Raw genomic sequence first — 56,255 nt, forward strand, 5'->3', positions numbered from 1 at the left:
GGTCGCGGGGAAACAATCGAAGAAACGTCCGCCTCACGCCGCCGGCGGTCCGCGCAGGCGGCGCGGCGTGCCTCACGCGCTCGCCGGCAACGCCGCGTAGGCGGTTGCGAGGTGATACGGGGTGGTCGACGGCATGTCCGCGCGCGACACCTCGCCCGACGCGGTCTTGCACTCGTACCAGCCGCCCGCGTTCAGGAAGCGCGCCTCGAAACGTCCGATCTGCCGGGCGAGCGCGTCGTCCGCGCCGCCGTGGGTCGCGAGCGCGCGCAGGTATTCCGTCTGCGCCCAGATGCGCTGGGTGCTGTCGAGGCAGGCGCCCTGTTCGTCGATGGCCGCGCACACGCCGCCCGTCTGCGGGTCGACGCCATGCCGTTCGGCGAACGCATAGGCGCGCGCGAGCGCGTCCGGCAGGCCGGTGGCCGCGAGCCGCGCGCCGGCGGCGCCGACCAGATAGAACCACTCGAACTGATGGCCGGGCTCGAAGCGATTGCCGGCGCTGCCGCGCGGCAGCTCGGCGACGCAGCCCGTGGCCGGATCGACGAAGCGGCGCTCGACGGCCTGCGCCGTGCGCAGCAGCGCGCTGTCGTAGGCGGCATCCGCGAACGCGCGGCCGGCCGCGAGCCAGCCCTCGGTCAGGTGCATCAGCGGGTTCTGCAGCGGACCGGCGGCCGTCTGCGCGAAAGCCTCGTCGCGCGCCGCGTCGAGCAGCGCGTCGCCGGGCTGGCGCGCGAAACGCGTTTCGATCAGCGCGGCGGTGTGGTCCGCGATGTCCCGGGCGTCCCGGTTGCCGAACGCGGCGAAATATTCCGCGCATGCGAACACGATGAACGCATGGGTATACAGATCCTTGGTGCGGTCGAGCGGTGCGCCGTGGGCGTCGACGCTGTAGAACCAGCCGCCGTGGCGGGGATCGCGGAAGTGACGGCACAATGCGTCGAACAGCGCGTGCGCGTGATCGGCGTCGCCCGCCTGGGAGAACACGAACAGCTGGCGAGCACAGGCCATCGCGCGGTAGCGGGTCGCGGGCAGCGGCGCGAGCGTATCCGGCGCGACCGCCTCGAACGGCAGGCCCAGCGCGCGGTCGAACCCCGGACCGCGCCACAGAGGCAGGACGACGCGGGAGAAATGCTCGCGCAGCCGGGCGGCTTGGGCGGAGGCGGAAGCTGGAACGGACATGGCGGCGGCGAACAGTACGATGAACGGTGAAGACTCGGCCCGGCGCGGGGTGCGCCGATCGCAAGGATAAAGCACCCGGCGGATGCCCGGGCGGGCCCGCGCGCAAAAAAGGAGAAAGCGGATGCTGAACAATGTGGAACTCGTGATGAGGCTCGTGCTCGCGGCGGCGCTCGGCAGCGTGATCGGTATCGAGCGGGAGCGGTTGTCGTGGGCAGCCGGCCTGCGCACCCACATGCTGGTCTGCGTCGGTTCGGCGCTGATCATGATCGTGTCGGCCTTCGGCTTCGCCGACGTCCTCGGGCAGGCGCACGTCGATCTCGATCCGTCGCGGATGGCCGCGCAGGTCGTGTCCGGGATCGGCTTTCTTGGCGCGGGCTCGATCCTGCTGCGCGGCGAGATCATCCGCGGGCTGACGACGGCGGCGAGCCTGTGGTCGGTGGCGGCGGTCGGGCTCGCGGTGGGGGGCGGACTGTACACGGCGGCGATCGCCGCGACGATCATCATGCTGATCATCCTGGCCGGTATCAAGCCGCTCGAACGCCGCTACATCACGGTGCGCCAGCGTCGCCAGATGTCGCTGCTGGTGGAGCGCGGCACGCTGACCTTCCATACGCTGCACACGGCGCTCGGCGTCGACAGCGCGCGGGTCAAGCAGTTCGTCGTCCAGCAGAGCGAGGATTCGCCCGACTGCGACGAGGTGACGATCGCGCTGGCGCGCGTCTCGACGCAGGAATACGAGGCCATTTGCGCGAAGGTCCGGCAGTTGCCGGGCGTGAAGGGTTTCCAGGATCGGCAGAGCACGTTGCCTGACGAGTGACATGCGGTGTCCGGCGTTCGGCGTTCGGCATGAGACAATGGCCGCTTCTCGTGATTGAGCACAGCCTTTGTCCGGCGCGTTCGCCGCGCCGCAGCAGCCGATGACCGATTCCGTCTCCCTTTCCCGTCCCCGTTCCCCTCGTTCGACCCGCGCGCCGAGGCGCTCGCGCGCCGCGGCGGCCGACAGCGCCGCGCCGGCGCGCACGACGACCCGGCCCGCCGGCGGCGAGGCGGGGCGCGACGCGCGCACGCTCGACCTGTTCGGGATGCCGGTTGACGAGGCGCACACGGCCGCCGGCCCGGCGGCCGTCACGCATGAGGCCGACGAAGGCCCGGCTGTCGCGATTGACGACGGCCGGCAGGGCAAGCTCACGGGCTTCGAGCCGCCGGCGCCCGTTGCGGCGGCTGAGCCGGACAAGGCGCCGGAGGTGGATTTGACGATGGGCGCCGATGCGCCGTCGTCGGGCGCGTCGACGGCCGGTGCGTCGGCCGACGCACCGGGCCGGGACGAGGCGGCGCGGGGCGAAGTGGTGGCGGAGGCGGTCCTGCCGGTCGACGCGGCTTCGTCGCCGGCCGTCGCACCGCCGCCCGCTCCCGCGCGATCCACGTCCCGCCGAACGACGCCGCGCCGCGCCGACCCTGCCAACGCCCCGGAAGGCGCGGCGGCCGTGGCTGCGCCGAAGCGCCGGGCGTCCCGTCCGGCGGCGGAGCCCACGGTCGCTCATGCCGAACCGGCGGTCGGGTTGGCCCCGGCAGCGGCCCCGGCAGCGGCAGCAGCGCCTGTCGCATCGGCCGCACCCGCACCCGCACCCGCCGCGGCGCTCGCGGCAACGGCGTCGTCCGCGCCGGCCGACACGCCGGTTCCCTCCGCCGCGACGATCCTGGTGGCCCCGGCGGCCTCCGCTGCCTCGTCCGCCGCAACCGACGAGGCGCCAGCGCCTCAACCGCCCGCCGTCGATCTCGACGCGCACCTGCGGCCGCTGGCGGACCGGATCCGGGCCTTGCAGATCGAGACCGTCGAGCTGCGGCGTGCGGCGGGCGCGGAGATGCGGCGCGTGAACCGGCTGCTGCTCGCGCTCGCGGTGATCGTGGTGGTGGGCGTCGGTGCGCTGGTTGCGCAGACGATGACGGTCTCCGGCCTGAAGCATGAGACTGTTGCGTTGCAGCAACGCATCGACCGGCTGGCGGCTGCGCAGGAAACCCAGCAGGCGAACCTGATCACGCTGGCCCAGCGCCAGGACGAGCAGGGCGCGCAGGTCGAACGGCTGACCAATCGCTTGTCCGTGGCGGCCCGGCCGGCTCCGAAGCCCGCCCGCCATCCGCGTTCCCGCTGACGCGGGCAGGGGGCGCATGCAGGCCCCCTGCGGCCGATTGCTGCAGTGCACTAGTCAGATTCAGGGAAAACCCTTAGAATTCATTCCTGGGGAAAACCCTAGTCCTTATCTGACAGGAGTCGCACATGAGCTTCATCCTCGCTCTGCTTCAAAAGATCGACGATCTCTTTGCGTCGCCGCACTTGCCGCTCGACGCCGATTACTCGTACGCCGCCCGCCACGCCGAGGCCGAGCGCGTGCGCCAGTCGCACATCGTGCCCGTCGGCCTGCCGCGCCACTGATCGTCCGCCCCGGCCGACGCGCCGGCGCATTGCATCGCGGGCGCGCATTCGCGTCGCCCCGTCCGTTTCCGCCCGCTACACTCGGTAGTGTCTCCGCTTCGCGCACAGGTGCGACATGCTGCAGATGCGACCGATGACTCAAGAGGAATTCCGCCAGTACCGCCGGCGCGCGGTGTCCGGCTATGCGCGGGATCTGGTCGAATCCGGCCAGGCGCTGCCCGCTGATGCCGAGGCGCGCGCGGCGGCCTGCCTCGAACTGCTGTTGCCCGACGGGCTCCTGTCCGACGACCAGGTGCTGCTGACCGTGCGGGCCTCGGCCGAGGGCGAGGCCGAGGCCGAGCCGCTGGCCAGCCTGTGGTACGCGGTGGTCACGGAAGGCCCCCATCGTTCGCTGTTCATTCACGATCTGGAAGTCGATGCCGCGCACCGCCGCGAAGGTGTCGCGACGCGTGTGCTGCTCGAGGTCGAGGAGGAGGCGCGCCGGCTCGGCGTGACCCAGCTGGGCCTGTCGGTGTTCCGGCACAACGCGGCGGCGCTGGCCTTGTATCGCGGCCTCGGCTACGCGGACATCACCATCACGCTCGTGAAGCCCGTCGCGCCGCCCTGATCCTCGCGCGGCGGCGCGCCCTCCGCTTTCTTCAAATACGACGACGGCCCGCCCGGCATTTGCCGGGCGGGCCGCTTGCCTGCCGCGCGCGACGCGGTTCCCGGCTGCGGGCTCAGTGGCGCGGGCGGGCGGCGTCGCCGCGCCAGGCGCGCAGCAGCAGCGCGTTGGTGACGACGCTGACGCTCGAGAACGCCATCGCCGCGCCCGCGATCACCGGGTTCAGCAGGCCGAAGGCCGCGAGCGGCACGCCCACCAGGTTGTAGACGAACGCCCAGAACAGGTTCTGCTGGATCTTGCGGTAGGTGCGGCGCGAGATGTCGATCGCGTCGGCGACCAGCGCCGGATCGCCGCGCATCAGCGTGATGCCGGCCGTGTGCATCGCGACGTCCGAACCCGTCGCCATCGCGATGCCGATATCGGCGGCGGCGAGGGCGGGCGCATCGTTGATGCCGTCGCCGACCATCGCGACGATGTCGGCGGGGCTGTGCTTCAGCGCAGCGACCACGCGGGCCTTGTCGTCGGGCAGCACCTGCGCGTGGACCTCGTCGATGCCGAGCGCGGTCGCGACGGCGGCCGCACTGCCGGCGTTGTCCCCGGTCACGAGCGCGCAGCGCACGCCGCGCGCGCTGAGCCGGTCGAGTGCCGCGCGCGCGCCGGGTTTCAGCGTGTCGCCGAAGCCGATCAGGGCGAGCGCGGCGGCGGGCGCGTCGAGGCGCATCAGCCACGACACCGTATGGCCCGCCGCTTCCAGCTCGGCCGCGCGTCGCACCGCGTCGGGCGGCGCGACGATGCCGAGTTCGCGCAGCCACGGCCCGCTGCCGAGCGCGAGCCGCATCCCGGCGACCTCCGCCTCGACGCCGCGGCCGGCCACGGCCCGGGCGTCGCCGGTCGGCGCGGCGGCGTGGACCGACTGGCGGGCAGCGGGGTCCGCGTCGGCGGCCGCGACGACCGCGCGGGCGAGCGGGTGCTCACTACGGCGCTGCACGGCGGCCGCGAGCGCGAGTGCGTCGCCGCGCGCGATGCCGATCGGCTCGAAGGCCGCGACGGTCGGCCGGCCTTGAGTCAGCGTGCCGGTCTTGTCGAATGCGACGATGCGAATGCGCTGCGCGAGTTCGAGCGCCTGGGCGTCCTTGATCAGCACGCCGCGCCGCGCGGCGACGCCGGTGCCCGCCATGATCGCGGCCGGCGTGGCGAGGCCGAGCGCGCAGGGGCAGGCGATCACGAGCACGGCGACGGCGTTGAGGATCGCGGTTTCCGCGCCGGCCCCGGCGAGCAGCCAGCCGAACAGCGTGGCGAGCGCAATCACGAGGATGACCGGCACGAACACCGCGCTGACCCGGTCGACGAGCCGCTGGATCGGTGCCTTGTTCGCCTGTGCCGATTCGACGAGCCGGATGATGCGCGCGAGCGTCGTTTCCGCGCCGATCGCGGTGGTGGCGACGGTCAGCGCGCCCTCGCCGTTGATCGCGCCGGCCGTGACGCGATCGCCGGGCGCTTTCGGCACGGGCAGGCTTTCGCCGGTGATCAGTGCTTCGTCGACGTGGGTCGCGCCCGCGACGATCTCGCCGTCGACGGGGATCCGTTCGCCGGGCCGGATCGCGACCTGCGTGCCGACCCGCACCTGGGCGAGCGGCACGTCGCGTTCGACGCCGTGTTCGACGACGCGCGCGCGGTCGGGGCGCAGCGCGTTGAGCGCGCGGATCGCGTCGGTGGTCTGGCGCTTGGCGCGGGCTTCGAGCCATTTGCCGAAGCGCACGAGCGTGATGATCACGGCGGACGCCTCGAAGTACAGATGCGCGTGGCTGTCGGGATAGCGCGCGAGTTGCCAAAGGCTCAGGCCGTAGGCGGCGCTCGTGCCGAGGGCGACGAGCAGGTCCATGTTGCCCGCGCGCGCCTTGAGCGCATGCCAGGCGGCCCGGTAGAAGCGCGCGCCGAACCCGAACTGGACGAGCGTCGCGAGCACGAGCTGCAGCCAGCCGGGCAGCATCAGGTCGATGCCGAGCGGCGCGGCCAGCATGGGGAGCACGAGCGGGGCGGTGAGCAGCGCCGCGGCGATCACGCGGTTGCGCTCATGGCGGGCCTCGGCTTCCTTGCGGTTGTCGGCGGACTGCGGGGCGGCGGGAGTCGTGCGGGGCGTCGCGGGCGCGGCGACGCGGTAGCCGGCGGTTTCGACGGCCTTGATCAGTACTGCCGGATCGAGGTCGGTCGCGGCTTCGACGGTGGCGCGCTCGGTGGCCAGATTGACGGTGGCAAGCGAGACGCCGGGAACCTGGGCGAGGGCTTTTTCGACCCGCCCGGCGCAAGAGGCGCAGGTCATGCCGCCGATGTCGAGTTCGTGCGTGGCGGTGGCGGGTGCAACCGGAGCCGGGGCGTTATCGGGCAGCGAGGCACGATACCCGGCGGTTTCGACGGCCTTGATCAGCACAGCCGGATCGAGGTCGGCGACGGCTTCGACGGTGGCGCGCTCGGTCGCCAGATTGACGGCGGCGCGGGCGACCCCGGGGACTTGAGCAAGCGCCTTTTCGACCCGTCCGGCGCAGGACGCGCAGGTCATCCCGTCGATGTCGAACTCATGCGTGGCTCCGACCGCCGCGGCCGCGCGCGCAGGAGGCTTCGCACGCTGGATGTTGAACGGCACGGACACCGCCGCGACGACGGACGGAGCGGCGGGCGCCGCCTTGGGCGCGGCGTCGGCCGTCGATTCCGCGAGCGCGGCCTGATAACCGGCTTGCCGAACCGCGTCGATCAACTGCTCGGCCGTCACATCGCCCGCCAGTTCGGCATGCGCGCGCCGCGCATCGAGATCCACCCGCGCCTGCGCGACGCCCTGCACCTGCCGCAGCGCCTGCTCGACGCGTCGCGCGCAGCCGCCGCAGGTCATGCCGGCCACGTCGAGCGTGACCGCGCGCGCATCCCGCTGCACATCGGTGTCCGGCTCGAGCGCGCGCGCCGTATAACCCAGCGCGGCCAGCGCGGCGACCAGCTGCGCCGCCTCGACCGCCGGCTCGGCCTCGACCGTCGCCTGCCGCGCGGCCAGATCGACCGTCGCGCGCGTCACGCCCGGCACCTGCGCGAGCGCGCGCTCGACCTTGCCGGCGCAGCCGCCGCAGCGCATGCCTTCCACTTCGAGGCGGATCGTTTCACCCAGCGTCGGTAGCGTGAGATCAGTCATGGAGCCTTTCCTGGCAAACAGCGCAATCGCGCCAATGACCGAAGTATTAAGCTTCCCATGATGGGAAGGTCAAGCGAAGATGAATTCCCCTCTCGACCAATAGGGGATCAATCGTCCGGCCGGGCCTTCAGCATCGCGTCCGCGACGCCCGTCCGCGCGTCGCCGCCGTGCTCGCGCATGCGCTGCGCGGCGCCGATCCGATCGCGCGCGTCGCGGTTCTGGCCGAGCTTCCACTTGCCGACCAGCCGCGTCACCTCGATTTCGATGCCGACGATCGCCGCGAGCATCTGCTCGATGAAGTCGGCGGGCGCGTCGCCCATCTTCCACGGCGTGGGCTCGTCGGCTTCCATCCGGCGCGTGAGCCGGGCGACCAGCCCGCGCACGAAGCGTTCGTCGTCGCGCACCGTGAGCCGGCCGTGCGCGTGCACGACCATGTACTGATAGGTGGGCACATAGCGGTGGGTTTCCGCCTTGCCCGGGTACCAGCTTGGCGAAAGGTAGGCCGACGGCCCCTGGAAGATCACCAGCACCTCGGGCTGCCCGGTTGCCTCGCGCCACAGCGGATTGGCCCGCGCGACGTGCGCGCGCAGCGTGCCGCACCCGGCCGCATCGGGCTCGAACTCGAACGGCAGGTGATTGGCGTCGAGGCCGTCCGGCCCATGCGTGACGAGCGCGCCGAGCGGATGGTCGGCGATCAGTTGCCGCAGCGCCTCGGGGCGGCGCTCGTCGAAGTGGGCTGGCAGGTACATGATGACTCCCGAAACAATACGCCGGGCTGTGACGGCAGATAGGATCTGACGTGGCGATTGACGACGAATTGCGATGTAATCGCCGCAAATCCGGTTTTTCACCCGCGCCGGCATTGTTTTCGCGCGGGTGGGAATAGTACGATACAACCCATTCTGAAAGATTGCTTCACCCGGCCGGCGCCTACGCTACGAGGGACCACCATGCCATGCTGGCCGCCGCTCAACCGCGCAGTCCGGCTGCGCGTCTGTCGCACCATCACATGATAAGAATTCAACGAGAAACCGTTTACATGCGGCGCGCGTGCGCGTCGCTCGTCATCGCCGCGCTGCTGTCCGGTTGCGCGGCCACGCCGGAGGCCATCCAGCGCAAGACCGGCTGGATGCGCAGCGAAGTGGCCGATTCCTATATCTACGCGTATCCGCTCGTGCTGATGTCGGTCGCGAAGCAGGCCGCCACCGGCGGCGACGGCGCGCAGCCCGGCCAGGCGCCCGTCAACACGCTGCGCCACGCGCAGGCGCTGCCGCCGGCCGGCGCGTCGAATCCGCCGCTGCCGGGCGTCGATACGCTCGATTCGACCGGCTGGCTCGAGGTCGGCGCGGAGCCCGTGCTCCTGTCGCTGCCGGACACCCGGGGCCGCTACGTGGACGCCCGCGCGCTCGACATGTGGACCAACGTGCTCTGGTCGAGCGGCGCGAGCGCGAACCCGCGTTCCGGCATCAGCAGATCGCAAACGATTGCGTTCGTCGGCGCGGGGTGGACGGGCGCTTTGCCGGCCGGCGTGACGCGGGTCGAGGTGCCTGCGCGCGACGTGTGGCTGGAGATCCGCATCCAGACGAGCGGCGGCCGCGACCTGACCGCGGTCAAGAAGCTCCAGCGGGCGATCCGCGTGGTGCCGCTGTCGGTGTACACCGGCGCGGCGCGCGGCGCATCGATGGCGGTCCACACGGGCAGCGCGCCCGCCGAGGCGGCGAGCGGCGGCACGCCCGCCGCGCAGGTGGCCGCGCTCGATGCCAAGACTTTCTTCGAGCGTTTCGCGCAGGCCGTGCAGGACAACCCGGCCGCGTCCGACGACACGCACGCGCAGGAGATCCTCGCCGACATCGGCGTGACGGCGGGCGCGCCGGTGCCGTGGTCGGGCGACCGCCTCGCCGCGGCGGACGGCGGCGTGGCCGAGGCGCGCGACCGGCTGGCCGCGCCGCCGTCGAACCTGCTGGCCGCGAACGGCTGGAACTGGATCGGCGACAGCGCGGGCAGCTACGGCCAGGACTACGCGCTGCGCGCGTACGCCGCGTCGACCCGCTTCGGCGCGGCGACGCGCGACGACGAGACGCTCGCGCTGGTCCGCACCGACCGCGACGGCCAGCCGCTCAACGGCGCGAACCGCTACGTGGTGCGTTTCCCGGCGAATGCGCTGCCGCCCGCGCGCGCTTTCTGGAGCCTGACGACGTACACGCCGGACGGCGCGCTGCCCGAGCTGCGCGGCCCGCGGCGCTCGCTCGGCGACCGCGACCGGCTGCGCCGCAACCGCGACGGCTCGATCGAGATCGTCGTGTCGGCGACCTCGCCGGGCGGGGCCGCCGCGTCGAACTGGCTGCCCGCGCCGCGCGCCGATTTCGCGCTCGCGCTGCGGCTCTACGCGCCGAGGAAACAGGCGGCGGACGGCACCTGGCAGCCGCCCGCCGTCGTGCGCAAGTGAACGTCTTGCCGCGCCACTCGTCATACGAACGCATCCGCGCGCGCTGAACGGCGCGCGGATGCGTCGCGAGACGTCCAGCGCCTATACTTCGGAAAGCTGGACGTCTTCTTTTCCGTCTTTCCCCGGCGGCGCGCCTGCGTCGTCCCAATGGCACTTCACGTTTCCGTATGGCAAGCCTCGACAAAGCAACCATTCATTCGACCTTGCAGACACTCCGCGGCGTCGCCCGCGCGCGGCGCACGAAGCGCATCGGCCTCGGCATACTGATCTTCCTCGCGCTGTTCGGACTGCTCGGCTTCTTCGCCGCGCCGCCGCTGATCCGTCATCTCGCCGAGCAGCAACTGAGCCGGCAGCTCGACCGGCCCGCGACGATCGGGCGCATCGCGCTCAATCCCTACACGCTCAATCTCGAAGCGGACGACGTCCATGTCGGCGAACGCGGCGGGCAGGGGAATTTCGTCGACATCGGCAAGCTCGTGGTGCGGCCGTCGTGGATGTCGCTCCTGCGCGGCGCGCCGATCGTCAACGAAGTGCGGCTCGACGCGCCGCGCTTCCGGATCGTCCGCTACGACGCGCAGCGCTTCAATTTCACCGACCTGATCGACAAGTTCTCGACGCCGTCGAAGCCCGACAGCAAGCCGACGCGCTTCTCCGTGTCGAACATCCAGGTGCATGACGGCCGCATCGAGTTCGACGACCGCCTGCTGAACGCGCGCCACGTGATTGATCAGTGGTCGCTCGGCATCCCGTTCCTCGCGACGCTGCCGTCGAAGACCGACATCTTCGTGCAGCCGACCTTGCGCGCGCGGCTCGACGGCAGCCCGATCGCGATCGACGGCCGGACCAAGCCGTTCGCGCAGACGCGCGAGTCGGAGGTGAGCGTGAAGTTCGACGGGCTCGACGTGCCGCGCCTGTTGTCCTATGCGCCGGCCAAGCTGCCGGTGGTGGTGCGCTCGGGCAGGCTGTCGAGCGACCTGACCGTGAACTTCGCGATGGCGGGCGAGACGCCGGCGGTGCGCGTGTCGGGCACTGTCGACCTGAACGATGCGCAGGTGACCGACCCGGCCGACAAGCCGTTGTTCGCGGCGCACGCGATCCACATCGCGGCCGCGCAGCTGGAGCCGCTGCACCAGAAGCTGCATTTCGACGAGATCCGCATCGATCAGCCGGTGATCGATCTCGCGCGCGACCGGCAAGGTGTGCTGAACGTCGAGAAGCTGGCGGGCCCACCCGCCGCGCCTGCGGCGGCCGCCTCGGGCGCGTCGGCCGCCGCCGCCGAAGCGGGCAAGGCGGAGCCGCTCGACCTGACGATCAAGCGCTTCGCCGTCAACGGCGGCACGATCAACCTCGACGACAGCGTGCCGACCCCGGCCACCACCGTCTCGCTCACGCAGCTCGCGGCGACGCTCGAGAATTTCTCGCTGCAAGGCAGCGCCCCCGCGCATTACACGCTGTCGACCGAGGTCGCGCACGGCGGCGCGTTGAAGGCGGCGGGCAACGTCAGCGTCGCGGCGAAGCAGGCCGATACGCAGCTGACGGTCGATGCGCTGGCGCTGCCGGCCGTGCAGCCGTACCTCGGCGAGGTGACGGCGGCGCGCGTGCTCGACGGCGCGCTCAGCACCGCGATCAACGCGAAGGTCGATTGGGGCAAGACGCCGCTCGACGCGCAGGTCAGCGACAGCACGCTCGATCTCAAGTCGCTGAAGATCGCGCTGCCGAACGCGAAGACGCCGGCGCTCGCGCTGCCGCAGGCGAGCGTGAAGATCACGAAGGTCGATGCGGCGGCGCGCACGGCCGAGATCGCGAGCGTCGATGCGAGCGGGCTTGCGCTCGACGTGCAGCGCCTGAAGAACGGCGACATCGACCTGGCCGCACTGGCCGGCCCGCACGAGCGGGCGCCCGCGCGCACGGTCGCGGGCAAGGCGCAGCAGGCCGCGCCGTCGTGGCACTACCGGATCGACGCGCTGAACCTGAACGACGCGAAGGCGAACTTCACCGACAATTCCACGCCGCGCCCGGTGCGCATCGCGCTCGCGCCGCTGCAATTGAAGGTGCAGCAGATCAGCGACGATCTGTCGAAGCCGCTGCCTATCGCGTTGAAGACGACGCTGAACCGCAAGGGATCGCTGAGCGTGTCGGGCGACGTGACGGCCTCGCCGCTCAAGCTCGGCCTCAAGCTGAACGGCGATCGCCTCGACGCGGCGGCGTTCGAGCCGTACTTCGGCAGCATGCTGAACGCGACGATCGCCAGCGCGCTGCTCAATGCGAACGGGAATCTGGCATTCACGCAGGCCAAGGATGCGATGAAGGCCTCGTATCGCGGCGACATGGCGCTCGTCGACGTGCGGCTGCTCGACAAGGCCACCTCGGACCGCTTCGCGGGCTGGCGTTCGCTCGCGCTGTCGAACCTGAAGGCGAACTACGACAGCGCGCGCGGGACCGACGTGGATGCGGCGCGCGTGACGTTCGCCAACTTCTACGGGCGCGTGCTGCTCGATGCGCAGGGGCGTTTGAACCTGAAGGACGTGGTGGCGAAGGAGAGCGGCCCCGCGCAGTCGCTCACGCGCGACGCGAGCGGCAAGGAGCCGGTGCCGCTGACGCCGCAGCCGGCCTCGGAGGCGCAGGCCGCGCCTGCGGCGGCGCCCGCGTCGGCCGCATCGGCGCCCGCGCCGACCGTGGTGAAGGCGCCCGAGGCGCCGCAGCATCCGGTGCATCTGCGGTTCGGCCAGCTGGTGCTGCAGAACGGCCGCGTGAGCTATACCGACAACTTCATCAAGCCGAACTACACAGCCGACCTCGTATCGATCCAGGGGACGGTGGGCGCGTTCGGCACCGAGTCGACCACGGCCGCGCCGGTGGACGTCAACGCGAAGCTCGCGGCGAACGGCCCGATCACGATCAAGGGCTCGGTCAATCCGCTGATCGCGAAACCGGCGCTCGACCTCACGGCGTCCGCGCACGACATCGAGCTGACCAACCTGACGCCGTACTCGGCGAAGTACGCGGGCTATCCGATCACGAAGGGCAAGCTGAACGTCGACCTGCATTACAAGCTCGACAACGATCAGCTGGGCGCGAACAACCACATCTTCATCGACCAGCTGACGTTCGGCGACCACGTCGACAACGACACCGCGACCAAGCTGCCGGTGCGGCTCGCGATCGCGTTGCTGAAGAATTCGCGCGGCGAGATCGACGTGAACATTCCGGTGTCGGGCTCGCTGTCGAATCCGGAGTTCAGTATCGGCGGGTTGATCTGGCATGCGGTGCTGAACCTGCTGCAGAAGGCGGTGACGTCGCCGTTCACGCTGCTCGCGAATGCGTTCGGCGGCGGCGGCGAGGAACTGGGCTACGTCGAATTCGCGCCGGGCTCGGCGGAGTTGAGCGACGCGTCGCAGAAGAAGCTCGACACGATCGTGAAGATGCTCGCCGACAAGCAGTCGATCCGGCTCGACCTGATCGGCCGCGTGGATCCGGACAAGGATCTGCCGGGGCTGCGCGACGCGTATGTCGACCGGCTCGTGCGGCAGCAGAAGCTCAAGGACGTGGTGGGCCAGGGCGAGAGCATCGATCCGATGACGATCAAGGTAACGCCCGAGGAGTACCACACGTACCTGACGAAGGCGTACAAGGATGCCGACTTCAAGAAGCCGCGCAACCTGATCGGCTTGCAGAAGACGCTGCCGGATGCGGACATGAAGCAGGCGATCGCCGCGCATGCGCCGGTGGACGATGCGGCGCTGCGCTCGCTCGCGCAGCGCCGCGCGCAGTCGGTCCAGCAGTACCTCGACGGCAAGGTCGATTCGAGCCGCGTGTTCGTGGTCGCGCCGAAGCTCGATGCGAAGGGCATCGAGGACAAGGGGGCGACGACGCGCGTCGACTTCGGGCTCAAGTGATGCGGCGCGCCGCGGGCGGGGGGACGGCTCGCGGCGCGGCGGCGCGCAGGGTCGCCGCGTCGGCGTCGCTTCGCCCCGGTTCCGGCCGCTGTGCCTCCCAACCAATCCTGTCCGAACAGCGGCTTCACGCGCGGGATCGCCTCGGCGTCCGGGGCGCGCGCAGATATTTCCGATCCTGACTGCGTGCGCGTGATGGGAATGGGGCGAGGAGGTCCAACGATCTGACTGCAACCATCGTTGACGTTTATGTCGTCGGTTTTGGCGGTTGTGCAGCGGGTTCACGCCAAGCATAAAAGCAATGCTGCCGGCTGGCTGCTTCAAACCGTCGGCGAACCGGTACGTTCGATTCGAGATCGTATGTACGGTCCGCATCAAGCTGGGCGGAGAATGGCCGACAACGATTAAAAATATAACCCGCGACACGTTGGTCGCATGCTTATCGGCTCAGGCATGGCATGCAGTTCGAGATCGTATTTTTTCGACGTCGTGAGCGGGCTCGATCGGATATCGACGTCTTCATGGAATATATATATTCATAGTTCACCTTGATATGCTGCGACGCTTCAAGGTGAGCAACCCTCTCAGTTGAATCTCACGGGTGAATTGCCTCATCGACACGAGATCCGAGAGAGGCCGCTTGTGAGCTTAGCCAATACAGTGAGGACAATTGCGTCCGGGGCGCTCGATTGGAACAATCGGCCCGTCGCGTTGGATTTCGGGAAGGCGCAACGCTCGGTCGGGCAATTTCTGGCCCTTCAACACGCTGATCTGCACGAAGGGCTGATGACCGGTATTCACGGACATTTGACCTGTGTGTCGGCTCGCCACGATCTGCCGCCCAAACGCCTCATGGGCTTGCCTGTTTCAGTGCGGATCGTCACGGATCGAGGCCGGCTGCACACCATCGATGCAATCGTCACCCACGTCCAGATCGGCGCATCGGATGGCGAGCTGACGGTGTACCAGCTGACCGTCAGCGACGCGCTGTCGTTGATGGAAAAGCGCATCAATTCACGCGTGTTCCGCTCGCAGTCCATTATCGAGATCCTGCGGGTGATGTTGGACGAATGGCGGCGATACAGCCTGGTGTTGACGCAGACGTGCGAATTCGATCTGTCGAGGCTCGACGAGAGCCGCTATCCCGCTCGGGAAATCACCCGTCAGGTCAATGAGTCGGATGCGCATTTCGTGCGTCGCCTGCTGCGGCGCGAAGGTATCACGGTATTCGTGAAGGCGGGTCAGGAGAGGGGCGAACGCGGCGCTGTCGATGAGACGCCGGTGCATACCCTGGTGTTCTGCGACGACCCGATGCGTTTGTCGCAGGCGTCGGCTGGCACGGTGCGCCTGCATCCGCGCGATGCAGGCGCGGAAGAGCGCGACACCATCACGTTGTTCGCGCTGCACCAACGCCTGATTCCGGGCAAGACCGATCGGCCTTCCTGGGACTACAAGAAAGCCCGGACGGATGCGTCGGACGTGCCGACGAACGCGGATCAGGGCGAGGCGGGCAACGATCTCGCCCGGTTGTTGACGGATACGGTCATCGATATTCCGCACGTCGGCGATTCCTGGGGCGATCACGATCGCCTGACCCGCGCCCGGATGCTCGCGCATGAATTCGAGGCGGAGATTTACGACGGCGCGAGCGGGGTGCGCGATCTTGCGGTCGGCAGTTGGTTCACCCTTGGGGGCGATCCGGAATGGGATGCGCCGCCAGTCGATCAACGGCAGTTCGTGATCACGTCGCTTCATCACGACGTCTGGAACAACCTGCCCAAAGGGCTGACCGATCGCGCCTATGCACTCTTCGCCGCGAGCCGCAACCTGAACCATCGCGCGCCCGTGTTGCCGCCTGAACTGGCGGACGGGTCGGATACCCGGTACGGGAATACTTTTTCCTGTGTGCGACGCGGCGTCCCGCTCAACCCTGCTTACGATCCGCACGTCGATCTGCCGCCGGCGCACTTGCTGACCGGCGTGATCGTCGGGCAGCAAGGCGATGAGGTGTTTTGCGACGCGCACGGCCGCGTTCGCGTGCAGATACAAGGCCTCGATCCGGCAGACCATGCGCATGCCCGAGGCGCGGGCACCCAGGGCGACGCGAACGACAGCGCCCCGGTGCGCGTCGCATCCAGCTTGGCCGGGCCGAACTTCGGCGGGATGTTTTTGCCGCGCGTCGGCATGGAGGTGCTGCTTGGTTGTATCGCGGGAGATCCGGATCGATTGGTCATCATCGGCGTCCTGCCGAATGGGGCGAATATGCCGGCCATGTTCAGCCATACCGGCAATCTGCCGGGCAATCGTTACCTGTCCGGGCTCAAGACGAAGGAAATCAACGGTCAGCGATACAACCAGCTCCGGCTCGATGACACGCCACATCAGATCAGCGCACAGCTGGCGAGCGAGCATGGCTTCTCCCAACTCAATCTCGGCTACCTCACGCAACCGCGCAGCAATGGCCAGGGCGCGGATCGCGGCGAAGGCGCGGAGTTGCGCACGGACGCGGCGGCCGCGCTGCGCGCCGCACAGGGGATCCTGCTGACGACCTATGCGCGGACGCAAGCGGGCGGCGGCCAACTCGATCGTGAGGAACTGATCCGCTTGCTGGGCCAGTGCGGCGAGTTGTTCGAAGCCTTGGGTCGTTACGCGGGGCAACACGGCGGGTGGGCGGCCGATGCGGCGGGGCAAGGCGCCGTCGCATCGGCATTCGAGGCCTGGAAGGCGGGCGATGCGAGCGCCGCCGACGGTTCGCAGGCGCTGCTGGCGTTCGGTGCGCAAGCCGGCTCCGTCAACGTGACACCGAGAACCCACGTGACCTATGCCGGTGAAAACATCGATCAGGTGGCGCAGCAGCATGTTCAATTGATGAGCGGCCAGCGCTTCAATGCGACGGCCGGGCACGGCATGCAACTGTACGCCCGCGGCGCTGGCGTGCAGGCAATCGCAGGCGAAGGTCCGGTGTTGTTGCAGGCGCAGGCGGATACGCTCACGGCGAGCGCCCAGAAAGGCATCAGGATCACGACGAACGACAACGAGGTGCTGGTGACCGCGCCGACGATCCGGCTCGTTGCCGAAGACGGGAGCTATATCAGGATCGGAGACGGCATCACGCTCGGTACGAATACCCGGATTGTGTTGCAGGCGGCGTCGCATGAGTGGGATGGGCCATCGACGCAGCAGGTTTCGAGCGCGTCGTTCAACAGCCAACCGACCGACCAGCAATTCCGGTTGCATTTCCCCGGGCATACCGCCGAGGCCCCCGCGCTCGCGGCCAATCAGCACTATCGGATCACGTTGGACGACGGCCGCGTGTTCGAAGGCAAGAGCGACGCGAGCGGCCTGACGAGCGTGGTGAAGGACGATGTGATGCGCATCGCCAAGGTCGAGATATTGAAACCGTCGCTTTGAGCGGTGGGAGGAGGGATATATGACGGAAAAGAATGACGACTATCGCGTCGCGGCTCAGGGGGCCGGCGTCACGATGTCTAATCGACCGGATGCGCGCAATGTCCCTCTGCCTGGGGATCTGCCGGGCATCGTCATCTTCATACACGGCGTGAACGATCCGGGGGCGGCTTGTTCGGTTGTGGAGCAGGGCTTGTGTCAGGGGGTGAACGATCGTCTGTCGCGGACCGATTTGAAGGCGGGGCGCTATGGTGTTGGGTATCTATCGGCTGCCAGGAAGCCCAAAGCCGATGTCGATATCGCCGATGCCGAAGTCCTGAGTGATCCCGATACCTATCTGTATCGTCGGACGGAAATCGCCAATCTCACGAAGAGCTTTTTCATTCCCTTCTACTGGGGCATGCGCGCCGATAACAGCGACATCGCCAAGATCGACAATCCGGGCGAGGTCAAGAGCAGGACGGTAGACGAGAACGGGAACCTCATGACGCGCGGGCAGTATCAGGATATCCACGGCAATCGGCTCGATGCGCACTTCGCGAAGGCTGGGGGTTTCTTCGCAAATGCGACCAACAACATCCCGCAGATGTATGACGAAGGATTCAAGGCGGATCGAAAGACGCGGTTCGTGACGCGGCATGCACTGGGCGGCAACACCGTTTATGCAGCGGACTCTCCCAGTCGCCGCTATTTCGTTCTGGCCGCCACGCGCCTCGCGAATCTGATCACGACGATCCGGACGATTCAACCCAAGACGGTTGCCGAAGCTCACGGGTTGAACCCCGCCAATGAAACGATCACGATCATGGGGCATAGCCAAGGCACGATCATCGCGCTGCTGGCGCAAGCCATCCTCAAGCAACAGGGGCAGCGTTGCGTGGACTGTCTCATCATGGTCGACTCGCCGTACTCCCTGTATCAGACGGAAGCGTGCAACCAGACCGGGCATGCCAAGCTCAAGACCCTTATCGATATCGTCAATGCCGTGACGCAGGAGCCGCATACGATTCCGGACCTGGCCGAGCTGATGATCAACCACGAGAAGCATGGCGGTCGCACTGGGGCTGGTTGGACGAAGACCCAAGGCAAACGTCTGGATGAAAGTGGAAAACGTTGGGTGACGTTCGACGAACGTGACAATCGCGGGAAGGTTTACTTGTATTTCTGTCCGGAAGACGCCGTGGTGGGGTTGAAGAAGATACGCGGCATCGGTACGTTCGGCGTGCCCGATGCCGTGCCTGCCGACGGCGATGCGCTGAAGACCAATCCGGGGAAGACCATGCCGGCGATGCCGGTGTTGGGGCAGCAGAAGTCCGGGCAACGCTTTTTCCAGCGCATGTGGACACGAATGGAAAGGGATCAGGACGGCAGCGGAAAATTCGAGAAGGTAAAAGTAGGGCTGCCGCCTGCTCGCCTATCGGTTCGCGAGCGATTTGAACGATTGGCGCCCGGCCCCGAGACAGATGGTTCGATATCGGGCACCGCGCTCGAGATGAGTAAGAGCGCATTTCTCCATGCATCTTTCGAACGCGACGACATTCGCTTCATCAACGGAGAGGAACTCAAGCCGCCCTGTGTGCCCGACCTGTACGGGGGAGAGGTCGTGCGCGGCGGCCCGCGGCCGGGGAAGGCCGATGTGGCCGGCTTGACGGGGCTTGATGATGTGACGAAGAACATTGTCCTGGGCAATCAGTACGCGAAGCTCAAATGGAAGATGGTCGAGCGTTTCGTGATGGGTGCGCCCGGAGACTTGGAACGGGTCAAGGCGGAATTCAATGCCAACAAAGCGGTGGACGACCAATCCGAGAATTGGCGGATCAGGCCGGTTCCCTTCATGGCGATGGGAAATCCAGGTTCGAAGATGGCCTATTGCGTCGAGCGGGAAGAGACGCCCAACGAAGCGCGCGCGCGAATGAGGACGGATCGCGGGGCCTACGAGGTGAATAACTACCACTCGGGCATCTTGCGCAGCGCCGGAAATCATCGGTGGGTGACGGCGATGGATGTGGCTATTGGTCAAGCCGTGACGCTTGATGACCCGGTTTGGCGGGAGTTGTTGATCTTGATGGCTGATTGGAGGATGGATGATTCAGCATTATTCAAAATAAAAAATAATTTGAACTACAAAAGATTAAATCAGGGAGCGCAAGATTTTATTCAGGCATGTGCCGATTACTATTCGGTCGGTATCTTTCCAGAAAAATATGTATCGAGCACATTTCCTCCCCTTGTGACTAGTGAGTTGACCTCAACTGCCGCGTTCGCTTCGAGACGAGTACAAGTTGAGTACGAGAAACGAGAGGCACAAGAAGTTCGAATGGTGGATGGGAGCAAGAAGCTCAGGCAAGTGCTCCAAGGATACCGGCAATGATTGCAAAACCTCGCCCTTGGCCTTACATCGCGATCTTCGTTTTGACCACACTTATATGGATTGTCTTGGTCATGGCGAGATCGCACAGATATTGGGAAGAAGCTGGCCAGGAGATGTTCCATATGGGAAGCTATATTCGGAATGGCGTGCTCGTAGTGCTTGCGGTCATCATCTTTGCATATGGACTTCGCGCCGCGTTGATACATCGATTGTCCGCGTCTGCCGGTCATTTGGCTGAATCGAACTCGGGAGACATAACCGAAAGAAAGATGCACGGATTCAACGGTTCGCCTGCGATGCTGTCTCAAACAGGAAGCAAATACGTTTTAGAAGTGCGAGGTGCGAGCATTGTTGCCGGGTGGGAGACTAACCACGAAATCTGGAGGGAGATCGAAGCAAAGAAAGATAACCACCAGACCTACATGTCACAAAACCCGGAGGACTATCCGGACAACGACGGACACAGGCTCGACAACCACCGCATTGTCTCCGGCACGGGCTTCAAGTTTGCCGCCCGTCGCGCTGTCGAATATTGGCCTGTGCCCGTCATCATTTGGGGGCCGCCGAAGGATAAAAGAAACGACTATCGTGCTGCCAAGCAGATCGCAGGTTTGCGCCAGAAAGCAAGCCTGGGTGTGACGCTGTTGCTTTGGGGCGCTGACGCGAATACCGACGATGGCGTGGAAATGATCGAGAAATTGTTCGCCTTCTTCGATGCGCATCCCGACGTGCCGGAGGTTTTGGTGTTCAGTTCGGACGGGTCGATGCTACGTTCCCTTCTCAGACCTCCGGGAAGCGGTGGCGCGCCGCAAGCAGGCCATATCATTCCGGAGCGTCCGGATTGCAGCGGTGGAATGTTGTTTGCACGATCGGATCGAGTCGATAAACTCGTTCGCCCTTTCGTCGTCGATCAAACTGCACAGATCAACAAGAACAGCACGGGTTACGACATCACCAAGTTATGGAATTTCTTCTGGGCCACGAACGACGATCGGGGGCCGGACAGCTTCAATGCTCATTATCTTGCACAAGAAAAAGCAGCGGGCGTCGATGATCCGTCCGCGCTCGGTTCCATGTCGTTGAACTGGTGGCATGCCCAACTGCCCGAACTCTGGAAGACCATCGACAACAAAGGGCCCGGCGATTTCACACCGACGCCATACCTCCCGGTGCGGTGGACCACCTGGCAACTCAAAAAATTCGACGGCGCACCGCTGCTCGGTTATCTGCATCGCCCGGTCGACGTGAAGCTGACGGACGACCATGGAAAGCCCCTCAAGACTTCAGCTCAAGCTGCCGCATTGCAAGCCGGCTGGGAACAGGCGCGCGCGGCCCTGCCGGACGGCCAGGAGCCGAAGCGCGTGTTCTACGACACGACGGGCGATCGTCTCTCGATGATTCCATTGAACCGGGCTCTGGCGCAGATCGGCGGCCCGGCGCCGAACCTGAACGATGTCGAAGAGGGCTATGACATCGGCGCGCGCATCGGCAACACCGGCGTGACGTCCCCGCTTATACAAATCGGCCTGGGGCTGATCGCCAGTTACCAGAACGGAGGCGCCAGCGCGACCGTGAACCGTCGCCCGAACGGGACGACGAGCATCATCATGGTCAGCCCGCCGGATGCGGAGATCAAGGCCGCATGGGACCAGAAGACGAGCGGTGCAAACCCATTCAAATAGATCGAGACGAGGTCATCATGCGCGGCATCATTCGAGTCGGCGACTCGACCAATCGTGGCTGCCGGGTCAGGACCGGCAGCGACAGTTCGAACGTAATGGGACGGGCGGTCGCCCGGATGGGCGACCGTTGTGCCTGCCAGGCAGGGCTTGGCGAATGCGAGATTCTCGAAGGCGACGAAATGGTTCGCATCAATGGCCGCGCTGTCGCATTCGATGGTCACAAGACATCATGCGGGGCCGTCCTGATTTCTTCCATACCAACATCCGGTTGGACCTAGCCGAAGCGCAACAACAGGATCAAGGCACAACGCCGCCGAACAGCGTTGAGCGCGAGCGACATGACGAATCGAGAGCGGTTTGCCGTTCGAGACGTTTCAACTCGCAAGCCCAGCGATCAAAGCGAGGTGACGGGGATACGCTTCGACAGTTCATTGCGCGCGGCCAGGGGAATACGCGCATCGTCCCAGCTGGCCAGCCACTCGACCTCTTTCGCGCTGAACACCTGACCATAATTGCGCAGCGCGTATTGCAATGCGTCGACGACGTAATGACGGATCATGTCGGGCGTGCGTGGATCGTCGAGTACGGATCGGAAGGCTTCGAGCGTGGCCATGAATAGGCTCCATCCTAGGGATAACCCTGTTATCCCATACCAATAGTTGGGTGCCAACTGGAAAAAAAGCAGTTGAGCGTGCGAGTCGAACGGCCCTTGCGGGCCGCCTGAACCGACGCTCACGCCAGATCGATTCCCACCGTCGCGCCGACCCGTCCCTCCGAGCGATCCGCGGCCTCCCCATCCCACCACGCCGCGCGGCCGCGCGCGAATTGCCGCGCCGCTTCCGCTACACGCGCGCCAAGATGCCGCGCGGTAGCCAGATCCGCTTCGGGCGGTGCAGCCTCGGGGCCCTGGTCCGTATTCGACTGCGCCGCGGCCCCCAGCCAGAAACCCAGGCGATTGAGATCCTCCGCCGAACCCCGGGTCGAATTGTTCGCAGGCGGCAAGCCGAGATTGATCCAGTGCATGCCATGCTGCGCGGCGAACAAGGCGAGCTGCATGAGCGTGGCGAGCTTGTCTCCGGCGTGCGCGCCGGAATTCGTGAAGCCGGCCGCAATCTTGTCCTGCCACAGGAAGCCCTTGGCCATGACGGCGTTGGAGGTGGCCTCCTCGAAGACTTTGAATTCGGCCGACACCCCGCCCATATAAGTCGGCGCGCCGAAGATGATGGCGTCGGCCCGGGCGAGTTCGTCCCAGCGCGCCGGCGCATCCGCGCAGGGCAGCAGCACGCCCCTGGCGCCCGCCACCCGTTCGACGCCGTCCTTGACCGCGCTTGCCTGCCGCGCCGTATGACCATATTGGCTGTGAAAGACAATCGCCACGCGTGTATTCGTCATGCACTTCTCCTGAAGCTTGATGTCCCGATTCCGATTCATCTCGTTTGACCTGGTCCTACAGTTCGACCATCACCACGCCCTTGAGCTTGCCCGCACAGGCTTCCTGCAGCGCCGCCGGCCCCTGCTCGAGCCCGCTGAAGGTCGTGCAGGTCAGTTGAACGGGCTGCTCGTCGCGCCATTCGTCGAGGCGCTGCAGCCATTCGTCGAAGGCTTCGGGTTTGTCGTCGTCGGCGCTATAGCCGCGCAGCGTGATGCCCTTGATCGGCAGCCGGAACGTATCGATCTCGACCGGCGCGATGGAGCTGGAGCGTTCGGCGCGCAGCTCTGCCACGAGCGCCCCCAGAATCACGAAGCGCGCCCCCTCTCGCGCCAGCGTGACCGCGGCGCTCAGCTGCTCGCCGCCGACCATGTCGACGAAGACGTCGATGCCGTCCGGCGCGACGTCGCCCAGCTGCGTGACGAAGGGGCGGTTGTCGTCGACGATCACGGTGTCATAGCCGAGCGCTTCTTTCATCCACGCGGCCTTGTCCGGGCTGCGCGTGCTGCCGATGACGCGCCCGGCCCCGAGCCGGCGCGCGATCTGCCCCGCCATCGAGCCGATCGCGCCGGCGCCGCTGGAGACGAAGACGGTGTCGCCGGGCTTGACCTGGATGCCGCGCGTCAACGCCGCGTAGGCGGTCCAGCCGTGGCCGAGGTACGCGGCCGGTTCGATGGGGTCGCGCCGCAACACCGTGCACTGAGCCGCGTCGACAACGGCATAGTCGCGCCAGCCCCGCCGATGAAGCACCGTTTCGCCCACGCGCAGCCCTGATTCCGGTGCAGCGGCGATCACCTCGCCGATTGCCCCGTCGGCCAGCGCATCGCCCGGCTTGAGCGGCGGAAACGGAATGCCGTTGATTTCCTTCGCGTCGCGGCTCGCCATCAGGCGCGTCGACACGGAGACGCGGAACCAGCGGTTGCGCACCAGGACCTGATGAGGTGCCAAGGGCGGCAAGGGTGCCTCGGCGATCGCGAAATGGCTCGACTTGAGCGTGCCCTCGGGGTGGGCGACGAGTTCGACGTAACGTGAAACACGGGGTTGAAAATCCATGGCGAATTCCTGTGACCCGTCGCGGGCAGCGGCGCCGCGCACCGCATTTTTCCCGTGAGGTAGGTCGAAATTCTTGCGTGGATCCCTGGCCGTGGCTACTCGCTTTTCCGTTCCCGCTCCAGTGGGCCGCCGAGCCCCGATACAGCGGCATTTGCGTGCGAGCGCCACTGCCGGAGCGAGGTCGCGGCTCGCTTTCCTGCCGTATGACGCCGGCCTGCGCAACGGATCGGTGCATCCGCAACTTCCTGCGCCGCGCGCGCGAAGCGGCGCACTGCGGCAACGCCGGGGCGGCCAATGTGTTGCCGTTCGGCGGCTTCAGGCAATCGGGCTTGGGCCGCGAACCGGAGCGTGCCGTCATCGATCAGTACACGGAGAGCAAGTCGGTGATGATGAATTTCGGGTAGCGCCTGGCGTGGTGTGGGAGACGCGGGAAGCAGGCGTCGCGGCGACTTCACGCGCGCTGGCGCGCCTGCGCCCGCCATTGCGCGGGCGTGAGCCCGACGAGCCGCTTGAACGCGCGCTGGAACGCCGCCTCCGACTGATAGCCGACCGCCTCGCCGATCTCCGCGACCGGCCGCGCATCGTGCGCGAGCATCCGGCTCGCGAGCGCCATGCGGATCTCGGCCAGCACGTCGCTCGCGGAGCGGCCGATCGCGTCGTCGAAGTGCCGCGCAAAGCTCGCACGCGACATGTGACAGAGCGCGGCGAGGTCGGGCAGGGTCCAAGGCCGGTCGGGCGCGTCGAGCATCGCGGCGAGCGCCGGCTGCAGGCGCGGCCGCTGCGCGAGCGCGAGCAGGCCGCCCGGCGGCGCGGGGCCGACGCTCGCATGGCGCAGAGTGAGCGCGAACAGCGCGCCGGACAGCGCGTCGATCAGCGTCGCGCTGCCCGGGCCGCGCTCCAGCGCTTCCTCCCGCATCAGGCCGATCAGGCGCGCGAGGCGGCTGTCCGCGACGCGCGCCTCGCGCTCGGCCGCGCTGGGCGCGTCTTCCGCGTCGCTGTCGCTGTGCACGAGCATCCGCGCGGGGAGGTCGTCGCGCCACAGCGGGCGCGGCATCTCGGGCAGCAGGAAGCGGCCGCACAGCAGGTCGGCCGGCGGGCCGTCGCCGTCGTTGGTGACGATCTCGAGCCCGGCCTCGTCGCGCGAATGCGACGCCTGCGCCGCGCCGCCGCCCGCGTCGCGCAGCACGTGCGGCACACCGGAGGGAAACAGCACGATATCGCCCGCCCGCATCCGCAACGGCGGGGCATGGCCATCGTCGACCTGCGCCTCGCCGCGCAGCAGCACGTGATAGGGAATCTCGCGCGCGCCCGACGCCGGATGGTCGAGCCGCCACGGCGCGCCGAAGTGGCAGCGCGCGTCGAGCCGGCCCGTGACGGGCATCAGCGTGAGTAGTCGACTGAGCAGATCCATGGCGAGTGCATGAGACGATTGAGCATGAATTAGCGAAATTATGGCATTAAAGAACTCGCTTGATGGACCTAGACTGGTTTCCATGCCGTGACGTGCGGCGTTCCGAAACCCGTTTCCCCAGGAGAGACATCATGTCCAGACTGACCACGATCCCGCCCACCGACGCCGCCGGCGCGACCGCCGAGGTATTCGCGACGATCCGCAAGGCGATCGGCAAGGTGCCGAATGCCTACGCGACGATCGGCACCCATCATCCGGACGCGCTGACGGCGATGCTGGCGGTCGACGCGGTGGTGGGCAAGGGGACGCTGTCGAAGGCCGAGATCGAGACGGTGCGGCTGGCGGTGAGCGAGGCGGCCGGGTGTGACTACTGCGTGGCCGCGCACACGCTCGCGGGCAAGTTCGCCGGCCTCGCGCCGGATGCGATGAAGCAGATCCGCCACGGCGAGCCGACGGGCGATGCGAAGCGCGATGCGCTGGTGGCGTTCGTGCGCACGCTCGTCACGACGCGCGGCACGGTGCCGGCCGACGCGCTCGAACGGTTCCGCGCGGCGGGATTCAGCGAACGGCAGGTGATCGAGGTGATTCTGACGGTGACGGGGATCACGTTCACGAATCTCGTGAATCGCGTCAACGACACGGATCTGGATTTTCCGGCGGTGGCGTGAGGGCGGGGCCCGATCCGATGGGCTGGGGGCCGGATCGGCGAGGGCGGTGGAGGGGCCGGTTGGCGGCGTTGGCCCGGTGTCAGGCAGGTATCGGCGCTTCGACTCGTGTCGCGGGCCGTCGCGGGAGGGGCGCTTTGCGGCGTACCCGGGCGAGCGGTTGGCTTTGGGAGATCGCGGCGCGGGTGGGAGGCCGCCGGGCGGGCCGTGCGGTTGGCGCAGGCCCGGGTTTCCGGCGGGTGCGGACGCGGTCGTCGGGGCGAAGACCGGGGCGGCCCGCATTCCGCCGCCGCGTCTCGCCTGGGCGCTCCGGGCGGCCCCGGGGCATACGAAGCCCCGACCGCCGGGGCGCCGCCGCGCTTACTTCGCCTGCGCCGCGAGCCCGCTTTCCAGCATCTCGGTCAACAGGCCCGTCATCCCTTCCGGATGCGCGGCCGCCTGCGCGTTCAGGCGCGCGACCAGCTCGACATTGAGCTTGCACGCGAACGGCACGAGGCCCTGCGCCTGTTCGAGCTTGCGGCGCTCGCGACGGTCGATCGGGGCGGCTTCGGCATTCTTGCCGAAGCGGGCGGCCGAGCCCTGCTTCATGGCTTGGGTCAGCTTGAGCGCTTTGTTCTTCTCGAGATCGGTTTTCTTCATGGCCATGGCGGCTACCTCAGTTCGTTCAAAATGGGTGCGATTGTACGCATCACGCCGCGCGCCGAACACCCGCCTTGTGCGGCCGGGATCCGGTGCGCCGGGCTACAATTCGGCAGCTTCCGATTTCCATCACCGATCCGTACATGGCCACACCACCTCGGGCTTTCCTGCTGGGCCCCCTGCTGAAAGGCGTTTCCCGCTCGTTCTACCTGACGCTGCGCGTGCTGCCGGAAGGCATGCGCGACCCGATCGGGCTCGCCTACCTGCTCGCGCGCGCCGCCGACACGATCGCGGACACCTCGCTGATCGCGCCCGCTCAGCGGCTCGAACTGCTGTTGTCGCTGCGCGCGCAGGTGAACGGCACGCCCGATCCGGACGCGCTGCGCCGGATCGCGGGCGAGGTCGCCGGGCAGCAGATGGTGTCCGACGAGAAGATCCTGCTCGAATCGCTCGAACCGGCGCTCGCGATCCTCGCGCAGTTCGACGACGGCGACCGCGCGGCGGTGCGCGGCATCGTGACCACGTTGACGGAAGGCATGGAATTCGACCTGCGCACCTTCCCCGATGAAACCTCGGGACAGATCGTCGCGCTGCGCCGGCCGGACGAACTGGATCGCTATACCTATCTGGTCGCGGGCTGCGTCGGCGAATTCTGGACCGCGATGACCTATGCGCATCAGCCGGGCGTGCTCACCGCGGATGCCGCGGCCATGACGGCGCGCGGCATCCGTTTCGGCAAGGCCTTGCAGATGACGAACGTGCTGCGCGACTGCGGCAAGGATCTGCGCATCGGCCGCTGCTATCTGCCGGTCGAACTGCTGGGCCGGCACGGCCTCGCGCTCGAGGATCTGTCGGGGCCGGACGCGTCGCGGCGCGCGCGGCCGCTGCTCGTCGACCTGGTGCGGCTGACGCTCGATCACTTCCGCGCGGGCATCGACTACACGTTCGCGATTCCCGCGCAGGCGATGCGGCTGCGCCTCGCCTGCCTGTGGCCGATCCTGATCGGCCTCAAGACCTTGCTGCTGCTGGTGGAGAACGACGCGTGGCTCGATCCGGCGCGGGCGTCGAAGGTGCGCCGCAACGACGTCTACAAGGTGCTCGCGTATTCGGTGCCGCTGTCGCTGTCGAACGGCCTGCTGCGGGTCTGGCTCGATCGGCTCACGCGCGATATCGAAGCGCGGCTCGGCGAATCGGCCGGGGCTGCCGGCGTGCGCGTTTAAGAAGCGTTTAAGTTCGCGTCTGCTATAACCCGAAGCAGGCGGGCCTTTGCCGACGCCGTCCGGCGCCGGCTCCCGCCGCATCACGAGAGGATCTTTCCATGCGTTTGCTGCTCGCCCTGTTGCTGCCCTGGCTGCAGTTCTTCACGATCGGCCGCCCGATCGCCGGCATCATCTGTCTGCTGTTGCAGCTCACGGTGATCGGCTGGCTGCCGGCCGCGATCTGGTCGGTGTACGCGTTGAGCCAGTACAAGACGGATCGGAAGATCGAAGCGGCGTTGCGCGGCCGGCCTTGAGTACCCGCACGGATGCGTCGTTTCGTCTATTTCGGAGGAAATCTATACATATCGTGCCCATCGATCTGCATGAAATGTATAGATTTCTACCGAAATGACGAGTGCGGGCGTGCACGATTCAACGACGGCCGACGAGCCGCACTGCGCTGACGCGCAGGACGCCGCGATGGACAAGCGCTACAACGCGCTCCCGCTTCCCGAACAACTGTCGCTGCGCCGGCAGGCGGTCGAGGACGTGCTCGCGCATCCCGAGTGGACGCTGCAGGAATCCGTGCGCCATCCGAAGCGCACGATGCGGCTGACGAGCGCCGAGATGGCGAAGCTCGCCGGCGGACGATCCAGGATATCGAACAGGGGCGCAGCGACGGCACCGTGCAGACCATGAGCCGCATCTTCGGCATGCTCGGATTGAAGCCGGGTGTCGTGCGGAAGCAGGCGTAGCGGCTGTCGCCGAGCCCGGCCTCATCGGGCCGGATTCACTTCGTCGCCGCGAACAACGTCAGGTTCATGAAGATCTTGAACGCGTAGCCGAGCGACACGGCGCCTGCCACGCCGCCCGCCCACAGGATCACGAACCAGACCCAGCCGGGCAGCCGGCGCGCGGGGCCGCCTGCGCGGCCGTCGGCGTGATGCTCAGTGATGGTAGTAGTGCTGGTCTTCATGTCGTACCTTGCCTCGAAATACCCAGTAACCCATCGTAGTGTAGGCGACGATGATCGGCAGGATCACGGCGGCGCCCACCAGCGTGAAGGTCTGGCTCGAACGCGGCGCGGCCGCTTCCCAGATCGTCATGGTCTGCGGAATCGCGTACGGGAACAGCGTCACGAGCAGCCCGACGTAGCCGAGCAGCACGAGCAGCAGCGCGAGCACGAACGGCGTCATGTCGTGGCGGGCGCGCACCGCGCGGTACATCCACAGCGCGCAGCCGGCCACCAGGAACGGCACCGGCAGCAGGCGCCAGAACAGCCCGGAGTCGAACCAGCGCTGCGCGATCGTCGGGTCCTGCAGCGGCGTCCACAGGCTGATCACCGCCATGAAGCCGAGCAGCACGACCGTCAGCGGCCACACCACGCGGTGCAGGCGGCGCTGCAGGTCGCTTTCCGTCTTCGCCACCAGCCAGCAGCAGCCGAGCAGCGCATAGGTTGCGATGAGGCCCAGGCCCGTCAGCAGGCTGAACGGCGTGAGCCAGTCGAACGCGTGGCCGGCGAACTGGCCGTCCTTGATCGGAATCCCTTGCAGGAACGCGCCGAGCGCGATGCCCTGGAAGAAGGTCGCGCCGGCCGAGCCGCCGATGAACGCGAGATCCCACAGGTGCTTGGTGCGGCGCGCCTTCGCGCGGATCTCGAACGACACGCCGCGGAAGATCAGGCACACCAGCATGAAGATCAGCGGGAGATAGAGCGCCGAGAGCACGGTCGAGTAGACGATCGGGAACACGGCGAACAGGCCCGCGCCGCCCAGCACGAGCCAGGTCTCGTTGCCGTCCCACACGGGCGCGACGGTGTTCATCATCAGATCGCGTTCCTTCTCGTCCGGGAAGAACGGGAACACGATGCCGATGCCGAGATCGAAGCCGTCCAGCACGACGTACATGAAAAGGCCGAATGCGATGATCGCGGCCCAGATGACGGTGACATCCATTTGTTTTACCTCGTAGGCTTGGGCGGTCGCCGCGTCAGGCCGCGTCGATCAGGTGGTTCGTCGCCGACAGCGGGCGGCGGCCGGTGTGGTCGGGGCGCGCGTCGTGCGCGTCGTCGTGCCCGTCGCCCGGCAGCGCGGGGCCGGCCTTCATCAGTTTCAGCATGTAGTGGATGCCCGTGCCGAACACGAGGAAGTACACGATCACGAAGGTCAGCAGCGACAGGCCGACCTGCTGCGTCGACAGCGGCGACACCGCGTGCGCGGTGCGCATCACGCCGTACACCACCCACGGCTGGCGGCCGACCTCGGTCGTCACCCAGCCCGCGAGCAGCGAGATGAAACCGGTCGGCCCCATCACGAGCGCGGCGCGCTGGAACCACTTCGCTTCATAGAGGCGGCCGCGCCGGCGCAGGGCCCAGGCGGCGAGCGCGAGGCCGATCATCGCGAAGCCGAGCGCGACCATGATGCGGAAGCTCCAGAACACGACCGTCGAGTTCGGCCGGTCCTCGGGCGGGAATGCCTTGAGGCCGCGGATCTCGCCGTCCCAGCTGTGAGTCAGGATCAGGCTGCCCAGGTGCGGGACCGACACCGCGTAGCGCGTGGTTTCCGCCTGCATGTCGGGAATCCCGAACAGGTTGAGCGAGGTGCCGCCGCGTTCGGTTTCCCACAGGCCCTCGATCGCGGCGATCTTGGCGGGCTGGTGCTTGAGCGTGTTGAGGCCGTGCTGGTCGCCGATCATGGCCTGCACGGGCGCGAGCACCAGCAGCAGCCACAGCGACATCGAGAACATCTTCTTCACCGCGCGGTCGCGGCGGCCCTTCAGCAGGTGCCACGCGGCCGTGGCGGCCACCACCAGCGCGGCGACGATGAAGGCGGCGATCGCCATGTGCGCGAGCCGGTACGGGAACGACGGGTTGAAGATGATCTGGAACCAGTCGGTCGGCACCACTTTGCCGTCGACGATCTCGAAGCCCTGCGGCGTCTGCATCCAGCTGTTCGAGGCGAGGATCCAGAAGGTCGAGATCAGCGTGCCGATCGCGACCATCAGCGTCGCGCCGAAGTGCGCGCGCGGGCTCACGCGGTTCCAGCCGAACAGCATGATGCCGAGGAAGCCCGCTTCGAGGAAGAACGCGGTCATGACCTCGTACATCAGCAGCGGGCCCGTGACCGAGCCGGCGAAGCTGGAGAAGCCCGACCAGTTGGTGCCGAACTGGTAGCTCATCACGACGCCGGACACGACGCCCATGCCGAACGCGATCGCGAAAATCTTCGACCAGAACAGGCAGAGGGTTTTGTAATAGGGCTTGCGGGTCTTGAGCCAGCGGTATTCGAGCACCGCGATGAAGCTCGCGAGGCCGATGCTGAGCGCCGGGAAGACGATGTGGAACGAGACGGTGAAGGCGAATTGCAGGCGGGCCAGATCTAGGGCCGAGAATGCGGTTTCCATACGTGTAGACCGAGGCTGACGACACCCGCCGGCGGGGCTGCCGGCGGACCCCGCGCCGCGCGCGACTCGGATGGGCGACAGGGTTGCGGCGAGTATCGCGCAGCGTGTTGCGGCGCGAAATGTGCCAACTCGTCGCAGAGGTCAAGCGCTGATCCCGGTGTGTCGGATCTAAATCATTGATTGGTATCAAATTTGGCGGAATCGTCCGAGGCGCGCGCCGCGCGGCGTCCTGTCGCACCTGCGGCAATCCACCGCGCCGCAGCAGGGGAACCGGCGGCGCGCCGCCGGGCGTGCGCGTGACAGGGGCGCGCACGCCTCGTGCGCCGCCGCGCTTCAACCGCCGCGAAACACCGGCGGCCGCCGCTCGGCGAACGCGCGCAGCCCCTCGGTGAAATCGTCGCTCGCGCAGGCCGCGCGGCGCAGCTCCGCGATCCGTTCGAGCGCGTCGACGGGCACCGGCCGCGCATCCTCCAGCACCCGCAGTTGCTCCTTCACCGCCTGCACCGCGAGCGGCGCCTTGTCGGCGATCGTGCGCGCGAGGGCGAGCGTCGTCGCGTCGAGCTGCGCGCGCTCGACCACGCGGTTCACGAGGCCGTGGTGCGCGGCCCGTTCCGCGTCGAGCGGCTGCGCGGTGAAGAACATCTCCTTGAGCACGTGGATCGGCAGGTTGTGGAAGAAACGCAGCAGCCCGCTCGTCGTGTAGGGCAGGCCGATGTTGACGGGCGTCATCGCGAAGCGTGCGCTCGGGTCCGCGAGCACGAGGTCGCAGCTCATCGCGAGATCCACCGCGCCGCCCCACACCGAGCCCGAGATGCTCGCGATCACGACGCCCGGATACGCGCGGATCCGCCGCAGCACGCGTTCGAGCGGCTTGCCGTACGCGATCGGATCGCGATCGTGCGCGAGTTCACCGAGGTCGTGGCCCGCGCTCCACACGTCGTCGCCGCTGCCGTTCGCGAGCGTGACGACCGTCACGTCGTCCCGCGCGAGCGCATCGAGGCGCGCGTCGAGCGCGTCCAGCAGCGCCGCGTCGAGCGCGTGGCGGCGCGCCGGATTGCCGAAGCCAATGCGGCCGATGCGCGGCTCGACGCGCTCGACCTCGACGAACCAGCCGGTCGATGCGCCGCTCATGACAGCGCTCCCGCGAGTTCGGGCGCATGCTGGAACACCGCGCGCCCGGCCAGCAGCGAGTCGATCGCGGCGGTGTCGAAGCCGGCCTCGCGCAGCACCTCGACGGTGTGCTCGCCCAGTTCGGGCGGCGCGCGTCGCCTGCGCGCCGGGCCGCCGGTCGAATCATCGGCCGGCGTCGCGAGGGGCGTGACGACCTGGCGCAGCGCGCCGAGCGTCGGGTGATCGAGGGTATCGACCAGCTGGCAGTGGGCGACCTGCGGATCGCCGAACACTTCGTCGAGCGTGTGGATCGGCCCTGCGGGCAGGCCCGCCGCGACGAAGCACGCGGTCCATTCGCGCTTGCCGCGCGTGCGCAGCCGGGTTTCGAGCAGCGCCTTGAGCGCGTCGCGATGCGCGACGCGCGACTCGTTGGTCGCGAAGCGCGGATCGTCGACCAGGCCGCGCAGGTCGAGCACCTCGCACAGTCGCCGCCACATGTCGGTCGTGATCGGCGCGAGGTTCAGCGGGCCGTCGGCGGTCTCGAACACGCCGTACGGCGCGATCACCGCATGCGCGTTGCCGGTGCGGCGCGGGACTTCGCCGAGGCTCAGGTAGCGCTGTCCGTGCACGCTCAGCAGCCCGACGAGACTCTCCAGCAGCGACGTGCCGACCTGCCGGCCCCGTCCGGTGTGGGTGCGCTCGAACAGCGCGGCGACGATCGCGGTCGTGAGCCACATGCCCGAGCTGAGGTCGCCGATCGCGGTGCCGGTGCGGGTCGGTTCGCCGTCGGCGAAGCCGGTCAGGCTCATCAGCCCGGTGTAGCCCTGGGCGATCTGGTCGAAGCCGGGCCAGTCGCGCAGCGGACCGTGCGCGCCGAACGCGGTGATGCTGCCGAGCACGAGGCGCGGATTGTCGGCGCTCAGCGTGTCGTAGCCGAGGCCCATCGCGTCGAGCGTGCCGGGCCGGAAGTTCTCGATCACGACGTCCGCGTCGCGGATCAGGCGGCGCACCGCGGCGAGGCCGTCCGGATGCCGGAAGTCGACGCAGATGCCGCGCTTGTTCCGGTTGCACGACAGGTAGTAGGTGCTGACGCCGCGATCGAACGGCCCCCAGCTGCGGCTCATGTCGCCGCTGGGGCCGGGCTCGACCTTGATGACGTCGGCGCCGAGATCGGCGAGCGACATCGAGCAGAACGGGCCGGACAGCGCCCGGCTCAGATCGACGACCTTGATGCCTTGCAATGCATTCATGCGATGCTCCTGCGGAAAAAGAGGGGCGGGCCGCCGGTCAGGCGGGCAGCGTGTCGTGACGGGTCTCGTGGGCGGCGGGCAGGATCAGCAGGCCGACGAGGAACGCGGCGGCGGTCCAGGCGATCGGGACGCCGAGCGAGCCTTGCCAGTGAATCGCGGCGCCGAGCAGGAAGTTCACGCCGGCGCCGAGGAAGCGGCCGATCGACGCGTTGAAGGCGAACGCGGTCGCGCGGATCCGGGTCGGGTACTGCTCGGGCAGCCACAGGGAGAAGATCGCGAAGTTGCCGCCGAAGAAGCCGAGGAACAGCAGCGACACCATGAACGCGGGCAAGCCGTTCGGCAGGTAGTACACCCAGCCGAACGCGACCGCGATCGACAGCGCCATGCCGACGAAGTAGACGCCGAGCGCGCCGCGCCGGCCGAGCCGTTCGGCGAGCCAGGGCGCGACGAGACAGCCGGCGATGGTCGCGATCGACAGCAGCGCGGCGCCGATCGACGCGAGGCGCTGCGCGCCCACGGGATCGATGCCGGCGCGGGTCGCGAGCGTCACCACCGCGCTGGCCTCGTAGACCGAGCCCGCCCACAGCCCGACGATCGCGACGCCGACGAGGCTGGCGCTCGTGAGCGTGCGGCGCCGGTACGCAGGCGAGAGGATCTCGCGCAGCGGCTGCCGCGCCGGCGCGGCGGCGGCCGGCTCGCGCGCTGCGCGGCGACGCCACTGCCCCGGCTCGTGCACGCGCAGCACGGTGAACACCGCGAGCAGCGCGGGCGCGAGCCCGCACAGGAACATCGCGCGCCAGCCGTAGGCCGCGCCGACCGTGTAGTTCAGGCACGCGGCGATGAAGAAACCGAAGTAGTAGCCGGTTTGCAGATAGCCCGCGCCCATCTTGCGACGATCCTCCGGCCAGCTTTCCGCGACGTAGGTGCCGGCGAGCGCCCATTCGCCGCCGACGCCGATGCCCGCGAGCAGCCGGCACGCGGCGAGCATCCAGACGTCGTGCGTGAACGCCGCGGCGCCAGTGAACACCGAGTAGATCAGGATGCTCGCGGCGAGCGTGCGGACGCGGCCGAAGCGATCCGCGAGCGGGCCCCAGATGAACGACAGGCCCCAGCCGACCAGGAACAGCGCGAACAGGATCGAGCCGTACAGGCCGAGATTGGCGGGCGTGGCCGCGATGCCCGAGGCGGGCAGCAGCTCGGTGAGCGCCGGCACCAGCACGAGCGCATAGATCACCGAGTCCACGCCGTCGAGCACCCAGCCCGCGTAGACCGCCCAGAATCCCTTGATCTGTTCACGCGTGAGGGGCGTGCGCCCCGGTTTCGCATCGTGTGCCGATGCGGCGATCGCCTTGACCATCCTTGTCTCCTTGCCGGCCTGCGCCGGTTTTTTGTGAGGTCAGTATAAGAACGCCAGGCATCGTGGAAAAATATGTTATTCGTCTAACGCCATCGGAAATTCTTATGGCGTGCGCATCGGGGAGATCGGCATGGATCTGCGGCAGCTGCGGTATTTCGTCAAGGTGGTCGAGCACGGCAACGTCACGCATGCGAGCGAGGCGCTGCACATCGCGCAGCCGGCGGTGAGCCAGCAGGTGCGCAACCTCGAACGCGACCTCGGCATGCAGCTGCTGGAGCGCAGCGCGCACGGCGTCGCGCCCACCGCCGCCGGCCGCACGCTGTATCGGCATGCGCTCGAACTGCTGCGCCAGGCGGACGACACGCGCGAGCTGCTGCGCCGCGACGCCGAACTGCCGCAAGGGCGGGTGTCGATCGGGATGCCGTCGAGCACCGCGCGGGTGCTCGCGATTCCGCTCGCGCGGCTGATGCGCGAGCGTTTCCCGGGGATCATGCTCGAACTGATCGAGGCCCCGAGCGCCGACCTCGACCAGCTGATCGGCCGCGCGCGCGTGGATCTCGCGATCGTGGTCGATGCGGCGCCGACGCGCGGCATCGCGATGCGGCGGCTGATGACGGAGGCGCTGTACCTGATCGCGTGGCCCGGCTTCGCCTTGCCGGACGGGCCGGTGCCGCTCGCCGACCTCGCCCGCATGCCGCTGATCCTGCCGAGCGCGCCGAACACGATCCGCAACCGGGTCGACTGGGCGATGCGCGAGGCGGGGTTGCCCTACGACATCCAGCTCGAAGCCAGCTCGACCGGCCTGCTGTTCGCCGCCGTGATGGCGCAGCTCGGCGTCACGATCCTGCCGTGGACCGCGGCGCATCTCGAACTCGACGAGCACAAGCTCAAGCTCGCGCGCGTCGCGCATCCGCTGTTCGTGCGCGAGCTGTCGCTGTGCTGGGCGGACAGCGGGCTGCTCAGCAATGCGGTGCTCAAGGTGCGGGAGGCGCTCGTCGAGCTGTTCGGGCAACTGGGCAAGCGGCCCGAATGGGCGGCGCGCCGGCGCGCGCGCTGAGCCGGAACGATGCTCGGCCGGTGATCCGGCCCCGGTGCGTCGCCGCGCGCGCCGCGTGTTTTTGCGCGTTATCTATCTGACAGTGTTGTATCGGTGCGTTACGGCGTAACACCGCCGCGCGGGCGGAGCCTTGCGCGCGTGCGGGTTCCGTCACCGTTGTAACGACCGGCAAGATCGCCGGACCCGCGTGTAATTGTTCGGCGCGGGCCGCGGGCATAGCGTTCAGGGTGTCGAAACCCGAAGGAATGTCATGAACGCGCAAGCAGGGAGTCTGACGTGAACAGGCTGAAGATCGTGCTGGGCCTCGCGGCGACCGCCGCCATTTGCGCGAGCGGCGTCGCGCAGGCGGCGCGGGTCGGTGTGTATATCGGCCCGGGCTACCCGTATTACTACCCCGTCGTGCCGGCGCCTTATTACTATCCGCCGCCCGTTGTCGCGGTGCCGGTCGAACCGCCGCCGCCGCCCGAATACATCGAGCAGGGCCAGGCTGCACCCATGCCGATGCCCCAGGCCGGGCCGGCCGGCCCGGCCGCCGGCGCGCCGCCGGGCGACGACGGCTCCTGGTACTACTGCGACGCGTCGAAGAAGTACTACCCCTACGTGAAGCAGTGCAAGTCCGGCTGGCGGGCGGTGCCGCCGCGTCCTCAACCTTGAGCGGAAGGCGATGAACATGAATCAGGCAATCCGATATGCGCGCCGAGGCGCGCTGCTCGCATCGCTGGGGCTGCTGGGCGCCTGCGCGGTGATGCCGGACGGGCCGAGCGTGATGGCGCTGCCCGGCACGGGCAAGACCTTCGACCAGTTCCGCGCCGACGACGGCAACTGCCGGCAGTATGCGTATCAGCAGGTCGGCGGCGTATCCGCGAACCAGGCGTCCACCGCGAGCGCGCTCGGCAGCGCGGCGGTCGGCACCGCGCTGGGCGCGGCCGCCGGCGCCGCGTTCAACGGCGGGCGCGGCGCGGCGGTCGGCGCGGGCGCGGGCCTGCTCGCGGGCAGCGTGCTCGGCATGGGCGCGGCGCAGGGCTCCGCGTACAGCGTGCAGCGTCGCTATGACTATGCGTACACGCAATGCATGTATGCGGCAGGCGAACGCGTGCCGGTGTCGGGACGCGTGCGTTCCGGCGGCGGGTATTACGGCGATGGCGGTGGCGGAGGTGGTGGCTACGGCGGCGGCGGTTATGGCGGCGGAGGTGGTGGCTACGGCGGTGGCGGTTATGGCGGCGGTGGCGGTGGCTACGGCGGAGGCGGCGGATATGCGTCGCCACCGCCGCCACCGCCGGGCATACAACCGCCGCCGCCCGGATACTGACGCGGCGCGCGGGCCGTCGCCGCCACGGTCCGCTTGCGACGCGCACCACGTCCGGAGCGATTTGCGTACACTCTGAGGTTCCGTTCATGGCACGCGCGCGCGTGCCGATTTTTCGATAGGGACCCTAGATGATCGATTTACGCAGCGATACCGTGACCCGTCCGAGCCAGCCGATGCTGGCCGCGATGACTGCCGCCGAAGTGGGTGACGATGTCTGGGGCGACGATCCGACGGTCCTGCGCCTGCAGGCCGCCGTCGCGGAGCGGGCCGGCAAGGCCGCCGGGCTGTTCCTGCCGAGCGGCACGCAAAGCAACCTGGCCGCGATGATGGCGCACTGCGAACGCGGCGACGAATACATCGTCGGCCAGCTCGCACACACCTACAAATACGAAGGCGGCGGCGCGGCGGTGCTCGGCAGCATCCAGCCGCAGCCGATCGAGAATGCCGCCGACGGTTCGCTGCCGATCGAGAAGATCGCCGCCGCGATCAAGCCGATCGACAATCACTTCGCCCGCACCCGGCTGTTCACGCTCGAGAACACGATCGGCGGCAAGGTGCTGCCGGCCGCCTACGTCGACGAGGCGGTCGCATTCGCGCGCGGCCGCGGCCTCGCGACCCATCTCGACGGCGCGCGGGTGTGCAATGCCGCGGTGGCGACGGGGCGCTCGATCGAGGCGCTGTGCGCGCCGTACGATTCGGTGTCGATCTGTTTTTCGAAGGGGTTGGGCGCGCCCGTCGGCTCGGTGCTGGTCGGCAGCGCGGCGTTGATCGAACGCGCGCAGCGCTGGCGCAAGATGCTGGGCGGGGCAATGCGGCAGTCGGGCCTGCTGGCGGCTGCCTGCCTGTACGCGCTCGACCACAACGTCGAGCGGCTCGCGGAGGATCACGCGAACGCCGAACGCCTCGCCCAGGGTCTCGCGGGGGTCGAGCAGGTGACGGGGCTGTCGCAGGCCACCAACATGGTGTTCGCGACGTTCCCGGAAGCCGACTGCGCGCCGCTCGAAGCATGGCTCAAGGCGCGCGGGATTCTCACGCAGATGCTGTACGCATCGCGGTTCGTCACGCATTGCGACGTGTCGCGCGCGGATGTCGATACGTTCGTCGGCGCGGTGAAGGCGTATTTCGCGGAACGGCGCGGCTGATTCGGAGGCCGGCGCGGCGGATGGCCGGCTGATCGCCGCCGCGCTGTGGTTGAAGGATTCGCGGGGCTTGCCGGCGCGCGTGTGTCGAGGGGCTCGGCGGCTGCCCGACTGCATCTCGATTCACGCGGGCGGGCTCACAGCGACGCCCGCTCCAGAAATTTCCTGATCTCCAGCGAGTAGGCGCGGGGGTGCGAGAACCGGAACATGTGACCGGTGCGCGGCATGATGACTTCCTGCGCATTCCTGATCTCCTTGAGGAGCGTCCCCGCGGCCTCCCTGCCGATCAGCTTGTCCTCCTCGGGTGTCAGGACCAGCGTGGGGACGTCGATCGCCTTCAGCAGGGCCGTGTAGTCCGTGTTCTCGATCGAGTGCATGCGGTTGATGTAGGCCTTGTGCGGCGTTTCCCCGATGAAGAAGGCGCGACTCTTTTCGGTGCTCCAGGGGATCTCCCCCTCCTGGTCGAACGACGACGCCAATTGCGCCGCGTGGAACCTCAAGGTGAGCTGTCGATAGAAGGGCCCGGGGAAGAATGGCGCCAGCGCCGCCAGCGTCTTGAGCAAGGGCGAAGTGATCGGGCTCCTGGCGAAGCCGCCGGAGAGCACGAGGCCCTTCAAGCCCTTCGGCCGGCGCGTCGCCGCCGCGATCGAGGCGACCGCGCCATATGAATCGCCCACCAGCACATAGCTGTCGAGATCCGTCACCTGGTCGGTGATGAAGTCGGCCAGGGTTTCCAGGTCGTTCACATCGTCCGGCAAGCGAAGCGTACGCAGGGGGCGATCCTGCAAGCTGGTCAACTGGTCGAGCTTCCACGGCGCGCCCGCGAAGCAAGGGATCATGACCAAGGTGGGGCTGGTTTTCATGGGGTGTTCCTGGCGGATCGAATGAAGGACAAGCGCACTCTAGGCGGTCCGGCCTATCCGATCCAATGGCATTTGCACACCTTGTCGATGCACGGGATTCATGATCCCCGGGCCGCTCCGTCGGCCGCCGCGCGCCCGCCGATGCCTAGCCGGCGATCATCATGTTCGTGATCCACTGGACGGCGGGTTCGTTGGCGCGCCCTTTGGCGCGAATCACGAACACGTCCCAGGTGGGCAAGGCCAAGGGCAGCTCGAACAGGCTCAGTTGCGCGGTGTCCTGCATGCGCAGCGCGACGCGTTCGGCGATCACGGCAATCGATTCCGACGCGCCGACCATGAACGGAACCGCCAGGAAGCTGGGGCAGGCGGCGCTCACCTGGCGAGCGCGGCCGAGCGCTTCCAGGGCGTCGTCGACGGCTCCCCGCGCGTCGCCGCGCGGCGAGACGAGGATGTGGGGCAGCCGGGTGAAGTCATCCAGCGCCATGTGCAGCTTCTTGCCCCGCTTGACCAGCGCCGGATGACCCTTGCGCGCGATGCCGACGAAGCGCTCCTTATGGGCAAGCTCGCAATCGAAGCGCTGTGGGATCTGGGCGAACGAACCGGACCCGAGCACGATGTCGAGATCGCCGGCGTCCAGCATGCGTAGCGCGGATTCGGTATCGGCCGGCCTGAGTTTCAGGACGACGCCCGGCGCAGCGGCCTGGATGTGGGCGAGGGCAGGGGTGAGGATGGTCAGGATGGCGTGGTCGGTGGCCGCTATCGAGAGCGCTGTTTCCAAACGACCGGGATCGAACGGGCCGCGCGGGCTGGCGACGAGCCTGACCGATTCGAGCACCGCCGATACGCGCGGCATCAACTCGACGGCCAGCGGCGTCGGCTCGATCCCGCGCGGGTTGCGAATGAAGAGCTGGTCGTCGAACGCCGTACGCAGGCGCGACAGCGCGTGGCTGGTGGCGGACTGGGACAGATGCAATCGTTCCGCGGCGCGGCCGACGTGCTTTTCGGCCCAAAGTGCTTCCAGTACGACCAGAAGATTGAGATCGAAACGTGTCAGATCCAGGGGCTTCATGCTGTGGTGGGCGTTGTTTTCATCCTGACTCGGGATCCGAACGCGCGGCCGTAAATGCGCGTTACGCCTGGCGCTGCGTTCGAGCGGGTATGCGCCGCCGTGCGGTAGCGGTTTTCCGGCGTCGTTCGCCGTTTGCGCCGGCGAGACGAAGAATGCGCTTGAAGGTCGCGCATTCCATGTGGCTCGGCGCGGGACATGCGGCCGCCTGCCGCAAGCCGTCGCGCATCGCGCTGAGCCGGCGGATCGTCCGGTCCAGTTCGTCGGCTTTCGCGAGCAGTTGCCGGCGGTCGATATGCGGGCCGTCGTTCGCCGCGAGCATCGGCGCGATCTCGTCGAGCGAGAAGCCCGCGGCGCGGCCGAGCGCGATCAGCGCGAGCCGGTCGAGCACGTCGGCGCCGAACAGCCGACGCAGCCCGCGCCGGCCGATCGACACGATCAAGCCCTTTTCCTCGTAGAACCGCAGCGTCGATGCCGGCACGCCCGCGCGTTGCGCGACTTCGGTGATATCCAGGGTGCTCACGCGCTTGACCTCAAGCCGACTTGAATTGGCACAGTGTAGCTTTCGCGCGTCGAGCGCGTGCAACGAGGGGATCGAGATGGGCGACAGGCAATCAGGGGCTGCCGGGCAGCATGCGCTGTGGAATGGCCATTCGGGGCGGGTGTGGGTCGATGCGCAGGCGGTGACCGATCAGATGTTCCGGCCGTTCGAGGTCTTGCTGGCCGATGCGGTGGGCGAGCAGGAGGCGCGTCGCGTGCTCGACGTCGGTTGCGGTACCGGGGCGACGACGCTTGCCGTGGCGAGGCGGCTCGGTGGGGACGCGCGGTGCGTGGGGGTCGACGTATCCGCACCGATGCTCGCGGCCGCGCGCGAGCGGGCGCGGGAAGCGGGGGCGGATGTCGCGTTCGTGTGCGCCGACGTGCAGCGTCACGATTTCGAGCCTGCGGGTTTCGACACGATCCTGTCGCGCTTCGGCGTGATGTTCTTCGACGATCCGGTGGCGGCGTTCGCGAACCTGCGGCGCGCGGCGACGGCCGATGCGCGGCTGATCTTCGCCGCCTGGCGCGGCCCCGAGGACAATCCGTTCATGACGCTGGCCGAGCGCACGGCCCGGCCGTGGCTGCCGGATATGCCCGCGCGCGTGCCGGGCGCACCGGGACAGTTCGGGTTCGCCGATCGGGAGCGGGTGGTTGCGATTCTGGCGGAGAGCGGCTGGCGGGAGATCGAGATCGTGCCGGTCGATCTCGATTGCACGTTGCCGGAACGGGAACTGCATGATTACCTGATCGGATTCGGTCCGGTCGGACAGGCGTTGCAGCATGCGGATGCGTCGCTGCGGGCGCGGATCGGCGCGGCGGCGCGGTGCGCGTACGAGTCTTACGTGCGGTGCGAGGACGTGCACTTCCGGGCGGCGTGCTGGATGGTGCGGGCGAGGGCTTAGGGGGCGCGGAAGGGGGCCCGATGACCATCTGGGGGGAGACGTCGCGCTGCGCGTTGCTGTGTTCGCGGCCGGGTCGAGTCATTTTCACCTGGCTTTGACTCCCCGTCGGTACGGTCCGCGGTCCTATACCGGGCGACGACGCCTGATGAGGCGCGTCTTATCCGGCATGTGACCCGGCGTTTGACAGCAAGCGCGATGGAGAAGCCGCTAACCTTGTACCGAATAGCCGCCGTCCACCGGGATGACCGCACCGGTGATGAAGTCGCTTTCGCTGGAGCACAGCGCCACCGCGATGCCGGCGAGGTCCTGCGGCTTGCCCCAGCGACGTTGCGGCGTGCGGCTCAGCACGTTTTCTTCCAGGTCGGGAAAAAGCCGCTTGGCTTCGGCAATCAGTTCGGTTTCAATCCAGCCCGGCAGCAAGGTGTTCACCTGGATGTTGTCGGGCGCCCATTCGACGGCCCATGCCTTGCCGAGTTGCACGATTCCGCCCTTGCTGGCCGCGTAGGCCGAACCATAGGCCGTGCCAAACAACGAGAGCATCGAACCGATGTTGACGATCTTGCCGCCGCCCGCGCGGACGAACGCGCCGTGGATGGCCTGGGCGCAGTAGTGCGCACCGCTCAGGTTCGTATCGATGATGCGATGCCAGTCCTCGACCGTCAGCTCGTGCGCCTGTTTGCGGATGTTCATGCCGGCATTGTTCACGAGGATATTGAGGCTCCCGAAATGGCGCTCGGCTTGCGCCATTGCCTCGATGCAGTCGTCGTACTTTGTGATGTCGGCCTGGATGAACTGACCGCTTGCGCTGCCGCCCGGCAATGAAGCCAGGGCGGCGCGACCTTTCTCGGGATCGCGCCCAACGAGTGCGACACGCGCGCCGGCCGCGACCATGCCCTGCGCGATGCCGAGTCCGATACCACTCGCCCCGCCCGTGACGACGGCCGCCTTTCCTGAAAGATCGAACATGTCTGTCTCCGTACGAACGTGTCGATATGAACAGGACGCCAGCATAGCCGGGCCCTACGCGGTAGGGCGCGGAGCGCGGTCGCGATATTTTCGAAGTCGGCGCGTGCGTTTTTCGAATGCTGGAAACAAGCCTGGAAGGGGATGGGCAAGCGAGACGAACGTCGCTCGTTGATCGTGGAGCGGATTGCGGACAACGCGGCGCGGCCGTCTGTTCGTGCCGATAGCCGCCGTTCGTCGTCGCCGGCACTCGGCTGTAGGGCGAACTTCGCGCAGGCACGTTCAAGCGCGGTCAAATTCAGGATGTCAAAGCGGTTTTCATGCCGCGCGTGAGCGCCCGGTCACCATGTACTTGCAAGCGTCACTCCCATGATGCAGCAGCACCTGCCCCTTAGCTGATAAGGCTTGAATCCAGAAGCTACGCTATGACCTACGCTGACGGATTTCGGGAACGCCGCTACCGACCCGTTACAGACAGTCGCAAAACATGGAAGCATGCCTTCCCGTCACTGCTACTTGCGCGGTTTTGCTTTGGGCTCGTACTTTTCCCAGTACCGAAACCCCTCTTCGTGCACTTCAAATTCAAGATCCCTGATGTCTTCCCCAAGATCCGAGACGTGTTGCTCAAAATCCAAGAAGTTTTGCAGGAGGCGCTTCTGCGCGTCCGCCACAGCCTTGTTGTAGATGTCGGGGCCGATTTCCTCCAAGAAAAAACCAAGGAGCGCGCCAGCGGCAATATTGCCGATCGGCTCCTCCATGTTCTTCTCGAAATATCTCTGAATGGAGGCAATCGCCTTGGCCCGAACTTCTTTCGTCAATTCAATTGTCATGGATCTGCTCCAGCCAGCGCCTTCCTCACTGGCGATCATACGTGGGCGCCGCCGGAGGATCGTCAACTAATCTTTCAACGCGACTGTGACCGCATCGGATTTACCGAACGTCGCCCCGTCACTCAAGTCCACAAATTGTCGGCGATAGAGGTTGCGGCGTCGATCGACTGCTTCTGCGTGACCGCCGGAAACTGGCCGGACGGCGAACTTCGCGTTCCCGCATCAGGGCGCTGGCAAACGCCGGCTGCCAAAGCTGCTGTTCCCGGTCACACGAGCACGCAACCCACCGCAGCACCTGCTACAGCCACTCCCATGATGCATCGGTACTTCGTCTTGTCTGACGGGGTATCGGTCAGAGCGCCACGCCAAAAACTACGCTGGGCACTTTCGTGAGTGCTCATTTCCGCCCTTTCTCCGGCATACCGTTCTATGGGCGGAATGACCGCTCAAAGCAGTTGAACTGTCGGCTCGCCGGTGTACATCAAAGATTACGGAGAAACTCGATCAACGCCGCGTTGACGAAATCCGGTGCCTCCTGTTGCAGCCAATGTCCTGCTCGTGGAACGATTCATGAGGCCGACAGCTTGGGCACGAGCCGGGGCATGCCGCCGATCATGTCCATTGCTGGCCGCCAGCTGCCGCTCGTGCCCGAAAGGCACGCTTCGCGCGGACGCGTCCTGGCCACAGGTCAACTAGTCCGATCCCTTTTGATCGATGAAAAATTGCACCACGGCATTGTCTCCATCCCCTCCGGCGTATCGCGTTTTAAAATCGGACGAGCTACATGAAATTCCATATGAATTTCCTCCGTAGTACGGATCATCCCATGAAATTGGAATGTTCTGAATTCCATTGTATTGGAATTGATATTGGAGGCTGCCTTGTGTGCCGGTGTAAATGCCGTCCGAGTCGCTCTCCCATTCCCCGTATTGAAGCGACGGGATGATTGAAGGTGGATATTTCTTCCATTCTCCGTGCTGGAGCTGGACCGAAGATGTGTCGAGGATTAAATCATGCGAGGTGAGATTGAAGAAGGTAACCGCGACGCTGCGAGCAGACATTTAATCACCTCAAAAGATTAAGATGTAATAATCCGTCCAACATCACGCAAGCTGATTCCAGGCAATGCCAGAATAAGATAAAAAATGGCATCGTAAAAGTGAAATTTACTTCGAATCACAATCGCTCAACAATCAACCCGACCATTCAGAAATTCACCGAATCGACCACGGCACTTATGGCGAGGCGCCGTCGCACGCCGCAGTCCTCCCACCCGACAACCCGCCTTCCGCCGTCGCTTCACGTTCCCACCGGCCTCAGCAATCCCCGTCCCGCCTCGACCACCCGCGCCGACAGCGACTGCATGCTCGGCGACTGCACCTTCCACGCGTGCCAGTACAACGCGCTGTCGGTCGGATACGCGGGCGCGAGATCGACGAGCCCTTGCTCGGCGAGCGGCATCTTGCCGAGCAGAAGCTCCGGCACCATCGCATAGCCGAGCCCGTGCTGCACGGCCGCGAAATGCGTATGCGTGCCGGGCACGTAGTGACACGGATAAGCCCCCTTGGGCAGCCCGAAATTCTCCAGCAGAAACGACGATTGCAGCGTATCGCGCCGCGAGTACGCGACGACCGGAGCCTGCCGCGCGCTCGCGCGCGTCAGGCCACGCGGAAACCACTGCGCCGCGAAAGCCTGCGCGGCGATCAACCGATAGCGCATCGTCCCGAGCGGCGTCGCGGCGCAACCGCGCATCGGCTTCTGCACCGTGGTCACGCAGCCGATCGCCATGCCGTTCTCGAGCAATCCGAAGGTGTGGTCCTGATCCTCCATGATCAGCTCGAACAGCAGCCGCTCGCCCGACAGGATCGACGACAGCGCCGGTAAAAACCACGTGCCGAGACTGTCCGAATTGAGCGCGACCACCACCGACACCGGAGACTGCCGCGCCGCGTCCAACTCGGCCTGCAAATCGGCCTGCAACATCGACACGCGCCGCAGATGCTGGAGCACACGCTGCCCGGTCGCGGTCGCGCGGCATGGCCGGGTGCGCAGCACGAGCGGCGTGCCGAGATCCGCTTCCAGCGCGCGCACGCGCTGCGTGATCGCCGACGCTGTCACGTGAAGCCGCGCGGCGGCCTGCTCGAAGCTGCCCGTCTCGACGACCGCGACGAAGGCCGCCGCTTGCCTGGGATCGATATCCATGCGCTTCCTAAATAAAAATAAGCATCTGCAAATTCAGCTAAAGATTGTACCGGTTCAAGACGCGAACCCCGACAATACGCAGCGCTTCGCGGATCCGGCGCACGCAGCGCACCCGACGCGCAGGCCGGATCCTTGGCAACACTGAAGGAAATCAGCCATGACGTCACCCGCCTCGCCCCCGCCCACGCCTGATCTTCCCCGCCCACGTCGCCGTCCCTGGCGGACCCTCGCGGGCGCGCTGCTGGGGCTCACGATCGCGGGCGCCGGGATCGGCGCATGGACCGTCGATCGCATCTGGCGCCAATTGCCGGCCGTCGATCATCTCGCGAGCTACCGTCCCGCGATGCCGCTGCGCATCTATTCGCGCGACGGCGTGCTGCTGGCCGAGTACGGCATCGAGCGGCGCGAATTCACGCCGCTCGCGCAGATCCCGCAGCGCGTGCGCCACGCGCTGCTCGCGGCCGAGGACGCGCGTTTCTACGAACACGGGCCGGTGGACTTCAACGGCCTGCTGCGCGCGACGCTGACCAACCTCGTCGCCGGTCATTCGGCGCAGGGCGCGAGCACGATCTCGATGCAGGTCGCGCGCAACTTCTACCTGACGCGCGACAAGCTGATCAGCCGCAAGCTTGCGGAGATCCTGATGGCCTACAAGCTCGAACAGGCCTACGGCAAGGACAAGCTGCTCGAGCTGTACATGAACCAGATCTACCTCGGCGAGCGCGCGTATGGCTTCGCCGCCGCGGCATCGATCTACTTCGGCAAGCCGCTCGACGCGCTCACCGATGCCGAGGCCGCCGTGCTGGCCGGGCTGCCGAAGGCGCCGTCCGCGTTCAACCCGACCGTCAACCCCACGCGCGCGATCGAGCGTCGCCAGTACGTGCTGCGCCGCATGCGCGAGCAGGACTATCTCGACGAGACCGCCTATCGGCAGGCGCTCGACGCTCCGCTCGGGCTCGCGAACACGCCGCCGCCGGGGATCGTCGCGGCGCCGTACGTCGCCGAACGGGCGCGTCGCATGATGGTCGAGCGCTATCACGACGAGGCCTACACGCTGGGCCTCGACGTCGTGACGACCGTGACGATGCGCGATCAGCTCGCGGCGGAAGCCGCGCTGCGCCACGCGGTGCTCGATGCGCGGCTGCGGCGCGCCCGACCGAATACCGCGGCGCGCGACGGCGATGCGCTGGAAGGCGCGCTGGTGTCGCTCGACGCGGACACGGGCGATATCCTCGCGCTCGCGGGCGGCGCGGATTTCCAGCGCAATCCGTTCGATCACGCGTTGCAGGCCTACCGGCAGCCGGGGTCGAGCTTCAAGCCGTTCGTGTATTCGGCCGCGCTCGAGAAAGGCCTGTTTCCGGGCACCCTCATCGACGACACGCAGCGCACGCTGTCGAAGGAGGAGACCGGCGCGAACCGCTGGCGGCCGCGCAACTACGCGAACAACTACGAAGGCTTCATCCCGATGCGGCGCGGGCTCGTGCGCTCGAAGAACCTCGTGGCCGTGAGCCTGATGCAGGCGGCCGATCCGGCGTTCGTGCAGCATCACGCCGTCGGCTTCGGCTTCGAGGGGCCGCGCAACCCGGCCTCGCTGCCGCTGGCGCTCGGCGCGGGCGCGGTCACGCCGCTGCAACTCGCGAGCGCGTACGGCGCATTCGCGAACGGCGGCCTGCGCATGGATACGCGCCTGGTCGAGACGGTCCGGCTGCGCAACGGCGACACGCTGTTCAGCGCGCCGCCGCCGGTCGCGACGCGGGTGATCTCCGAACGCAATGCGTTCGTGATGGACAGCATGCTGCGCGACGTCGCGCGTTTCGGCACCGCGCGCGGCACCTTGCCGCTGCGCCGTCCCGACATCGCCGGCAAGACCGGCACGTCGAACGGCTCGAAGGACGTGTGGTTCGCGGGCTACTCGTCGGGCGTCGTCACGGTCGCCTGGCTCGGCTACGACGCGCCGCGCAGCCTCGGTCGCGTCACGGGCGCGACGCTCGCGCTGCCGCTGTGGCTCGCCTACATGAAGGTGGCGGTCGACGGCCGCGCGAGCGTCGAGCGCACGATGCCGGGCGATCTCGCGCTGGTCGACGGCGACTACGTGTATGCGGAGTACACGACCGGCAAGTGCGCGGATGCGCCGCCGCCCTACATCCGCAATGCATTCGCATGCGGCGCGGCGCGCGCCGGCGCGAGCGCCGACGCCGGGCTGTCGCCCGCATCGGCTGCGCAGCCGGCGGAACGGGCGCTGCCGCCCGTCGACGCGGCCGAGCGCGCACGGGTGCTGGAACTGTTCCGCACCGACGATTGAACCGGATTTCCGCAAGAGGTTGAACGAAAATGCATACGCTGTACCTGATCGCGATCGTCGCGGAGGCCATGTCGGGCGCGCTGATGGGCATGCGCCGCGGCATGGATCGTTTTGGTCTCGCGCTGGTGGGCGCGGTCACCGCGCTGGGCGGAGGCACGGTGCGCGACGTGCTGCTCGGCCACTATCCGCTGACCTGGGTCGCTCACCCGACCTACCTGTTGATCACGCTGGGCGCGGCGACCTTCGCGTCGTGGACGGCCACCCACCTGACGCGCCTCAGGACATTGTTCATCACGGTGGACGCGCTCGGGCTCGCCGCGTTCTCGATCATCGGCTGCGACGTCGCGGCGACGGTGAACGCCAATCCGATCGTGATCGTGCTGGCGGGCGCGATCACGGGCGTCTGCGGCGGGATGCTGCGCGACCTGTTGTGCAACGAGATGCCGCTGATCCTGCGCGAGGAGTTGTACGCGAGCGTCGCGTTCTTCACCGGCGCGCTGTACGTCGCATTCCAGTACGTCGGGCTCGACGAGAACATTGCGACCGTGGTGGCGTTGGTCGCCGGGTTCGCCGCGCGCATGTGCGCGGTGCGCTTCGGTTGGAAGATGCGCACCTTCGGGCCGGTGGACGCCGAATAGCCGCTCGGCGGCGCGGCATCGTCACGCGCGTGCGTCGTCGGCCGGCTTGCGTTGCACGACGTGCCACAGCACGCCCGACGGGTCGAACAGGAAGGCGACCGTCATGCCCCATGGCTGGCGCTTCGGCGGAACGGGCGCCGGCGTGCCGTGGCGCGTGACGGGATCGAGCGCCTCGATGTGCTTCCACCACGCGTCGAGATCGTCGACCACCAGCTGCAACACGCAATTGTCGGCCCAGGCCTCCACGTAGAAGTTCTGCAACAGGATCGCCTGCGCGCCGAGCGCGAGCACGGCGAGATCCCGCGAGTCGTGCTCGAGCGTGAAGCCGAGATCGAGATAGAACTGCCGGCTGCGCGGGAAATCCAGCGCGGGAACGAACGGCCGCAGCGCGGCGACGGGTGACGGCGGGGTGGACATGGCGACTCCTGGATGAAGGAAACGATTCGAGGTGCCCGCGATATTCAGGCCGGCACCATGACGGGCGGCGCATCGCCGCCCGCGTCGAGCATCCTGACCGCGAAGCCGTAGCAGCGCTCGAACAGGCCGGGCGTCATGATGTCGTGCGGCGCGCCGGCCGCGAAGATCGCGCCGTCCGCGAGCAGCGCGATGTGGTCGGCATGACGCGCGGCCAGATTCGGATCGTGGACGATCGTCAGCACGCCGATGCCCCATTCGCGCGCGATGCGGTGCACGGTGTCGAGCAGCAGGTGCTGATGCGCGAGGTCGAGCGCGGCGGTCGGTTCGTCGAGCAGCAGGTAGCGCGGCACGCGCGCGGTCAGCGGCGCGGCGGCCGGCCACAGCTGCGCGAGCACGCGCGCGAACTGCACGCGCGCGAGTTCGCCGCCCGACAGCGTGGTGACGTCGCGGCCCGCGAGCGGCGTCGCTTCCGCGAGCGCGAGCGCCTGCGCGGCGATCGCGTGATCGTCGCGCGTCAGCGCGCCGCCGTGCGCGGTATGCGGATAGCGGCCGAGCAACACGATCTCGTCGGCGCTGAACGGGAACGCGGGCTGCGAGGCTTGCGGCAGCACCGCGCGCAGCTGGGCGAGCCGTCGCGTGTCGATTCGTTCGAGCGGGATGCCGTTCAGCGAGATCTCGCCGTCGACGCGCACGTCGCGGTGGCTGCGCAGTTCGCCGGCCAGGACTTTCAGCAAGGTGCTCTTGCCCGCGCCGTTGCGGCCGAGCAGCGCGGTGACGCGGCCCGGTTCGAGACGGAGCGACAGGTCGCGGAGGATGGTGGCGTTGCCGCGCGCGACGTGGAGGTGTTCGGCGATCAGCATGATGATGGACAGGAAGACACGGTGCGCATCGCGTGGTCAGCCGCCCAGCGCGCCGCGCCCGCGCCACAGCAGCGCGAGGAAGAACGGCGCGCCGAGCAGCGCGGTGAGGATGCCGAGCGGGATCTCGGCGGGGGCGGCGAGGGTGCGCGCGGCGAGGTCGGCGACGATCGTGAGCAGCGCGCCGAGCAGCGCCGCGCCGGGCATCACGATGCGCTGGTCGGGGCCGCACGCGAGCCGCACGCAATGCGGCGCGACGAGCCCGATGAAGCCAATCACGCCCGTGCACGACACCAGCGCGCCGACGCACAGCGCCGTGGCGACCAGCACGCGGCGCTTGACGCGCTGCACGGGCACGCCGAGATGAAGCGCCTCGGTTTCGCCGAGCTGCAGCGCGTTGAGCGCATGCCGCTCGCGCGCGAGCAGCGCGCAGCCGGCCAGCGAGAACGGCGCGACCGCCGCGATCATCGACCACTGCGCGCCGCCGACGCTGCCGAGGCTCCAGAACGTGAGCGAGCGCAGCTGCGCATCGTTGGCGACATAGGTGAGCAGGCCGATCGCGGCGCCGACGAGCGCGTTGATCGCGATGCCGGCGAGCAGCAGCAGTGGCAGCGCGAGCCGGCCGCGCGACGCGGCGAGCCGGTACACGAGCGCCGCGACCGCGAGCGCGCCTGCGAAGGCCGCGAGCGGTAGATAGCCGAAGCCGATCGGGCCGGCGATGAGCGCGGGGCCGAGCACGATCAAGGCGCTCGCGCCGAGGGCCGCGCCGCTGCTCACGCCGATCAGGCCGGGGTCCGCGAGCGGATTGCGGAACAGCGCCTGCATCGCCGCGCCGGCCGTGCCGAAGCCCGCGCCGACGAGGAGCGCGAGCGCCACGCGCGGCGCGCGGATGTCGAGCAGCACCGCGCGCGCCTGCGCGACGGCGGGATCGTGCGCGAGCGTGTCGCCGGAGGCGGCGAGCGCGGCCAGCACCTGGGCGGGCGTGAGGCGATACGCGCCGATGCAGAACGCGGCCAGGATCGCGCAGCCGAGCGCGCCTGCGAGCGCAAGCAGTGCGACGAACGCGACGCGACGGCGGCGCGCGGCGATGCTGCTCGATGCGTCGGGCGGCAAACCGCTGGGCAATGAAGCGCCGGACGACAAACCACCGGGTGGCGAACCACCGGGCGGCGAACCACCGGGCGGCGAACCGCCGGGCGGCAGTCTGACGGGCGCACGGTTGAGCGAAGAGGGCGGGGCGATGGAATTCATCGTGGCAGGTTCGGAGCTATCGGTCACGCGAGCGCGTCGCGCAGCCGCTGGTGCAGCGTGGCGACGGCCTGCGGCAGGCGCGGCCCGAAGCCGAGCAGGAACAGCGCGTCGAGCGACACGAGCCGCTGCGCGCGGCCGGCCGGCGTCGTGCCGAAGCCCGGTGCGGCGAGCAGCGCGGCCCGGCCGCCCGCCGCGGCGAGACCTTCGTCGGAGATCAGCACGACGTCGGGTGCGGCGGCGACCAGCGCCTCGGCGGTCAGCGGCTTGTAGTGCGCGAAGCCCTGCATCGCGTTGCGCGCGCCCGCGTAGCGGATCATCGCGTCGGCGGCGGTCTGCTGGCCGGCGGCGAGCGCCTGGTTGCCGGTGTGATTGAGCACGAACAGCACGCGCGGCGGCGCGCCGGCCGCGCTCAGCGGCTTGGCCGCGATCGCATCGCGCGCGGCCTGCCAATCGGCGTCGAAACGCGCGAGCAGCGCCTGGCCGCGCGGCTGGACGTCGAGCGCTTGCGCGATGCCGGTGATCTTGTCGCGCACGGACTGCACGTCGTGTCCTTCGCCGAAGGTCGCGATCGCGACGCCCGCGCCTTTCACCTGCGCGAGCGCGGCGGGCGGTCCGGCCTCGGCGGACGCGAGCACGAGATCCGGGCGCAGCGACAGCAGCCCCTCCGCCGACAGCGCGCGCTGGTAGCCGACCTTCGGCAGCTTGCGCGCGGCGTCGGGGTAGGTGCAGGTGGTGTCCGCACCGACCAGCGCGTAGCGCGGCGTCTGTGCGCCGTCGAGCGCATAGACGGTTTCCGCGAGCGCGCCGCCGAGCACGATCACCCGCTTCGGCTGCGCGCCCGCCTGCGCCCGCGCGGCGGCGGCCGGCAGCGTCAGCGCGAGCGCGCAGGCGCCGCCGCGCGCGAGCCACGCGCGGCGGCGCGCATCGAAGCGCGCGGCGCTCATCGTGCGGCCTCCGAGGCAGGCAGCGTCTCGACGAGCGCGCGCCAGCCGTCGAGTTCCGGGCGGCCCGGCTTGCGCTCGCCGAACAGCATCGCGATGTTCTCGCCGGCCGCGTCGAACAGTTCGAGCGAGGTGACGATGCCGTCGCTCGTCGGCTTGCGCACCACCCACGCGGACGCGATCAGATCGGCGCGCAGGTGCAGGTTGAAGCCCGGATCGAGCACGTTGAGCCACGGGCCCATCTCGCGGACGTTGACGACCGGGCCGCTGTGGATCTGGATCATGCCGTGGTTGCCGACGAACACCATGATCGGCAGCGCGCGCGCGGCCGCGCCGTCGAGCACGCGGCGCAGCGCATCGGTCGCGACGGGCAGTGCGTAGCGCGGCTCGGCGAGCCGCAGCGCCTGGGTGCGGGTGACGCCGAACTTGCGCGTGAGTCCGAAGAACTGATGCGTGTCGGTCATCGCGTCCCAGGCCGCGCGGAAGCCGTCGGCGTCGATCTCGGCGTCCGGCCGCTCGGCGGCGGCGGGCGCGGCGGGCTCGACCGCGAGGTGCGGCGTCTGGGCCGCCATCTTCCAGCGCTCGACGAACGCGTCGTAGGCCGCATGGTCGCTGTGCTCGCGCAGATAGACCTTGTGAACCGCCTGGCCCTGCGCATCGAAGAACTGCAGGCTCTTCATCGTGCCGTGCGCGGTCTGCTCGCGCACCGCGAAGCCGGACGCCCAGTTGCGATAGAAGATGCGCAGGTCGATGGTGCCGAGCGCGAGGCCCACCGGGCCGTCGTGGCTCATCTGCGCATAGGCGCCGTCCTTCTCGTGCACGGCCGCCTCGTTGCGGGTCAGCGCCATCACGCTGCCCAGCCGCGGCACTTCCTCGAACAGCTCGACGAAGCGCGGTTCGAGCCGCACCACATGCTCGCCGACGAAGGCCGCGAGCGCCTCGCCTTCGCTGACGCCGAGCACGTGCGCGGCTTCGCGGTTGCGCAGCTTCTGGGTTTCCTTCAGGTGCACGAACGCATCGCGCAGCTCGCGGGGCGCGAGCTTGACGGCGGACGGCGTGGCGGATTGAACGGTATTCATCATGTCGGGCTCCTTCGATTGCCGGATGAAAAGAAAGCGTGGGCGGGCCGCATCAGAAATCCACCTTCATGCTGACCGAGACGCTGCGGCCGGGCGACGTATAGGCGTCGAGCACCTTCGAATCGGACGCGATGCCGCGCACGTCCGACCAGTTCCAGTACTTGCGGTCGAACAGGTTGTGGATGCCGAGATAGGCGCTCACGTGCTTGTTGAAGCGATAGCCGCCGCGCACGTCGACGACGAACGACGACGGCGGCGAATAACAGGTCTTGCCGGCGCCGCATGCATCGGACGCGATGTCCTGCTGCTTCTTCGCGGCCTGGAACAGCAGGTCGGTCTGCACGAACCAGCGCTCGGTCGGCTCGTAGCGCACGCCGAACACCGCCGAGAACGGGTTGATCGTGTTGAGCGGCTCGCCCGCCGCGCCGTTGTCCTGGGTCGAGCCCTTGGTGAACGCGAGCGCGGTCTTGAGCGTGATGCCGTTCGGCATCACCCATTCGGCGCGGCCCTCGAAGCCGTGGATGCGCGCCTTCGCGAAGTTCACGTACTGGAACACCAGCGGATCGTTCGGACGGCCGCTGCCGCTGATGGTCCGCTGCGAGATGAAGTTCCGGTAGTTGCCGGTGAACGCGGCCGCGCTGTAGCGCAGCGGCCCGTAGCCGGTGCCGAGCGTGCCGCGGAAGCCCGCCTCGAAGGTGTCGCTGGTCTCGGGCTTCAGGTTCGGATTGCCGATCGAGGTATAGCCGTAGACCGGGTTCGAGAAGCTGTTGTTGACCTGGTCCGGGGTCGGCGTGCGGAAGCCGTGCGCGTACTGCGCATACGGGATCAGCATGGGCGATACCTCGTACAGCACCGCGACGCGCGGCGACAGCTCATGGTCGCTCGATTTCACCGCCTGCCCGGTGAACAGCGGATCGCCCGTGACCGGGCTCAGGCGGTACGCGTCGTAGCGCAGGCCCGGCGTGACCGACAGCTTGCCGAAGCTGATCCGGTCCTGCAGGAACGCGCCGAGCAGCGTGTAGTCGGTGTCCGGGAAGGCCTTGTTCGGGAACGATTCGCCGACGCCCGGCACGGTGCCGTTGCGCAGGCTCTTGATGCGGGCGATGCTGCCGTCCACGCCGTACAGCAGCTTGTGCGCGAACGGGCCCGTCGAGAAGCCGCTTTCCGCGAACGCCGAGCCGCCGAAGGTGTGCTCCGAATAGTCGTTGTCGCGCGAGCGCGATTGCAGGCGGCCGCCGCGCGTCTCGAACGAATACTGTTCCTGCTTCGCGTCCTGGTAGTAGAACTGCACGTGCGCGGTCTGGAACCAGCGCGCATCCGCGTTGTGGAAATCGTAGTCGACGCTGAAGCGATTGCGCTCCAGGCGATCGTTCGCGGTCAGGCCGAGCGTGGTCGGCGGGTTGATCGCGGACAGCACGTTGGTGTCGACCCGGCGCCGCACGGCTTCGGCCGTGAACTTGATCGTGTCGTGGCGGGTGGGCGTGACGACCAGCTTGCCGAGCACCGATTCCGTATAGGTGTCCTGCGGGTTGGCGGTGGTGCGCGCGGTGGACGCCGAGTTGTTGTCGCCGCGCGTGTCGACCTCGTGGCCGCGCCGGCCGTCGGCGATGATCATGCCTTGCACGAGATCGTTGCCGGCCGCCGCCGACACGGTCGCGCCGACGCTGCGGTCGGTCGAGTCGTAGCTGGGCCGGAACGAGAAGTAGGTTTTCTTGTTGTAGACCGACAGCAGGTCTTGTGGATCCTTGGTGATGAAGTTGACCGCGCCCGTGAGGCCGTCGCTGCCGTACAGCGCCGATGCGGGCCCGCGCAGGATCTCGATGCGCTTGAGCGTGTCGAGGTCCGCGTAGTCGCCGCGGCCGGCTTCGAGCGGGCCGAACGCGAACGAATTCGGCAGGCGGATGCCGTCCTGCATCAGCAGCACGCGATTGCCTTCGAGGCCCCGGATGTTGATGCTCGAATCGCCGTCGCGGCCGCCGGCGAGCGCGGCGCTCGCCGGACGGTAGGTGGTGCGCCGCACGGTGACGCCCGGCTCATAGCGCAGCGCGTCCTTGATGTTGGTGGCCTGCTGCTCTTCGAGATCCTCGGCGGTGATCACCGACACGCTCGCCGCGGTGCGGCTGACGGCCGTCGCGGTGCGCGTCGCGGTGACGGCGATCGGATCGAATGATTCGCCCGGCTTGACGGCCGCGACCTGGATCGCCTGCGTAGCGGCTTGGGCAGTGACGGACGGATCGGCAACGGCGCCCGCCGCCTGCGCGGCGGCGGCATAGACGCTGAATACGCCGTATAGCGCGGCGCATAGCGGCCGCCGCGCCAACAAATGTGGATGCACGGATGGTCTCCCAGTGGATTAAGCCCGAAGGCTGGCTGGGTGAACGCGTACACCTGGCTGGCCGCGCCGCCGGTCAGGGCGACGTGTCGAAAAAAACGAAATAGAACGCGCGATATCGAAAGAAACGAAAGAAAAATCGCGGCAGGGAGAAAGTGTAATTGAGAATGATTATCAATTCAATATTTGTCAGCATTGCAAGATGCGAGCCGATGGCGTGAATTGATGATGGAAGAGGTGGCGTTTGAATGATCGCAACTAACGGTCTATCCCACAGGCGTCAGAGGAATGAAGGGGCATGATCAAGCTTGCAGGGCGAAAGGCCGGGCCCGGTCGCTCGGTGAAAAGACGATCGGCGCGGGCTTCACCTGCGCCGATGCAGGGTTGGCTGGGTCAGTAGACGCCGGGGATCAAGCGCCAGGTTCGCGCGCGGTACGCGTCGTATTCGTCGCCGAACTGGTCGTGCAGCAGCTTTTCCTCGGCATGCATGCGCGCGACGAGGGGAGGGAGCAGCAGCGCGGTCAGCACGATGCCGGCCAGCGAGCGGAACGCCAGCGACCAGCCCAGCCCGTTGATCAGCAGGCCGAGATAGCTGGGATTGCGGATGACGCGATAGAGCCCGCCGGTGACGAGGGTATGTCCGGGCTGGATCGCGACGAGGCCGCTGAAGCGCTTGCCGAGCAGGAACACCGGCGCGAGGCGGAGCGCGCCGCCGGCGACGAAGAGCGCGACGCCGATCCAGCGCACCGCGCCGCCTTCGAGGGTCCACACGTTCACGCGGTCGGAATAGGCGGGCACGACGCAGGACAGCAGCCCGAGCGCGCCGAATACGGGCAGCACCCAGCGGTTCGTGCGCGCTTCGCGTT

50 protein-coding genes (1 of these 50 running past the window's edge) are annotated in these 56,255 nt (G+C 67.8%); 22 read left to right on the forward strand and 28 right to left on the reverse strand.

The window, feature by feature from the left end:
* Nucleotides 1–72 precede the first annotated feature (72 nt).
* A complete protein-coding gene (locus AC1RQF_RS01770; RefSeq protein ID WP_492871164.1) occupies nt 73–1,176 on the reverse strand; it encodes an AGE family epimerase/isomerase in 1,104 nt (367 codons plus the stop codon).
* Nucleotides 1,177–1,297: 121 nt separating this feature from the next.
* Here AC1RQF_RS01770 and AC1RQF_RS01775 point away from each other — a divergent pair, with 121 nt between their 5' ends.
* The 4 genes from AC1RQF_RS01775 to AC1RQF_RS01790 all read left to right on the forward strand — a co-directional run bounded on the left by AC1RQF_RS01775 (nt 1,298) and on the right by AC1RQF_RS01790 (nt 4,214).
* Nucleotides 1,298–1,993, forward strand: a complete 696-nt coding sequence (locus AC1RQF_RS01775; protein ID WP_273997332.1) for an MgtC/SapB family protein — start codon at nt 1,298–1,300, stop codon at nt 1,991–1,993.
* 100 nt (nt 1,994–2,093) lie between these two features.
* The gene (locus AC1RQF_RS01780) at nt 2,094–3,326 is read left to right on the forward strand and encodes a flagellar hook-length control protein FliK (RefSeq protein WP_492871165.1); all 1,233 of its coding nucleotides are present in this window, start codon (nt 2,094–2,096) and stop codon (nt 3,324–3,326) included.
* 125 nt (nt 3,327–3,451) lie between these two features.
* Nucleotides 3,452–3,607: a hypothetical protein gene (locus tag AC1RQF_RS01785; protein ID WP_252984101.1), complete on the forward strand. Its 156-nt coding sequence runs from the start codon at nt 3,452–3,454 to the stop codon at nt 3,605–3,607.
* Between the two features lie 115 nt (nt 3,608–3,722).
* Nucleotides 3,723–4,214, forward strand: a complete 492-nt coding sequence (locus AC1RQF_RS01790; protein ID WP_273997335.1) for a GNAT family N-acetyltransferase — start codon at nt 3,723–3,725, stop codon at nt 4,212–4,214.
* Between the two features lie 112 nt (nt 4,215–4,326).
* On the opposite strand, the gene AC1RQF_RS01795 is transcribed toward AC1RQF_RS01790, so the two are convergent.
* Both AC1RQF_RS01795 and AC1RQF_RS01800 read right to left on the reverse strand, forming a co-directional pair.
* Nucleotides 4,327–7,386: a heavy metal translocating P-type ATPase gene (locus AC1RQF_RS01795; protein WP_492871166.1), complete on the reverse strand. Its 3,060-nt coding sequence runs from the start codon at nt 7,384–7,386 to the stop codon at nt 4,327–4,329.
* 107 nt (nt 7,387–7,493) lie between these two features.
* On the reverse strand, nt 7,494–8,135 hold the full coding sequence (locus AC1RQF_RS01800; RefSeq protein WP_273997337.1) for an FMN-binding negative transcriptional regulator: 642 nt from the start codon (nt 8,133–8,135) through the stop codon (nt 7,494–7,496).
* Between the two features lie 260 nt (nt 8,136–8,395).
* On the opposite strand from AC1RQF_RS01800, the gene AC1RQF_RS01805 reads away from it, so the two are divergent.
* The 6 genes from AC1RQF_RS01805 to AC1RQF_RS01830 all read left to right on the forward strand — a co-directional run bounded on the left by AC1RQF_RS01805 (nt 8,396) and on the right by AC1RQF_RS01830 (nt 21,464).
* On the forward strand, nt 8,396–9,832 hold the full coding sequence (locus AC1RQF_RS01805) for a DUF1254 domain-containing protein (RefSeq protein WP_273997338.1): 1,437 nt from the start codon (nt 8,396–8,398) through the stop codon (nt 9,830–9,832).
* Nucleotides 9,833–9,999: 167 nt separating this feature from the next.
* Nucleotides 10,000–13,728 carry a DUF748 domain-containing protein gene (locus tag AC1RQF_RS01810; protein WP_492871167.1) on the forward strand — a complete coding sequence of 1,243 codons (3,729 nt, stop codon included), beginning with the start codon at nt 10,000–10,002 and terminating at the stop codon, nt 13,726–13,728.
* A gap of 639 nt (nt 13,729–14,367) precedes the next feature.
* A complete protein-coding gene (locus AC1RQF_RS01815; RefSeq protein WP_492871168.1) occupies nt 14,368–17,136 on the forward strand; it encodes a type VI secretion system Vgr family protein in 2,769 nt (922 codons plus the stop codon).
* A 19-nt stretch (nt 17,137–17,155) separates the two neighbouring features.
* Nucleotides 17,156–19,504, forward strand: coding sequence for a T6SS effector phospholipase Tle3 domain-containing protein (locus AC1RQF_RS01820; protein WP_492871169.1), 2,349 nt, complete (start codon nt 17,156–17,158; stop codon nt 19,502–19,504).
* On the forward strand, nt 19,501–21,186 hold the full coding sequence (locus tag AC1RQF_RS01825) for a type VI lipase adapter Tla3 domain-containing protein (RefSeq protein WP_492871170.1): 1,686 nt from the start codon (nt 19,501–19,503) through the stop codon (nt 21,184–21,186). The genes AC1RQF_RS01820 and AC1RQF_RS01825 overlap by 4 nt, the downstream gene beginning before the upstream one ends.
* A 17-nt stretch (nt 21,187–21,203) precedes the next feature.
* Nucleotides 21,204–21,464 carry a PAAR domain-containing protein gene (locus AC1RQF_RS01830; RefSeq protein WP_492871171.1) on the forward strand — a complete coding sequence of 87 codons (261 nt, stop codon included), beginning with the start codon at nt 21,204–21,206 and terminating at the stop codon, nt 21,462–21,464.
* A 116-nt stretch (nt 21,465–21,580) separates the two neighbouring features.
* Here AC1RQF_RS01830 and AC1RQF_RS01835 read toward each other — a convergent pair whose 3' ends face one another.
* The 3 genes from AC1RQF_RS01835 to AC1RQF_RS01845 form a co-directional block, all read right to left on the reverse strand.
* A complete protein-coding gene (locus tag AC1RQF_RS01835; RefSeq protein WP_252982836.1) occupies nt 21,581–21,799 on the reverse strand; it encodes a hypothetical protein in 219 nt (72 codons plus the stop codon).
* Between the two features lie 119 nt (nt 21,800–21,918).
* Nucleotides 21,919–22,578, reverse strand: coding sequence for a flavodoxin family protein (locus AC1RQF_RS01840; RefSeq protein ID WP_492871172.1), 660 nt, complete (start codon nt 22,576–22,578; stop codon nt 21,919–21,921).
* A gap of 55 nt (nt 22,579–22,633) precedes the next feature.
* Nucleotides 22,634–23,710: an MDR family NADP-dependent oxidoreductase gene (locus AC1RQF_RS01845; RefSeq protein ID WP_273997345.1), complete on the reverse strand. Its 1,077-nt coding sequence runs from the start codon at nt 23,708–23,710 to the stop codon at nt 22,634–22,636.
* Nucleotides 23,711–23,871: 161 nt separating this feature from the next.
* On the opposite strand from AC1RQF_RS01845, the gene AC1RQF_RS01850 reads away from it, so the two are divergent.
* A complete protein-coding gene (locus AC1RQF_RS01850) occupies nt 23,872–24,072 on the forward strand; it encodes an aldehyde dehydrogenase family protein (protein ID WP_492871173.1) in 201 nt (66 codons plus the stop codon).
* Nucleotides 24,073–24,119: 47 nt separating this feature from the next.
* Here AC1RQF_RS01850 and AC1RQF_RS01855 read toward each other — a convergent pair whose 3' ends face one another.
* The gene (locus tag AC1RQF_RS01855) at nt 24,120–25,079 is read right to left on the reverse strand and encodes a cupin domain-containing protein (protein WP_273997346.1); all 960 of its coding nucleotides are present in this window, start codon (nt 25,077–25,079) and stop codon (nt 24,120–24,122) included.
* Nucleotides 25,080–25,210: 131 nt separating this feature from the next.
* On the opposite strand from AC1RQF_RS01855, the gene AC1RQF_RS01860 reads away from it, so the two are divergent.
* Complete coding sequence (locus tag AC1RQF_RS01860) at nt 25,211–25,747, forward strand: carboxymuconolactone decarboxylase family protein (protein WP_273997347.1); 537 nt, start codon at nt 25,211–25,213, stop codon at nt 25,745–25,747.
* Nucleotides 25,748–26,104: 357 nt separating this feature from the next.
* Here the strand turns inward: AC1RQF_RS01860 and AC1RQF_RS01865 are convergent, their stop codons facing one another.
* Nucleotides 26,105–26,389 (reverse strand): hypothetical protein, encoded by a 285-nt coding sequence (locus tag AC1RQF_RS01865; RefSeq protein WP_252982840.1) that lies wholly within the window; start codon nt 26,387–26,389, stop codon nt 26,105–26,107.
* Between the two features lie 137 nt (nt 26,390–26,526).
* Between AC1RQF_RS01865 and AC1RQF_RS01870 the strand changes: the two genes are divergently transcribed.
* The 3 genes from AC1RQF_RS01870 (at nt 26,527) to AC1RQF_RS01880 (ending at nt 28,281) form a co-directional block, all read left to right on the forward strand.
* Entirely contained in the window at nt 26,527–27,603 is a 1,077-nt protein-coding gene (locus tag AC1RQF_RS01870) for a squalene/phytoene synthase family protein (protein WP_492871174.1), read from the forward strand.
* A 98-nt stretch (nt 27,604–27,701) separates the two neighbouring features.
* The gene (locus AC1RQF_RS01875; RefSeq protein WP_273997350.1) at nt 27,702–27,896 is read left to right on the forward strand and encodes a YqaE/Pmp3 family membrane protein; all 195 of its coding nucleotides are present in this window, start codon (nt 27,702–27,704) and stop codon (nt 27,894–27,896) included.
* Nucleotides 27,897–28,062: 166 nt separating this feature from the next.
* On the forward strand, nt 28,063–28,281 hold the full coding sequence (locus tag AC1RQF_RS01880) for a hypothetical protein (protein WP_492871175.1): 219 nt from the start codon (nt 28,063–28,065) through the stop codon (nt 28,279–28,281).
* A gap of 91 nt (nt 28,282–28,372) precedes the next feature.
* On the opposite strand, the gene AC1RQF_RS01885 is transcribed toward AC1RQF_RS01880, so the two are convergent.
* The 6 genes from AC1RQF_RS01885 to AC1RQF_RS01910 all read right to left on the reverse strand — a co-directional run bounded on the left by AC1RQF_RS01885 (nt 28,373) and on the right by AC1RQF_RS01910 (nt 34,701).
* Nucleotides 28,373–28,558 (reverse strand): hypothetical protein, encoded by a 186-nt coding sequence (locus AC1RQF_RS01885; protein ID WP_273997352.1) that lies wholly within the window; start codon nt 28,556–28,558, stop codon nt 28,373–28,375.
* Nucleotides 28,530–29,537, reverse strand: coding sequence for a cytochrome d ubiquinol oxidase subunit II (cydB, locus tag AC1RQF_RS01890; protein ID WP_492871176.1), 1,008 nt, complete (start codon nt 29,535–29,537; stop codon nt 28,530–28,532). The genes AC1RQF_RS01885 and cydB overlap by 29 nt, the downstream gene beginning before the upstream one ends.
* Before the next feature lie 34 nt (nt 29,538–29,571).
* Nucleotides 29,572–30,984: a cytochrome ubiquinol oxidase subunit I gene (locus AC1RQF_RS01895; RefSeq protein WP_492871177.1), complete on the reverse strand. Its 1,413-nt coding sequence runs from the start codon at nt 30,982–30,984 to the stop codon at nt 29,572–29,574.
* A gap of 333 nt (nt 30,985–31,317) precedes the next feature.
* Complete coding sequence (scpB, locus tag AC1RQF_RS01900) at nt 31,318–32,115, reverse strand: methylmalonyl-CoA decarboxylase (protein ID WP_273997356.1); 798 nt, start codon at nt 32,113–32,115, stop codon at nt 31,318–31,320.
* Nucleotides 32,112–33,344, reverse strand: coding sequence for a CaiB/BaiF CoA transferase family protein (locus AC1RQF_RS01905; protein WP_492871178.1), 1,233 nt, complete (start codon nt 33,342–33,344; stop codon nt 32,112–32,114). Before AC1RQF_RS01905 ends, scpB begins: the two co-directional genes overlap by 4 nt.
* 37 nt (nt 33,345–33,381) lie before the next feature.
* On the reverse strand, nt 33,382–34,701 hold the full coding sequence (locus AC1RQF_RS01910; RefSeq protein WP_273997358.1) for an MFS transporter: 1,320 nt from the start codon (nt 34,699–34,701) through the stop codon (nt 33,382–33,384).
* 130 nt (nt 34,702–34,831) lie between these two features.
* Between AC1RQF_RS01910 and AC1RQF_RS01915 the strand changes: the two genes are divergently transcribed.
* From AC1RQF_RS01915 to ltaE, 4 genes are all read left to right on the forward strand, one after another.
* Entirely contained in the window at nt 34,832–35,758 is a 927-nt protein-coding gene (locus AC1RQF_RS01915; RefSeq protein ID WP_492871180.1) for a LysR substrate-binding domain-containing protein, read from the forward strand.
* A 276-nt stretch (nt 35,759–36,034) separates the two neighbouring features.
* Complete coding sequence (locus AC1RQF_RS01920; RefSeq protein WP_273997360.1) at nt 36,035–36,412, forward strand: hypothetical protein; 378 nt, start codon at nt 36,035–36,037, stop codon at nt 36,410–36,412.
* Nucleotides 36,413–36,428: 16 nt separating this feature from the next.
* Nucleotides 36,429–37,067: a hypothetical protein gene (locus AC1RQF_RS01925; protein ID WP_492871181.1), complete on the forward strand. Its 639-nt coding sequence runs from the start codon at nt 36,429–36,431 to the stop codon at nt 37,065–37,067.
* A 128-nt stretch (nt 37,068–37,195) separates the two neighbouring features.
* The gene (gene ltaE / locus AC1RQF_RS01930; protein ID WP_273997362.1) at nt 37,196–38,209 is read left to right on the forward strand and encodes a low-specificity L-threonine aldolase; all 1,014 of its coding nucleotides are present in this window, start codon (nt 37,196–37,198) and stop codon (nt 38,207–38,209) included.
* A 134-nt stretch (nt 38,210–38,343) separates the two neighbouring features.
* Here ltaE and AC1RQF_RS01935 read toward each other — a convergent pair whose 3' ends face one another.
* The 3 genes from AC1RQF_RS01935 to AC1RQF_RS01945 all read right to left on the reverse strand — a co-directional run bounded on the left by AC1RQF_RS01935 (nt 38,344) and on the right by AC1RQF_RS01945 (nt 40,658).
* Nucleotides 38,344–39,069: an alpha/beta fold hydrolase gene (locus AC1RQF_RS01935; RefSeq protein ID WP_273997363.1), complete on the reverse strand. Its 726-nt coding sequence runs from the start codon at nt 39,067–39,069 to the stop codon at nt 38,344–38,346.
* A gap of 145 nt (nt 39,070–39,214) precedes the next feature.
* Nucleotides 39,215–40,138, reverse strand: a complete 924-nt coding sequence (locus AC1RQF_RS01940) for a LysR family transcriptional regulator (protein ID WP_492871182.1) — start codon at nt 40,136–40,138, stop codon at nt 39,215–39,217.
* Between the two features lie 61 nt (nt 40,139–40,199).
* Nucleotides 40,200–40,658 (reverse strand): helix-turn-helix domain-containing protein, encoded by a 459-nt coding sequence (locus AC1RQF_RS01945; RefSeq protein WP_273998295.1) that lies wholly within the window; start codon nt 40,656–40,658, stop codon nt 40,200–40,202.
* Nucleotides 40,659–40,734: 76 nt separating this feature from the next.
* Between AC1RQF_RS01945 and AC1RQF_RS01950 the strand changes: the two genes are divergently transcribed.
* Nucleotides 40,735–41,577, forward strand: a complete 843-nt coding sequence (locus AC1RQF_RS01950) for a class I SAM-dependent methyltransferase (protein WP_273997366.1) — start codon at nt 40,735–40,737, stop codon at nt 41,575–41,577.
* A gap of 207 nt (nt 41,578–41,784) precedes the next feature.
* Here the strand turns inward: AC1RQF_RS01950 and AC1RQF_RS01955 are convergent, their stop codons facing one another.
* The 4 genes from AC1RQF_RS01955 to AC1RQF_RS01970 form a co-directional block, all read right to left on the reverse strand.
* On the reverse strand, nt 41,785–42,543 hold the full coding sequence (locus tag AC1RQF_RS01955; protein ID WP_492871183.1) for an SDR family NAD(P)-dependent oxidoreductase: 759 nt from the start codon (nt 42,541–42,543) through the stop codon (nt 41,785–41,787).
* A gap of 509 nt (nt 42,544–43,052) precedes the next feature.
* Complete coding sequence (locus tag AC1RQF_RS01960) at nt 43,053–43,370, reverse strand: DUF2164 domain-containing protein (RefSeq protein ID WP_273997370.1); 318 nt, start codon at nt 43,368–43,370, stop codon at nt 43,053–43,055.
* 692 nt (nt 43,371–44,062) lie between these two features.
* Entirely contained in the window at nt 44,063–44,431 is a 369-nt protein-coding gene (locus AC1RQF_RS01965; RefSeq protein ID WP_273997371.1) for a Crystal protein ET79, read from the reverse strand.
* A 238-nt stretch (nt 44,432–44,669) separates the two neighbouring features.
* Nucleotides 44,670–45,572, reverse strand: a complete 903-nt coding sequence (locus AC1RQF_RS01970; RefSeq protein ID WP_273997372.1) for an HTH-type transcriptional regulator ArgP — start codon at nt 45,570–45,572, stop codon at nt 44,670–44,672.
* A 157-nt stretch (nt 45,573–45,729) separates the two neighbouring features.
* On the opposite strand from AC1RQF_RS01970, the gene AC1RQF_RS01975 reads away from it, so the two are divergent.
* Entirely contained in the window at nt 45,730–47,874 is a 2,145-nt protein-coding gene (locus AC1RQF_RS01975; protein WP_273997373.1) for a penicillin-binding protein 1A, read from the forward strand.
* Between the two features lie 29 nt (nt 47,875–47,903).
* On the forward strand, nt 47,904–48,512 hold the full coding sequence (locus tag AC1RQF_RS01980; RefSeq protein ID WP_492871184.1) for a trimeric intracellular cation channel family protein: 609 nt from the start codon (nt 47,904–47,906) through the stop codon (nt 48,510–48,512).
* Nucleotides 48,513–48,533: 21 nt separating this feature from the next.
* Here the strand turns inward: AC1RQF_RS01980 and AC1RQF_RS01985 are convergent, their stop codons facing one another.
* The 7 genes from AC1RQF_RS01985 to AC1RQF_RS02015 form a co-directional block, all read right to left on the reverse strand.
* Nucleotides 48,534–48,929 (reverse strand): VOC family protein, encoded by a 396-nt coding sequence (locus AC1RQF_RS01985; RefSeq protein ID WP_273997375.1) that lies wholly within the window; start codon nt 48,927–48,929, stop codon nt 48,534–48,536.
* A 44-nt stretch (nt 48,930–48,973) separates the two neighbouring features.
* Nucleotides 48,974–49,801: a heme ABC transporter ATP-binding protein gene (locus tag AC1RQF_RS01990; RefSeq protein WP_492871264.1), complete on the reverse strand. Its 828-nt coding sequence runs from the start codon at nt 49,799–49,801 to the stop codon at nt 48,974–48,976.
* A 24-nt stretch (nt 49,802–49,825) separates the two neighbouring features.
* Entirely contained in the window at nt 49,826–50,911 is a 1,086-nt protein-coding gene (locus AC1RQF_RS01995; RefSeq protein ID WP_492871185.1) for a FecCD family ABC transporter permease, read from the reverse strand.
* Nucleotides 50,912–51,060: 149 nt separating this feature from the next.
* Complete coding sequence (locus tag AC1RQF_RS02000) at nt 51,061–51,981, reverse strand: heme/hemin ABC transporter substrate-binding protein (RefSeq protein WP_273997379.1); 921 nt, start codon at nt 51,979–51,981, stop codon at nt 51,061–51,063.
* Nucleotides 51,978–53,060, reverse strand: a complete 1,083-nt coding sequence (locus AC1RQF_RS02005; RefSeq protein WP_492871186.1) for a hemin-degrading factor — start codon at nt 53,058–53,060, stop codon at nt 51,978–51,980. The genes AC1RQF_RS02000 and AC1RQF_RS02005 overlap by 4 nt, the downstream gene beginning before the upstream one ends.
* Before the next feature lie 49 nt (nt 53,061–53,109).
* Complete coding sequence (locus AC1RQF_RS02010; protein WP_273998296.1) at nt 53,110–55,377, reverse strand: TonB-dependent hemoglobin/transferrin/lactoferrin family receptor; 2,268 nt, start codon at nt 55,375–55,377, stop codon at nt 53,110–53,112.
* A gap of 405 nt (nt 55,378–55,782) precedes the next feature.
* A protein-coding gene (locus AC1RQF_RS02015; RefSeq protein ID WP_492871187.1) for a methyltransferase family protein crosses the window boundary here: on the reverse strand, nt 55,783–56,255 show its 3' portion. Its footprint extends 187 nt past the window's final position; only the last 473 of its 660 coding nucleotides appear in the window; its start codon lies beyond the right edge, outside the window — the gene reads right to left on this strand; its stop codon occupies nt 55,783–55,785.

The sequence above is a fragment of the Burkholderia sp. GW821-FHT14F03 genome (genome assembly GCF_058803765.1).

What these genes read in the sequence shown, in the direction of transcription:
- AC1RQF_RS01770 (WP_492871164.1), bottom strand. Translation starts at nt 1,176, where the DNA reads ATGTCCGTTCCAGCTTCCGCCTCCGCCCAAGCCGCCCGGCTGCGCGAG.
- AC1RQF_RS01775 (WP_273997332.1), top strand. Translation starts at nt 1,298, where the DNA reads ATGCTGAACAATGTGGAACTCGTGATGAGGCTCGTGCTCGCGGCGGCG.
- AC1RQF_RS01780 (WP_492871165.1), top strand. Translation starts at nt 2,094, where the DNA reads ATGACCGATTCCGTCTCCCTTTCCCGTCCCCGTTCCCCTCGTTCGACC.
- AC1RQF_RS01785 (WP_252984101.1), top strand. Translation starts at nt 3,452, where the DNA reads ATGAGCTTCATCCTCGCTCTGCTTCAAAAGATCGACGATCTCTTTGCG.
- AC1RQF_RS01790 (WP_273997335.1), top strand. Translation starts at nt 3,723, where the DNA reads ATGCTGCAGATGCGACCGATGACTCAAGAGGAATTCCGCCAGTACCGC.
- AC1RQF_RS01795 (WP_492871166.1), bottom strand. Translation starts at nt 7,386, where the DNA reads ATGACTGATCTCACGCTACCGACGCTGGGTGAAACGATCCGCCTCGAA.
- AC1RQF_RS01800 (WP_273997337.1), bottom strand. Translation starts at nt 8,135, where the DNA reads ATGTACCTGCCAGCCCACTTCGACGAGCGCCGCCCCGAGGCGCTGCGG.
- AC1RQF_RS01805 (WP_273997338.1), top strand. Translation starts at nt 8,396, where the DNA reads ATGATAAGAATTCAACGAGAAACCGTTTACATGCGGCGCGCGTGCGCG.
- AC1RQF_RS01810 (WP_492871167.1), top strand. Translation starts at nt 10,000, where the DNA reads ATGGCAAGCCTCGACAAAGCAACCATTCATTCGACCTTGCAGACACTC.
- AC1RQF_RS01820 (WP_492871169.1), top strand. Translation starts at nt 17,156, where the DNA reads ATGACGGAAAAGAATGACGACTATCGCGTCGCGGCTCAGGGGGCCGGC.
- AC1RQF_RS01825 (WP_492871170.1), top strand. Translation starts at nt 19,501, where the DNA reads ATGATTGCAAAACCTCGCCCTTGGCCTTACATCGCGATCTTCGTTTTG.
- AC1RQF_RS01830 (WP_492871171.1), top strand. Translation starts at nt 21,204, where the DNA reads ATGCGCGGCATCATTCGAGTCGGCGACTCGACCAATCGTGGCTGCCGG.
- AC1RQF_RS01835 (WP_252982836.1), bottom strand. Translation starts at nt 21,799, where the DNA reads ATGGCCACGCTCGAAGCCTTCCGATCCGTACTCGACGATCCACGCACG.
- AC1RQF_RS01840 (WP_492871172.1), bottom strand. Translation starts at nt 22,578, where the DNA reads ATGACGAATACACGCGTGGCGATTGTCTTTCACAGCCAATATGGTCAT.
- AC1RQF_RS01850 (WP_492871173.1), top strand. Translation starts at nt 23,872, where the DNA reads ATGACGCCGGCCTGCGCAACGGATCGGTGCATCCGCAACTTCCTGCGC.
- AC1RQF_RS01855 (WP_273997346.1), bottom strand. Translation starts at nt 25,079, where the DNA reads ATGGATCTGCTCAGTCGACTACTCACGCTGATGCCCGTCACGGGCCGG.
- AC1RQF_RS01860 (WP_273997347.1), top strand. Translation starts at nt 25,211, where the DNA reads ATGTCCAGACTGACCACGATCCCGCCCACCGACGCCGCCGGCGCGACC.
- AC1RQF_RS01865 (WP_252982840.1), bottom strand. Translation starts at nt 26,389, where the DNA reads ATGGCCATGAAGAAAACCGATCTCGAGAAGAACAAAGCGCTCAAGCTG.
- AC1RQF_RS01870 (WP_492871174.1), top strand. Translation starts at nt 26,527, where the DNA reads ATGGCCACACCACCTCGGGCTTTCCTGCTGGGCCCCCTGCTGAAAGGC.
- AC1RQF_RS01875 (WP_273997350.1), top strand. Translation starts at nt 27,702, where the DNA reads ATGCGTTTGCTGCTCGCCCTGTTGCTGCCCTGGCTGCAGTTCTTCACG.
- AC1RQF_RS01880 (WP_492871175.1), top strand. Translation starts at nt 28,063, where the DNA reads ATGGACAAGCGCTACAACGCGCTCCCGCTTCCCGAACAACTGTCGCTG.
- AC1RQF_RS01885 (WP_273997352.1), bottom strand. Translation starts at nt 28,558, where the DNA reads ATGAAGACCAGCACTACTACCATCACTGAGCATCACGCCGACGGCCGC.
- cydB (WP_492871176.1), bottom strand. Translation starts at nt 29,537, where the DNA reads ATGGATGTCACCGTCATCTGGGCCGCGATCATCGCATTCGGCCTTTTC.
- AC1RQF_RS01895 (WP_492871177.1), bottom strand. Translation starts at nt 30,984, where the DNA reads ATGGAAACCGCATTCTCGGCCCTAGATCTGGCCCGCCTGCAATTCGCC.
- scpB (WP_273997356.1), bottom strand. Translation starts at nt 32,115, where the DNA reads ATGAGCGGCGCATCGACCGGCTGGTTCGTCGAGGTCGAGCGCGTCGAG.
- AC1RQF_RS01905 (WP_492871178.1), bottom strand. Translation starts at nt 33,344, where the DNA reads ATGAATGCATTGCAAGGCATCAAGGTCGTCGATCTGAGCCGGGCGCTG.
- AC1RQF_RS01910 (WP_273997358.1), bottom strand. Translation starts at nt 34,701, where the DNA reads ATGGTCAAGGCGATCGCCGCATCGGCACACGATGCGAAACCGGGGCGC.
- AC1RQF_RS01915 (WP_492871180.1), top strand. Translation starts at nt 34,832, where the DNA reads ATGGATCTGCGGCAGCTGCGGTATTTCGTCAAGGTGGTCGAGCACGGC.
- AC1RQF_RS01925 (WP_492871181.1), top strand. Translation starts at nt 36,429, where the DNA reads ATGAATCAGGCAATCCGATATGCGCGCCGAGGCGCGCTGCTCGCATCG.
- ltaE (WP_273997362.1), top strand. Translation starts at nt 37,196, where the DNA reads ATGATCGATTTACGCAGCGATACCGTGACCCGTCCGAGCCAGCCGATG.
- AC1RQF_RS01935 (WP_273997363.1), bottom strand. Translation starts at nt 39,069, where the DNA reads ATGAAAACCAGCCCCACCTTGGTCATGATCCCTTGCTTCGCGGGCGCG.
- AC1RQF_RS01940 (WP_492871182.1), bottom strand. Translation starts at nt 40,138, where the DNA reads ATGAAGCCCCTGGATCTGACACGTTTCGATCTCAATCTTCTGGTCGTA.
- AC1RQF_RS01950 (WP_273997366.1), top strand. Translation starts at nt 40,735, where the DNA reads ATGGGCGACAGGCAATCAGGGGCTGCCGGGCAGCATGCGCTGTGGAAT.
- AC1RQF_RS01955 (WP_492871183.1), bottom strand. Translation starts at nt 42,543, where the DNA reads ATGTTCGATCTTTCAGGAAAGGCGGCCGTCGTCACGGGCGGGGCGAGT.
- AC1RQF_RS01960 (WP_273997370.1), bottom strand. Translation starts at nt 43,370, where the DNA reads ATGACAATTGAATTGACGAAAGAAGTTCGGGCCAAGGCGATTGCCTCC.
- AC1RQF_RS01965 (WP_273997371.1), bottom strand. Translation starts at nt 44,431, where the DNA reads ATGTCTGCTCGCAGCGTCGCGGTTACCTTCTTCAATCTCACCTCGCAT.
- AC1RQF_RS01970 (WP_273997372.1), bottom strand. Translation starts at nt 45,572, where the DNA reads ATGGATATCGATCCCAGGCAAGCGGCGGCCTTCGTCGCGGTCGTCGAG.
- AC1RQF_RS01975 (WP_273997373.1), top strand. Translation starts at nt 45,730, where the DNA reads ATGACGTCACCCGCCTCGCCCCCGCCCACGCCTGATCTTCCCCGCCCA.
- AC1RQF_RS01980 (WP_492871184.1), top strand. Translation starts at nt 47,904, where the DNA reads ATGCATACGCTGTACCTGATCGCGATCGTCGCGGAGGCCATGTCGGGC.
- AC1RQF_RS01985 (WP_273997375.1), bottom strand. Translation starts at nt 48,929, where the DNA reads ATGTCCACCCCGCCGTCACCCGTCGCCGCGCTGCGGCCGTTCGTTCCC.
- AC1RQF_RS02000 (WP_273997379.1), bottom strand. Translation starts at nt 51,981, where the DNA reads ATGAGCGCCGCGCGCTTCGATGCGCGCCGCCGCGCGTGGCTCGCGCGC.
- AC1RQF_RS02005 (WP_492871186.1), bottom strand. Translation starts at nt 53,060, where the DNA reads ATGATGAATACCGTTCAATCCGCCACGCCGTCCGCCGTCAAGCTCGCG.